The organism is Leclercia sp. 29361 (assembly GCF_011290365.1).
GTDB classification, from domain to species: domain Bacteria; phylum Pseudomonadota; class Gammaproteobacteria; order Enterobacterales; family Enterobacteriaceae; genus Enterobacter; species Enterobacter tamurae.
Genome location: NZ_CP049786.1, coordinates 863,453 through 921,123, shown reverse-complemented (window position 1 = coordinate 921,123; position 57,671 = coordinate 863,453). Strand labels below are relative to the sequence as shown.

50 protein-coding genes (1 of these 50 cut by a window edge) are annotated in these 57,671 nt (G+C 57.0%); 22 read left to right on the top strand and 28 right to left on the bottom strand.

From position 1 onward, the window contains the following. The 9 genes from bamA to rpsB form a co-directional block, all read right to left on the bottom strand. A protein-coding gene (gene bamA, locus G7090_RS04320; RefSeq protein WP_106994305.1) for an outer membrane protein assembly factor BamA crosses the window boundary here: on the bottom strand, nucleotides 1-906 show its beginning. It extends 1,512 nt beyond the left edge of the window; the window shows 906 of its 2,418 coding nt (coding positions 1-906); the start codon lies at nucleotides 904-906; the stop codon falls past the left edge of the window. Between the two features lie 29 nt (nucleotides 907-935). Continuing rightward, nucleotides 936-2,288: a sigma E protease regulator RseP gene (gene rseP, locus G7090_RS04315; protein ID WP_166181631.1), complete on the bottom strand. Its 1,353-nt coding sequence runs from the start codon at nucleotides 2,286-2,288 to the stop codon at nucleotides 936-938. Between the two features lie 11 nt (nucleotides 2,289-2,299). Beyond that, nucleotides 2,300-3,157: a phosphatidate cytidylyltransferase gene (gene cdsA / locus G7090_RS04310; protein WP_106994303.1), complete on the bottom strand. Its 858-nt coding sequence runs from the start codon at nucleotides 3,155-3,157 to the stop codon at nucleotides 2,300-2,302. A gap of 12 nt (nucleotides 3,158-3,169) precedes the next feature. Continuing rightward, nucleotides 3,170-3,928 carry a (2E,6E)-farnesyl-diphosphate-specific ditrans,polycis-undecaprenyl-diphosphate synthase gene (gene ispU / locus G7090_RS04305; protein ID WP_106994302.1) on the bottom strand — a complete coding sequence of 253 codons (759 nt, stop codon included), beginning with the start codon at nucleotides 3,926-3,928 and terminating at the stop codon, nucleotides 3,170-3,172. Nucleotides 3,929-4,113: 185 nt separating this feature from the next. Continuing rightward, nucleotides 4,114-5,313 (bottom strand): 1-deoxy-D-xylulose-5-phosphate reductoisomerase, encoded by a 1,200-nt coding sequence (ispC, locus tag G7090_RS04300; RefSeq protein ID WP_106994301.1) that lies wholly within the window; start codon nucleotides 5,311-5,313, stop codon nucleotides 4,114-4,116. A 95-nt stretch (nucleotides 5,314-5,408) separates the two neighbouring features. Then, nucleotides 5,409-5,966: a ribosome recycling factor gene (frr, locus tag G7090_RS04295; RefSeq protein WP_106994300.1), complete on the bottom strand. Its 558-nt coding sequence runs from the start codon at nucleotides 5,964-5,966 to the stop codon at nucleotides 5,409-5,411. Between the two features lie 167 nt (nucleotides 5,967-6,133). Beyond that, entirely contained in the window at nucleotides 6,134-6,859 is a 726-nt protein-coding gene (pyrH, locus tag G7090_RS04290) for a UMP kinase (protein WP_166181630.1), read from the bottom strand. Between the two features lie 150 nt (nucleotides 6,860-7,009). After that, on the bottom strand, nucleotides 7,010-7,861 hold the full coding sequence (gene tsf, locus G7090_RS04285; RefSeq protein WP_039030310.1) for a translation elongation factor Ts: 852 nt from the start codon (nucleotides 7,859-7,861) through the stop codon (nucleotides 7,010-7,012). 117 nt (nucleotides 7,862-7,978) lie between these two features. Then, on the bottom strand, nucleotides 7,979-8,704 hold the full coding sequence (rpsB, locus tag G7090_RS04280; protein WP_103178332.1) for a 30S ribosomal protein S2: 726 nt from the start codon (nucleotides 8,702-8,704) through the stop codon (nucleotides 7,979-7,981). 321 nt (nucleotides 8,705-9,025) lie between these two features. Between rpsB and map the strand changes: the two genes are divergently transcribed. From map to G7090_RS04260, 4 genes are all read left to right on the top strand, one after another. Further along, the gene (gene map, locus G7090_RS04275) at nucleotides 9,026-9,820 is read left to right on the top strand and encodes a type I methionyl aminopeptidase (RefSeq protein WP_106994298.1); all 795 of its coding nucleotides are present in this window, start codon (nucleotides 9,026-9,028) and stop codon (nucleotides 9,818-9,820) included. Between the two features lie 62 nt (nucleotides 9,821-9,882). Continuing rightward, nucleotides 9,883-12,558 carry a bifunctional uridylyltransferase/uridylyl-removing protein GlnD gene (gene glnD, locus G7090_RS04270; protein WP_166181629.1) on the top strand — a complete coding sequence of 892 codons (2,676 nt, stop codon included), beginning with the start codon at nucleotides 9,883-9,885 and terminating at the stop codon, nucleotides 12,556-12,558. A gap of 30 nt (nucleotides 12,559-12,588) precedes the next feature. Continuing rightward, the gene (gene dapD, locus G7090_RS04265) at nucleotides 12,589-13,413 is read left to right on the top strand and encodes a 2,3,4,5-tetrahydropyridine-2,6-dicarboxylate N-succinyltransferase (protein WP_106994297.1); all 825 of its coding nucleotides are present in this window, start codon (nucleotides 12,589-12,591) and stop codon (nucleotides 13,411-13,413) included. 111 nt (nucleotides 13,414-13,524) lie between these two features. After that, complete coding sequence (locus G7090_RS04260; RefSeq protein WP_032616607.1) at nucleotides 13,525-13,914, top strand: DUF3461 family protein; 390 nt, start codon at nucleotides 13,525-13,527, stop codon at nucleotides 13,912-13,914. Between the two features lie 140 nt (nucleotides 13,915-14,054). Here G7090_RS04260 and cdaR read toward each other — a convergent pair whose 3' ends face one another. The 3 genes from cdaR to dgt all read right to left on the bottom strand — a co-directional run bounded on the left by cdaR (nucleotide 14,055) and on the right by dgt (nucleotide 18,450). Further along, the gene (gene cdaR / locus G7090_RS04255; protein ID WP_039030313.1) at nucleotides 14,055-15,212 is read right to left on the bottom strand and encodes a DNA-binding transcriptional regulator CdaR; all 1,158 of its coding nucleotides are present in this window, start codon (nucleotides 15,210-15,212) and stop codon (nucleotides 14,055-14,057) included. Nucleotides 15,213-15,371: 159 nt separating this feature from the next. Continuing rightward, complete coding sequence (gene degP / locus G7090_RS04250) at nucleotides 15,372-16,805, bottom strand: serine endoprotease DegP (protein WP_106994296.1); 1,434 nt, start codon at nucleotides 16,803-16,805, stop codon at nucleotides 15,372-15,374. 130 nt (nucleotides 16,806-16,935) lie between these two features. Next, complete coding sequence (gene dgt / locus G7090_RS04245) at nucleotides 16,936-18,450, bottom strand: dGTPase (RefSeq protein ID WP_166181628.1); 1,515 nt, start codon at nucleotides 18,448-18,450, stop codon at nucleotides 16,936-16,938. Nucleotides 18,451-18,532: 82 nt separating this feature from the next. Here dgt and mtnN point away from each other — a divergent pair, with 82 nt between their 5' ends. The 3 genes from mtnN to G7090_RS04230 are packed head-to-tail and all read left to right on the top strand — an operon-like array spanning nucleotide 18,533 to nucleotide 20,665. Next, a complete protein-coding gene (gene mtnN / locus G7090_RS04240; protein WP_106994294.1) occupies nucleotides 18,533-19,231 on the top strand; it encodes a 5'-methylthioadenosine/S-adenosylhomocysteine nucleosidase in 699 nt (232 codons plus the stop codon). Continuing rightward, nucleotides 19,224-20,024, top strand: coding sequence for a vitamin B12 ABC transporter substrate-binding protein BtuF (gene btuF / locus G7090_RS04235; RefSeq protein WP_166181627.1), 801 nt, complete (start codon nucleotides 19,224-19,226; stop codon nucleotides 20,022-20,024). The genes mtnN and btuF overlap by 8 nt, the downstream gene beginning before the upstream one ends. Nucleotides 20,025-20,041: 17 nt before the next feature. Beyond that, nucleotides 20,042-20,665 (top strand): TRIC cation channel family protein, encoded by a 624-nt coding sequence (locus G7090_RS04230; protein WP_106994292.1) that lies wholly within the window; start codon nucleotides 20,042-20,044, stop codon nucleotides 20,663-20,665. Nucleotides 20,666-20,762: 97 nt separating this feature from the next. Here the strand turns inward: G7090_RS04230 and erpA are convergent, their stop codons facing one another. Together erpA and clcA are read right to left on the bottom strand one after the other, a co-directional pair. Next, nucleotides 20,763-21,107: an iron-sulfur cluster insertion protein ErpA gene (erpA, locus tag G7090_RS04225; protein ID WP_032616597.1), complete on the bottom strand. Its 345-nt coding sequence runs from the start codon at nucleotides 21,105-21,107 to the stop codon at nucleotides 20,763-20,765. Nucleotides 21,108-21,186: 79 nt separating this feature from the next. Continuing rightward, entirely contained in the window at nucleotides 21,187-22,563 is a 1,377-nt protein-coding gene (gene clcA / locus G7090_RS04220) for a H(+)/Cl(-) exchange transporter ClcA (RefSeq protein WP_166181626.1), read from the bottom strand. A gap of 177 nt (nucleotides 22,564-22,740) precedes the next feature. Between clcA and hemL the strand changes: the two genes are divergently transcribed. Then, complete coding sequence (hemL, locus tag G7090_RS04215) at nucleotides 22,741-24,021, top strand: glutamate-1-semialdehyde 2,1-aminomutase (RefSeq protein WP_166181625.1); 1,281 nt, start codon at nucleotides 22,741-22,743, stop codon at nucleotides 24,019-24,021. A 143-nt stretch (nucleotides 24,022-24,164) separates the two neighbouring features. Here the strand turns inward: hemL and fhuB are convergent, their stop codons facing one another. The 6 genes from fhuB to hrpB form a co-directional block, all read right to left on the bottom strand. Further along, nucleotides 24,165-26,147 carry a Fe(3+)-hydroxamate ABC transporter permease FhuB gene (gene fhuB, locus G7090_RS04210; RefSeq protein ID WP_166181624.1) on the bottom strand — a complete coding sequence of 661 codons (1,983 nt, stop codon included), beginning with the start codon at nucleotides 26,145-26,147 and terminating at the stop codon, nucleotides 24,165-24,167. Continuing rightward, nucleotides 26,144-27,034: a Fe(3+)-hydroxamate ABC transporter substrate-binding protein FhuD gene (gene fhuD, locus G7090_RS04205; protein WP_166181623.1), complete on the bottom strand. Its 891-nt coding sequence runs from the start codon at nucleotides 27,032-27,034 to the stop codon at nucleotides 26,144-26,146. Before fhuD ends, fhuB begins: the two co-directional genes overlap by 4 nt. Beyond that, a complete protein-coding gene (fhuC, locus tag G7090_RS04200) occupies nucleotides 27,034-27,831 on the bottom strand; it encodes a Fe3+-hydroxamate ABC transporter ATP-binding protein FhuC (RefSeq protein ID WP_106994286.1) in 798 nt (265 codons plus the stop codon). The genes fhuD and fhuC overlap by 1 nt, the downstream gene beginning before the upstream one ends. 54 nt (nucleotides 27,832-27,885) lie before the next feature. Continuing rightward, nucleotides 27,886-30,135 (bottom strand): ferrichrome porin FhuA, encoded by a 2,250-nt coding sequence (gene fhuA / locus G7090_RS04195; protein ID WP_166181622.1) that lies wholly within the window; start codon nucleotides 30,133-30,135, stop codon nucleotides 27,886-27,888. 232 nt (nucleotides 30,136-30,367) lie between these two features. Then, nucleotides 30,368-32,881 (bottom strand): bifunctional glycosyl transferase/transpeptidase, encoded by a 2,514-nt coding sequence (mrcB, locus tag G7090_RS04190; RefSeq protein WP_166181621.1) that lies wholly within the window; start codon nucleotides 32,879-32,881, stop codon nucleotides 30,368-30,370. A gap of 190 nt (nucleotides 32,882-33,071) precedes the next feature. Next, entirely contained in the window at nucleotides 33,072-35,501 is a 2,430-nt protein-coding gene (hrpB, locus tag G7090_RS04185; RefSeq protein ID WP_166181620.1) for an ATP-dependent helicase HrpB, read from the bottom strand. 73 nt (nucleotides 35,502-35,574) lie between these two features. On the opposite strand from hrpB, the gene thpR reads away from it, so the two are divergent. The 9 genes from thpR (at nucleotide 35,575) to panD (ending at nucleotide 42,586) form a co-directional block, all read left to right on the top strand. Then, on the top strand, nucleotides 35,575-36,105 hold the full coding sequence (thpR, locus tag G7090_RS04180; RefSeq protein WP_166181619.1) for an RNA 2',3'-cyclic phosphodiesterase: 531 nt from the start codon (nucleotides 35,575-35,577) through the stop codon (nucleotides 36,103-36,105). Nucleotides 36,106-36,117: 12 nt separating this feature from the next. Next, the gene (gene sfsA, locus G7090_RS04175; RefSeq protein ID WP_166181618.1) at nucleotides 36,118-36,822 is read left to right on the top strand and encodes a DNA/RNA nuclease SfsA; all 705 of its coding nucleotides are present in this window, start codon (nucleotides 36,118-36,120) and stop codon (nucleotides 36,820-36,822) included. 177 nt (nucleotides 36,823-36,999) lie between these two features. Beyond that, nucleotides 37,000-37,455: an RNA polymerase-binding protein DksA gene (gene dksA / locus G7090_RS04170; RefSeq protein ID WP_012016093.1), complete on the top strand. Its 456-nt coding sequence runs from the start codon at nucleotides 37,000-37,002 to the stop codon at nucleotides 37,453-37,455. 72 nt (nucleotides 37,456-37,527) lie between these two features. Beyond that, the gene (gene gluQRS / locus G7090_RS04165; RefSeq protein ID WP_106994330.1) at nucleotides 37,528-38,415 is read left to right on the top strand and encodes a tRNA glutamyl-Q(34) synthetase GluQRS; all 888 of its coding nucleotides are present in this window, start codon (nucleotides 37,528-37,530) and stop codon (nucleotides 38,413-38,415) included. Between the two features lie 53 nt (nucleotides 38,416-38,468). Continuing rightward, nucleotides 38,469-39,866 carry a polynucleotide adenylyltransferase PcnB gene (gene pcnB, locus G7090_RS04160; RefSeq protein WP_207630114.1) on the top strand — a complete coding sequence of 466 codons (1,398 nt, stop codon included), beginning with the start codon at nucleotides 38,469-38,471 and terminating at the stop codon, nucleotides 39,864-39,866. After that, the gene (gene folK / locus G7090_RS04155; RefSeq protein ID WP_166181617.1) at nucleotides 39,863-40,342 is read left to right on the top strand and encodes a 2-amino-4-hydroxy-6-hydroxymethyldihydropteridine diphosphokinase; all 480 of its coding nucleotides are present in this window, start codon (nucleotides 39,863-39,865) and stop codon (nucleotides 40,340-40,342) included. Before pcnB ends, folK begins: the two co-directional genes overlap by 4 nt. A gap of 122 nt (nucleotides 40,343-40,464) precedes the next feature. Further along, complete coding sequence (panB, locus tag G7090_RS04150) at nucleotides 40,465-41,256, top strand: 3-methyl-2-oxobutanoate hydroxymethyltransferase (protein ID WP_106994278.1); 792 nt, start codon at nucleotides 40,465-40,467, stop codon at nucleotides 41,254-41,256. An 11-nt stretch (nucleotides 41,257-41,267) separates the two neighbouring features. Continuing rightward, entirely contained in the window at nucleotides 41,268-42,122 is an 855-nt protein-coding gene (gene panC, locus G7090_RS04145) for a pantoate--beta-alanine ligase (protein WP_166181616.1), read from the top strand. Nucleotides 42,123-42,205: 83 nt separating this feature from the next. Next, nucleotides 42,206-42,586, top strand: a complete 381-nt coding sequence (gene panD, locus G7090_RS04140) for an aspartate 1-decarboxylase (protein ID WP_106994276.1) — start codon at nucleotides 42,206-42,208, stop codon at nucleotides 42,584-42,586. A 3-nt stretch (nucleotides 42,587-42,589) separates the two neighbouring features. On the opposite strand, the gene G7090_RS04135 is transcribed toward panD, so the two are convergent. The 4 genes from G7090_RS04135 to G7090_RS04120 all read right to left on the bottom strand — a co-directional run bounded on the left by G7090_RS04135 (nucleotide 42,590) and on the right by G7090_RS04120 (nucleotide 46,139). Continuing rightward, nucleotides 42,590-43,837, bottom strand: coding sequence for a polysaccharide deacetylase family protein (locus G7090_RS04135; protein WP_166181615.1), 1,248 nt, complete (start codon nucleotides 43,835-43,837; stop codon nucleotides 42,590-42,592). A 62-nt stretch (nucleotides 43,838-43,899) separates the two neighbouring features. After that, complete coding sequence (locus G7090_RS04130) at nucleotides 43,900-44,340, bottom strand: PTS sugar transporter subunit IIA (protein WP_106994274.1); 441 nt, start codon at nucleotides 44,338-44,340, stop codon at nucleotides 43,900-43,902. Between the two features lie 105 nt (nucleotides 44,341-44,445). Continuing rightward, nucleotides 44,446-45,216 (bottom strand): ABC transporter permease, encoded by a 771-nt coding sequence (locus G7090_RS04125; RefSeq protein ID WP_106994273.1) that lies wholly within the window; start codon nucleotides 45,214-45,216, stop codon nucleotides 44,446-44,448. Next, nucleotides 45,213-46,139: an ABC transporter ATP-binding protein gene (locus tag G7090_RS04120; RefSeq protein ID WP_106994272.1), complete on the bottom strand. Its 927-nt coding sequence runs from the start codon at nucleotides 46,137-46,139 to the stop codon at nucleotides 45,213-45,215. Before G7090_RS04120 ends, G7090_RS04125 begins: the two co-directional genes overlap by 4 nt. A gap of 107 nt (nucleotides 46,140-46,246) precedes the next feature. On the opposite strand from G7090_RS04120, the gene can reads away from it, so the two are divergent. After that, complete coding sequence (gene can / locus G7090_RS04115) at nucleotides 46,247-46,909, top strand: carbonate dehydratase (RefSeq protein WP_106994271.1); 663 nt, start codon at nucleotides 46,247-46,249, stop codon at nucleotides 46,907-46,909. A 97-nt stretch (nucleotides 46,910-47,006) separates the two neighbouring features. Here can and hpt read toward each other — a convergent pair whose 3' ends face one another. Beyond that, on the bottom strand, nucleotides 47,007-47,543 hold the full coding sequence (gene hpt / locus G7090_RS04110) for a hypoxanthine phosphoribosyltransferase (RefSeq protein WP_106994270.1): 537 nt from the start codon (nucleotides 47,541-47,543) through the stop codon (nucleotides 47,007-47,009). A gap of 205 nt (nucleotides 47,544-47,748) precedes the next feature. On the opposite strand from hpt, the gene G7090_RS04105 reads away from it, so the two are divergent. Continuing rightward, nucleotides 47,749-50,136 carry a glucose/quinate/shikimate family membrane-bound PQQ-dependent dehydrogenase gene (locus G7090_RS04105; protein WP_106994269.1) on the top strand — a complete coding sequence of 796 codons (2,388 nt, stop codon included), beginning with the start codon at nucleotides 47,749-47,751 and terminating at the stop codon, nucleotides 50,134-50,136. 73 nt (nucleotides 50,137-50,209) lie between these two features. Here G7090_RS04105 and cueO read toward each other — a convergent pair whose 3' ends face one another. Beyond that, entirely contained in the window at nucleotides 50,210-51,766 is a 1,557-nt protein-coding gene (cueO, locus tag G7090_RS04100; protein ID WP_166181614.1) for a multicopper oxidase CueO, read from the bottom strand. 145 nt (nucleotides 51,767-51,911) lie between these two features. Between cueO and G7090_RS04095 the strand changes: the two genes are divergently transcribed. The 3 genes from G7090_RS04095 (at nucleotide 51,912) to speD (ending at nucleotide 54,027) form a co-directional block, all read left to right on the top strand. Continuing rightward, the gene (locus tag G7090_RS04095) at nucleotides 51,912-52,259 is read left to right on the top strand and encodes a YacC family pilotin-like protein (RefSeq protein WP_103178301.1); all 348 of its coding nucleotides are present in this window, start codon (nucleotides 51,912-51,914) and stop codon (nucleotides 52,257-52,259) included. A 110-nt stretch (nucleotides 52,260-52,369) separates the two neighbouring features. Next, nucleotides 52,370-53,227, top strand: coding sequence for a polyamine aminopropyltransferase (speE, locus tag G7090_RS04090; RefSeq protein WP_166181613.1), 858 nt, complete (start codon nucleotides 52,370-52,372; stop codon nucleotides 53,225-53,227). A gap of 5 nt (nucleotides 53,228-53,232) precedes the next feature. Beyond that, complete coding sequence (speD, locus tag G7090_RS04085) at nucleotides 53,233-54,027, top strand: adenosylmethionine decarboxylase (RefSeq protein WP_106994329.1); 795 nt, start codon at nucleotides 53,233-53,235, stop codon at nucleotides 54,025-54,027. A gap of 30 nt (nucleotides 54,028-54,057) precedes the next feature. Here speD and yacL read toward each other — a convergent pair whose 3' ends face one another. Both yacL and acnB read right to left on the bottom strand, forming a co-directional pair. Then, nucleotides 54,058-54,420, bottom strand: coding sequence for a protein YacL (gene yacL / locus G7090_RS04080; protein WP_106994266.1), 363 nt, complete (start codon nucleotides 54,418-54,420; stop codon nucleotides 54,058-54,060). A 162-nt stretch (nucleotides 54,421-54,582) separates the two neighbouring features. Continuing rightward, nucleotides 54,583-57,180, bottom strand: a complete 2,598-nt coding sequence (gene acnB, locus G7090_RS04075; protein ID WP_166181612.1) for a bifunctional aconitate hydratase 2/2-methylisocitrate dehydratase — start codon at nucleotides 57,178-57,180, stop codon at nucleotides 54,583-54,585. Nucleotides 57,181-57,671: the final 491 nt, after the last annotated feature.

Sequence of the window (57,671 nt, the reverse complement as noted above, 5' to 3'; positions counted from 1 at the left end):
GGTCACTTTCGCACCGCTATACAGTTCACCCGGCTGCAGTTTGGTCAGGCTTTCGATCTCGGCAGAGTGACCCGCGAGGTTACCACTCACTTCCACACCAGAAAGCTTGTACTGATCGCCTTCGGTAATGTTAACGGTGATGTAGATGCCTTTCTTGTCTGGCGTCAGGCTGACCTGAGTCGAGTCGATGTTGAAGCGCGCATAGCCGCGATCCAGATAGTAGCTGCGCAGGGTCTCGAGATCGCCTGCCAGTTTCTGTTTCTGGTATTTACGGTCGCCTACTACGTTCCACCACGGCACTTCGTCACGCAGCTGGAAGGTAGAGATCAGCTCGTCGGTGCTGAACGCATGGTTACCGACGATGTTAATCTGCTGGATCTTCGCGGAAACGCCTTCCTGGAACACCAGCTTCAGATCGACACGGTTACGTGGCAGCGGAGTCACCACCGCTTTAACGCTCGCGCTGTATTTACCGACGCTGTAGTAGAAATCTTCCAGCCCTTTCTCGATATCAGACAGGGTGGTGCGATCCAGAGATTCGCCAACACGGACGCCAGAGGCCTCAAGGTTTTGCTTGAGCATGTCGTCTTTCACCGACTTGTTGCCGGAGAAAGTGATGCTGGCAATCGTTGGACGCTCTTTTACCTGAACCAACAGCGTATCACCATCGCGCAGGACGCGAACGTCCTCGAAGTTGCCAGTGGCAAACAGCGCGCGAATGGTATTACTAATGTCTTCATCATTAACCGTGTCGCCTGGGCGCACTGGCATACTGAGGAGGGCCGCACCAACGGCGACACGCTGAAGGCCTTCGAAATGAATATCTTTCACTACGAACCCGTCAGCACCGTATACGGTCGCGCTGCTAAACAGCAGCGACGCTATGAGCAACTTTTTCATCGCCATCGTTATTATGCGTTCTTCCTAACACTCTCTTACAACCGAGAGAAATCATTGAAAAGTGCAAGCCCCATTAACAGCACCAGTAAAATCGAACCAATGCGATAACTAAAGTCTTGAACTCGCTCGGATACCGGTCCGCCTTTTAGCTTCTCAATCGCTAAAAACAGCAGATGACCCCCGTCTAAAACAGGCAGTGGGAACAGGTTTATTATCCCGAGGTTCACGCTAATGAGCGCAAGGAACATGAGATAGTAAATCACCCCGAACTCTGCTGACATCCCAGCCCCCTGAGCGATCGAAATCGGCCCACTGAGGTTGTTCAGTTTTACGTCACCGGTAATCAGTTTCCCCAGCATCTGCACAGTCAGCTTCATCAGTTGCCATGTTTTATCCGTGGCTTCAAGAATGGCGCTGAACGGCCCATACTGGCGTATTGTCTTGTACTCATCAGGCAGCGGAATCACTTTTGGCACCACGCCTGCAAAACCTTCGGCCTTTCCGCCACCCGGTTTGGTATCCGGGATGAGCGTTAAAGAGAGCGGACTCCCCTGCCTTTCTATCTCCAGCGCCAGTGGCGTACCTGGATTATCACGCACCAGAGTAACAAAGGTCATCCATTGCGTTAAAGGTTGACCATCGACTTTAACGATCCTGTCGCCCGCTTGCAAACCTGCTTTACGCGCAGCGGAATCAGACTGGACTTCAGCGAGCACCGGTTCAATCTGCGCGCTGCGTGGGCGGATGCCTAACGCAGCAACGGGATCTTCTTTATCTGGCTCAAAGGTCCAGGTGCGTAAATTCAGGATTTTATCCTGACGCGCACTGGAACCGAAAGGCGACACGCTAACGGTCGTTTGCTCATCACCAATTTTGGCAACCAGTTGTAACCGCACGGCATCCCAATCAGGGGTTTCGATACCATCGATCGCTTTAAGTTCCATGCCCGGATTAATTTGCGCGCTTGCCGCGATGGAGTTGGGTGTTATTTCACCAACAACCGGACGAACGCCAGGGACACCGATGATAAACACCAGCCAGTAAGCAAAGATGGCGAAGATGAAGTTTGCCACCGGACCGGCAGCAATGATTGCGGCGCGCTGGCCGACGGTTTTGTTGTTGAACGCGTAATGGCGCACTTCAGGCGCCACTGGCTCGACGCGCTCATCCAGCATTTTGACGTAGCCGCCGAGTGGGATAAGGGCAATAACAAATTCTGTGCCGTGGCGATCGTTACGACGCCAGAGCGCTTTCCCAAAGCCAATTGAAAAGCGCTCTACACGCACGCCACAGCGCCGAGCAACCCAGAAATGGCCAAATTCATGCACCGTGATAAGTACACCCAGTGCAACAATGAACGCCGCCAGATTCCAGAGAATGCTAAGCATAAAACCTTCCGTTAAATCGTCCCAAATACCAGCAAAAACAGGCAGGCAAACACGGGTACCGCTGCCGTCAGGCTGTCTATACGATCCAGGATACCGCCGTGCCCTGGAATAAGATTGCCACTGTCTTTGATCCCTGCTTCGCGCTTAAACATACTTTCGGTCAAATCACCCAGCACGGAAGCCAGCGCTGCGACGATAGAACAGACCAATAAGGTTGCCGGTGCCACCTCAAGGTTGGCCCATACGCCATAACCCCACGAGATAATCGCCGCCGTAAACAGACCGCCGATAAAGCCCTGCCAGGTTTTACCCGGGGAGACTTTCGGCGCCAGTTTATGTTTGCCAAACAGTTTACCAAACATATAGGCGCCAGAGTCAGCCCCCCAGACGAGAATCATGACATACAGCAGCCATAATGCCCCACTGTAAGGGTTGTCGTCGTAGTGCCAGGTACGGAGGGCCAGCATTCCCCAGAAGAAAGGAACAATGGTGAACAGCCCAAAGCAGAGGCGCAGTAGTTTCGAATTACGCCATAGCGACGCAGAGCCGGGATAGAAGAGTACCAGCAGCAGCGCTGCCAGCCACCATCCCAGCGATAGCCAGAGCGAACCCGCTATTATCGGCTGATGAATATTGTGATGGTATTCTGGCAGCATAAAGAGCATCAGCGCCAGTATCAGTCCGCACAGCACCGCCAGCCATACCCGCTGAGAACGCGAGGTAAAGCCGCTAAACTGCCCCCACTCCCACGCTGCCAGCATGCATACGACCAGTGTGACAATAGCGAAGCCCACCGGTGGCAGTAAAAACAGCGCCGCGATGACAACAGGTATTAAAACAAACGCAGAAATCAGGCGATACTTCAGCAAAAGCTACCCCCATCAGGCGTTGTCGCCACCAGGCTCGGTACCACCAAAGCGACGCTCTCGATTGGCAAAGGCATGCAGCGCACCTTCAAAGTCTTGTTCATCAAAATCGGGCCAAAGAACATCTGTAAAGTAAAGTTCGGCGTAGGCAATTTGCCACAGCAAAAAGTTACTGATGCGATGTTCTCCCCCTGTCCTAATTACTAAATCCACGGGTGTCAGTTCACTCATGCAGATTTGCTGACTCAGCGCCTCTTCATCAATCTGGTCCGGCTGTAATAGCCCTTCCTGAACCTGTTCAGCCAAATGCCGTACACCCTGGACAATATCCCAACGTCCGCCATAATTCGCCGCGATATTGAGCGTTAAGCCGGTGTTTTGTTCGGTCAACGCTTCCGCTTTACGAATACGTTCCTGCAAACGTGAGTTAAAACGACTGGTATCGCCGATAATACGCAGGCGAACGTTGTGGCGGTGCAGGCTTTTTACTTCGCTGTCGAGCGCCCACACGAACAATTCCATCAACGCGCTAACTTCCTGCGCAGGTCGATTCCAGTTTTCACTGCTGAAAGCATAGAGCGTTAACGCGTCAATGCCGTTATTGGCGGCAAAAGAAACAGCGCGGCGAACAGATTTCGCCCCAGCTTTATGCCCAAAGGCTCGGATCTTCCCTTGTCTTTTCGCCCAGCGGCCATTGCCATCCATGATGATTGCTACATGACGACAGCCATGTGCTGGCAAGTTCTCGCTTATTGGTTGATTCGCAGACAACATAACGCGTTTTTGGTCCCTGAAAGGATTTAACGGTACTCAGGAATACTGAAGCCTTTACGTAAAAAAGCCGTGTCATACCACGGCTTACCTGACCACGTAACGTCAACTACCCGTAATCAGGTGGCGCAGACTATATCACTGAAGCCCAACGCTAACAAATAGCATGACCATACGCGGCTGGATTATCACCAGCTTGCGAGGTGCGTCACCGCTTTTTGCGCCGTGAGCCTGGCTTTCGCATCGACGGTCAGCACATCATCCACACTTTGCGGCTCGCGTAAATCCATCGCCTCAAGAACAGAGAGGTTCAGCGCAGCGATATCCGTAAAGCGGATCCGCTGTTCGAGGAAGGCGGCGACAGCAATCTCGTTCGCCGCATTAAGGGCGGTTGTTGCCGCTTGCCCCTGCTCGAAGGCCTCCATCGCCAGCTTCAGGCACGGATAGCGCTGATAATCCGGCGCGCTGAACGTCAGCGCACTTAATTTGCAGAAGTCGAGCGGCTTCACGCCGGAGACCACGCGGTTAGGCCAGGCCATCGTATGGGCGATAGGCGTTCGCATATCAGGTTCGCCTAACTGCGCCATTACGCTGCCATCCCGGTAACGGACCATGGAGTGGATCACCGACTGCGGGTGAATCAACACTTCCATCTGCGCTGCCGAGGCGTTAAACAACCAGCGGGCTTCAATGTATTCCAGACCTTTATTCATCATGGTGGCAGAATCGACGGAGATTTTACGTCCCATCGACCAGTTCGGATGACGACAGGCCTGATCCGGGGTCATTGAGACCAGGTCAGACAACGGCGTATCGCGGAACGGGCCACCAGACCCGGTAAGCAGGATAGAAGAGACACCATTCTGCTCCAGATCAGCGTACCCCAGGTTTTGCTGAAACGGTTGCGGTAAACTCTGAAAAATAGCGTTATGTTCGCTATCTACCGGCAATAGACGCGCGCCGCGCTGCTTCACCGCCTCCATAAACAGTCGTCCACAGGTCACCAGCGACTCTTTGTTGGCCAGTAACACCGTTTTCCCGGCATCGATCGCCGCCAGCGTCGGCAGCAGGCCTGCAGCACCCACAATCGCCGCCATCACCTGGTCTACATCGTCGAGGGCTGCCATGTCGCAGGCGGCCTGTTGACCGCTTAATACCTCGGTCCGGCTGCCGTTTTCAGCCAGCAACGCTTTTACCTGGCGAGCACTCTCCTCGTCGTCCATAACCGCATAGCGTGGCGCAAACTCAAGACACTGCTCGACCATGCGCTGAACGTTTTTCCCGGCGACCAGCGCGGTCACGGTGTAGTGTTCAGGATTGTGGCGAACGACGTCGAGCGTGCTGCAACCGATCGATCCGGTTGAGCCGAGGAGTGTTAATTGCTTCATGAATTGTCCAGAAGTAGTGAAACCAGCAAAGCAAAACGCCGCCAGCAAAGCCCAACGGGCCTTCTGTACGGCGTTTTATCAGAGTACGTCAGAAATCAGAACTGCATCAGTTCCGCTTCTTTTTCTGCCAGCGCCGCATCAAGTTTCTTGATAGCTGCATCGGTCAGTTTCTGTACGTCGTCCTGAGAACGGCGATCGTCATCTTCGCTGATCTCTTTATCTTTCAGCAGCGCTTTCACTTTATCGTTCGCGTCACGGCGAACGTTACGCACGGCAACACGGCCCTGCTCTGCTTCACCACGTACTATTTTGATCAGATCTTTACGACGCTCTTCGGTCAGCGCTGGCAGTGGAACACGGATATCCGTGCCTGCAGAGCTTGGGTTCAGACCCAGATCGGATGCCATGATGGCTTTCTCAACGGCCGGACCCATTGAACGATCGAAGACGTTGATTTTCAGCGTACGGGTATCTTCTACCGTCACCTGCGCCAGCTGACGCAGCGGGGTTGGCGTACCGTAATATTCCACGATGATGCCATCCAGCAGGCTTGGAGAAGCACGGCCAGTACGGATTTTGCTGATTTGGGTTTTGAACGCTTCTACGCATTTGTCCATGCGTACTTCAGCATCTTTTCTGATGTCGTTAATCACGTTACGAATCCTTGGAAACTTGTCTCAGGCAGACTATCTACCAACACAACGCTACAGGTGTGCTAAGTATAGTCGCGTTTAATTCATGACAACGCCAAAGGCGCGTCTAGGTAAGATATCACTACAAAGTAAAGCGGAATCTTACCTGTATTTATCGTCTACGGAAATTATTCCGTGATCAAAGTGCCTTCTTTTTCACCCATGACCACGCGACGCAGGGCGCCAGGCTTGTTCATGTTGAAAACACGGATCGGCAGTTTGTGGTCGCGAGCCAGCGTGAAGGCGGCAAGATCCATCACTTTCAGCTCTTTATCCAGTACTTCGCTGTAGGACAGCTGATCGTACATGGTGGCGGCAGGATCTTTGGCAGGATCGGCAGTAAACACGCCATCCACTTTGGTCGCTTTCAGGACCACATCGGCTTCGATCTCAATACCGCGCAGGCAGGCCGCGGAATCGGTAGTAAAGAACGGGTTACCCGTACCGGCGGAGAGGATCACCACGCGGTTGTTGCGCAGCAGGCTGATGGCTTCGGCCCAGCTGTAGTTGTCACACACGCCATTCAACGGAATAGCGGACATCAGGCGTGCATTCACATAGGCACGATGCAGTGCATCACGCATAGCCAGGCCATTCATGACCGTTGCCAGCATACCCATGTGGTCGCCCACCACGCGATTCATGCCTGCTTTTGCCAGACCCGCGCCACGGAAAAGGTTACCACCGCCAATGACTACGCCAACCTGGATGCCCAGTTCAACCAGTTCTTTGATTTCCTGCGCCATGCGGTCAAGGATGCTTGCGTCAATACCGAAGCCTTCCGACCCTTGCAGCGCTTCGCCACTCAGCTTAAGCAGAATGCGTTTGTAAACGGGTTTTGCATTGGTAGCCATATTTCTTTCCTGGGACTGTCAACGATTAAGATGGGGTTAATTCTGGCGACATGATATATCGCATCTCAACACAGACACTATAGGCGTCTGGCTGATTTACACATAACGTACACAAAAAGAAGCCGCCCTCAGGCGGCTTCTTTTCGCTGATTAAGACTGCTTGGACATTGCAGCAACTTCTGCTGCGAAGTCAGTCTCAACTTTCTCGATGCCTTCGCCCACTTCGAAGCGGATGAAGCCAGTTACGTCAGCGTTGTGCTCTTTCAGCAGCTGAGCAACAGTTTTGCTTGGATCCATAACGAAAGGCTGGCCAGTCAGAGAAACTTCGCCGGTGAATTTCTTCATGCGGCCTTCAACCATTTTCTCTGCGATTTCTTTTGGCTTGCCAGACTGCATGGCGATGTCCAGCTGAACCTGGTACTCTTTCTCAACAACTTCAGCAGAGACGTCTTCTGGCTTAACGAATTCTGGCTTGCTTGCAGCGATGTGCATTGCCAGCTGTTTAACCAGCTCTTCGTCAGCGCCTTTAGCCGCAACCAGAACACCGATACGTGCGCCGTGCTGGTATGAACCCAGAACGTCACCTTCCAGAGAAGATACGCGACGGATGTTGATGTTCTCACCGATTTTAGCAACCAGTGCAACACGCTCTTCTTCGAACTGTGCTTTCAGAACTTCAACGTCGGTGATTTTGCCAGCAATAGCTGCGTCCAGAACCTTGTTAGCAAATGCCTGGAAACCGCCATCTTTAGCAACGAAGTCAGTCTGGCAGTTAACTTCCAGAATGATGCCGTAGGTGCCGTCGATCTTAGTGATGATCACGCCGTCAGCAGCAACGTTGCCTGCTTTCTTAGCTGCTTTGATCGCACCAGATTTACGCATGTTTTCGATTGCCAGCTCGATGTCGCCGTTCGCTTCAGTCAGCGCTTTTTTGCAATCCATCATGCCTGCGCCAGTACGCTCACGCAGCTCTTTTACCAGGGATGCGGTAATTTCAGCCATTCTTAAATCCTCGGGAGATGTGAACTGCCCGGCCAGAAGCCAAACAGTATAAATTGAAAAAAGGGGCCGATAATTGGCCCCTATTCATACACGGTACTAATAAGGGGTAGAACCTTATTATTCAGCTTCTACGAAGCTTTCTTCCGCCTGAGAAGCCAGATCCTGGGAACGGCCTTCACGAACGGTAGTAGCTACAGCGCTCAGGTACAGGCTAACAGCACGGATTGCATCGTCGTTACCCGGGATAACGAAGTCAACACCGTCCGGATCGGAGTTGGTATCAACGATTGCGAATACTGGGATACCCAGGTTGTTAGCTTCTTTGATTGCGATGTGCTCGTGGTCAGCATCGATAACGAACAGCGCGTCTGGCAGGCCGCCCATATCTTTGATACCGCCCAGGCTGTTTTCCAGCTTGTCCAGCTCACGAGTGCGCATCAGCGCTTCTTTTTTGGTCAGCTTTTCGAAAGTACCGTCCTGAGACTGGGTTTCCAGATCTTTCAGGCGCTTGATAGACTGACGAACGGTTTTCCAGTTAGTCAGCATACCGCCCAGCCAGCGATGGTTCACGAAGAACTGGTCGCAGCTGTTAGCAGCTTCTTTCACAGCTTCGCTTGCAGCGCGCTTAGTACCAACGAACAGAATCTTACCTTTACGGGAAGAGATCTTGTTCAGCTCAGCCAGGGCTTCGTTGAACATTGGTACAGTTTTCTCAAGGTTGATGATGTGAACTTTGTTACGTGCGCCGAAGATGAAAGGCTTCATTTTCGGGTTCCAGTAACGGGTCTGGTGACCGAAGTGAACACCAGCCTTGAGCATGTCGCGCATGGAAACAGTTGCCATGTTTTAAAACCTCTATTTAAAAGTTGGGGTTATGCCTCCACGTATCCCATATTACCGACCCCAAAGGGCACCCCGGAATATGTGCCGATACGTGTGTGTTGTTACACAAAGTGAGATTTGTCGCTTCCGTCCATTCTGTGTATCTGAAATGGATCGGAAGTCCGGCGCGCTTTATATCACAAAACGCTACCCGAAACCAACAATTGTTGGCGGAGTGTGCGGTGAAGGAATCTCAATTTGGCAGCATGTGCGCCAGACTGATACCATTGACAACACTTAGACTAGTATTGTCGAAAAAATCGACACCGATGGACAGATTACATGGCTATCTCTATTAAGACACCTGAAGAAATTGAAAAGATGCGCGTCGCCGGTCGTCTGGCCGCTGAAGTGCTGGAAATGATCGAGCCGTTCGTCAAACCGGGCGTCAGCACCGGCGAACTGGACCGCATCTGTAATGATTACATCGTGAACGAGCAGCAGGCGATCTCCGCATGCCTTAACTACCACGGCTTCCCGAAATCAGTCTGCATCTCTATTAATGAAGTGGTTTGCCATGGCATCCCGGATGACGAAAAGCTGCTGAAAGACGGCGACATCGTCAACATCGACGTGACCGTCATTAAAGATGAATACCACGGTGACACCTCTAAAATGTTCATCGTTGGTAAACCGACCATTCTGGGCGAGCGTCTGTGTAAAGTGACCCAGGAGAGCCTCTACCTGGCCCTGAAGATGGTCAAGCCGGGCATTCGTCTGCGTACCCTCGGTGCGGCGATCCAGAAATTCGTTGAAGCAGAGGGTTTCTCCGTGGTGCGCGAATACTGCGGTCATGGTATCGGCCGTGTGTTCCACGAAGAGCCACAGGTTCTGCACTATGATGCGGATGACGGTGGCGTGGTGCTGCAGGCGGGCATGACCTTCACCATCGAGCCGATGGTCAACGCTGGCGACTATCGCATCCGTACCATGAAAGATGGCTGGACGGTGAAAACCAAAGACCGGAGCTTGTCTGCCCAGTATGAGCATACTATTGTGGTGACCGACAACGGCTGCGAAATTCTGACGTTACGCAAGGATGACACCATCCCGGCGATACTCTCGCAAGACGCATGATAAGAAGCCGGCAAATGCCGGCTTTTTTAATGGCTATCGTTTTTTCTTATGGGTGGCGCGCAATGAGTAACCTTTTACCCGAACAGTATGCCAATACGGCCCTCCCCACCCTGCCTGGCCAGCCGGACAACCCTGGCGTCTGGCCGACGGCCGAGCTGACCTGCGCGGGCATTAAAGCGCATATCGACACCTTCCAGCGCTGGCTGGGGGAGACCTTTGACAGCGGCATCTCCGCCGAAGCGCTCATTGAAGCGCGCACGGAGTTCATCGATCAGCTCCTGCAGCGCCTGTGGATTGACTACGGCTTCGGTCAGCTGGGCGATGTGGCACTGGTCGCCGTCGGCGGCTATGGTCGGGGTGAGCTGCACCCCCTTTCGGATATCGACCTGCTGATTCTGAGCCGGAAAAAGCTGCCGGATGAACAGGCGCAAAAAATCGGCGAGCTGCTGACCCTGCTGTGGGACGTCAAGCTGGAAATCGGCCACAGCGTGCGCACCCTGGAAGAGTGTCTCCTGGAGGGGTTATCCGATCTTACCGTCGCCACCAACCTGATTGAATCACGGCTGCTGATTGGCGATGTGGCTCTGTTTCTTGAGCTGCAAAAGCACATCTTTAGCGATGGCTTCTGGCCGTCGGAGAAGTTCTTCGCCGCGAAGGTCGATGAGCAGCAGGTGCGCCACCAGCGTTACCACGGCACCAGCTATAACCTGGAGCCGGATATCAAAAGCAGCCCGGGCGGCCTGCGCGATATCCACACTCTGCAGTGGGTCGCCCGCCGTCATTTTGGCGCCACCTCGCTGGATGAGATGGTCGGCTTTGGCTTTCTCACCGAAGCCGAACGGACCGAGCTGAATGAGTGTCTGCATCTGCTGTGGCGCATTCGTTTTGCCCTGCATCTCGAAGTGACACGCTACGACAACCGTCTGCTGTTTGACCGCCAGCTGAGCGTCGCCCAGCGCCTGCACTACAGCGGCGAGGGTAACGAGCCGGTCGAGCAGATGATGAAGGATTTCTTCCGCGTCACCCGTCGGGTGGGTGAACTGAATCAGATGCTGTTGCAGCTGTTCGACGAGGCGATCCTCGCCCTGACCGCGGATGAAAAACCGCGCCCGATTGATGATGAATTCCAGCTGCGCGGCACCTTAATCGACCTGCGCGACGAAACGCTGTTTATCCGCAAGCCGGAAGCGATCCTGCGGATGTTCTACGCCATGGTGCGTAACAGCACCATCACCGGGATCTACTCCACCACCCTACGCCACCTGCGCCATGCCCGCCGCCATCTGACCCAGCCTTTGTGCTACATCCCGGAAGCGCGGTCGCTGTTCCTTAGCATGTTGCGCCATCCGGGCGCGGTCAGCCGCGGGCTGCTGCCGATGCATCGTCACAGCGTGCTCTGGGCCTATATGCCGCAGTGGTCGCATATCGTCGGCCAGATGCAGTTTGATCTGTTCCACGCCTATACCGTTGATGAACACACTATCCGCGTGATGCTGAAGCTGGAAAGCTTCGCCAATGAGGAGGTGCGCAGCCGCCACCCGCTCTGCGTTGAGCTCTGGCCACGCCTCACCAATCCGGAGCTGATCCTGATTGCCGCTCTGTTCCACGATATCGCCAAAGGGCGCGGCGGCGACCACTCGATCCTGGGTGCGGAGGACGTGCTGAAATTTGCCGAGCTGCACGGGCTCAACTCGCGTGAAACCCAGCTGGTCGCCTGGCTGGTTCGCCATCACCTGCTGATGTCGGTCACCGCCCAGCGGCGCGATATTCAGGATCCCGAGGTGATCAAACAGTTTGCCGAAGAGGTGCAGACCGAGAACCGACTGCGCTTCCTGGTCTGCCTGACGGTGGCTGACATCTGCGCCACCAACGAGACGCTGTGGAACAGCTGGAAGCAGAGCCTGTTGCGCGAACTCTACTTTGCCACCGAAAAGCAGCTGCGTCGTGGTATGCAGAGCACCCCAGACATGCGCGAGCGCGTGCGCCATCACCAGATGCAGGCCCTGGCGCTGTTGCGGATGGAGAATATAAATGAAGAGGCGCTGCATCTGATTTGGGCCCGCTGTCGCGCCAACTATTTTGTGCGTCACAGCCCGAACCAGCTGGCCTGGCATGCCCGCCATCTGCTGCAGCACGATCTGACTAAGCCCCTGATCCTGCTCAGTCCGCAGGCGACCCGCGGCGGGACGGAGATCTTTATCTGGAGCCCCGATCGCGCTTACCTGTTCGCCGCGGTCTGTGCGGAACTCGACCGGCGTAACCTCAGCGTACACGACGCGCAGATCTTCACTACCCGCGACGGAATGGCGATGGATACCTTTATTGTGCTGGAGCCGGACGGCAGTCCCCTTTCCGCCGATCGTCACGAGCCGATTCGCTACGGGCTGGAGCAGGCGATCACCCAGCACAGTTGGCAGCCACCGCAGCCGCGTCGACAGCCGGCCAAACTGCGCCACTTTACCGTCGATACCGAGGTCAATTTCCTGCCGACCCATACCGACCGGAAATCTTTCCTCGAGCTGATCGCCCTCGACCAGCCGGGGCTGCTGGCGCGGGTCGGGCAGGTGTTTGCCGACCTGGGAATTTCGCTGCACGGTGCCAGAATTACAACCATTGGCGAGCGAGTAGAAGATTTATTTATAATCGCCACAGCCGACCGTCGTGGGCTTAATAATGCCCTGCAACAGGAAGTGCAACAACGGTTGACAGCAGCCCTCAATCCAAACGATAAAGGGTGATGTTTTTTTTTACCTGGAAAGAGTTGAACTATGCAGCAGTTACAGAACGTTATTGAGTCCGCTTTTGAGCGTCGCGCCGACATTACTCCGGCAAATGTGGATACCGTGACCCGTGAGGCGGTCAATCAGGTGATTTCTCTGCTTGATTCCGGCGCACTGCGTGTAGCCGAAAAGATCGACGGTCAGTGGGTCACTCATCAGTGGCTGAAGAAAGCGGTACTGCTCTCTTTCCGTATTAACGATAACCAGGTTATCGACGGTGCGGAAAGCCGCTACTTCGATAAAGTCCCAATGAAATTCGCTGACTACGACGAAGCGCGTTTCCAGAAAGAAGGTTTCCGCGTGGTGCCGCCGGCGGCCGTACGTCAGGGTGCGTATATCGCCCGTAACACCGTGCTGATGCCATCCTACGTGAACATCGGCGCTTACGTTGACGAAGGCACCATGGTGGATACCTGGGCAACCGTGGGCTCCTGCGCGCAGATCGGTAAAAACGTTCACCTCTCCGGCGGCGTGGGTATCGGTGGTGTTCTGGAGCCGCTGCAGGCGAACCCGACCATCATCGAAGACAATTGCTTCATCGGCGCACGCTCCGAAGTGGTTGAAGGCGTGATCGTGGAAGAAGGCTCGGTGATCTCGATGGGCGTTTACATCGGTCAGAGCACCCGTATTTACGATCGCGAAACCGGCGAAGTGCATTACGGTCGCGTTCCGGCGGGTTCCGTGGTGGTTTCCGGCAACCTGCCATCAAAAGATGGCAAATACAGCCTCTACTGTGCGGTGATCGTCAAAAAAGTCGATGCGAAAACCCGCGGCAAAGTTGGCATCAACGAACTGCTGCGCACCATCGATTAATCGGGTATAACAAAAAGCGGGGGCAACCCCGCTTTTTTTATATCTCAGGGTGGCGAAAATAGATTTTTTCGTGAATTATTCATGGGTTATGTTGAGATCAAGGGTACCGCTATGTACGATAATCTGAAAAGTCTGGGCATTACTAATCCTGATGAAATTGACCGTTACAGCCTCCGTCAGGAAGCCAACAACGATATCCTGAAAATCTATTTCCACAAGGATAAAGGCGAGTTCTTCGCCAAGAGCGTGAAGTTCAAGTACCCCCGTCAGCGTAAGACTGTCGTTGCCGATGGCATCGGGCAGGGTTACAAAGAGGTGCAGGAGATCAGCCCAAATCTGCGCTATGTGATTGATGAGCTGGATCAGATCTGCCAGCGCGATCGCACTGAAGTGGATCTGAAGCGGAAGATCCTGGATGACCTGCGTCATCTGGAAAGCGTCGTTGCCCACAAGATCACGGAAATCGAAGCGGATCTTGAGAAGCTGACCCGTAACAAGTAATGCCCGGTGCGGCCCGATGCCCTCACCCCAGCCCTCTCCCACCGGGAGAGGGTGCAAACACTAAAACGGCAACCTTTGGTTGCCGTTTTGCATTTACCTCGTAGGCCGGGTAAGGCGCAGCCGCCACCCGGCAAACAACATCACCGCTGCTCATCCAGTTGCAACGCCACATACAACAACAGCCGGTCGTCAAAATTCCCCAGATCCAGCCCCGTTAACTCCGAAATACGGTTCAGGCGGTATTCCAGCGTATTACGGTGAATAAACAACGCCTTTGAGGTCGCCAGCGGCTGCACGTTATGACGGAACCACGCCTGCAGCGTGCGCCGCAGCAGGCCGTTGTTATCCATCGCTTTCAGACGTACCAGCGGGCGGGCCAGCTCGTTGGCCTGCCAGCCGCCGCGCAGGCTGTCGAGCAGCACCGGCAGCATCAGATCCTGATAAAAATAGCTGCGGTTTTCCGGCATACGCTGCTTGCCGACCATCATGGTGGTGCGGGCCGTACGCCAGGAGCGGGCTATGCTGCCCGGGCCGGTGAAGTAGTTACCTAATGCCACCCGAAAACGCAGCTGTCCGTTCTCTTTCATCCGCGCGATCAGCTGCTCCACCCGTCGCCGGTGATCTTCCGCATCCCAGCGACCAAACTGGTTTAACGCCGGTTTGAGTACCACCATCTCGGTCAGCGAGACGATCGCTACCAGGTTATTGCGCTCCGGCGTTGCCAGCGCGTTCTGCAGCTGCTGCAACTCCACCATCGCGCTGTCGACCCCCAGCTGACCGCTGTCGACCTCGATCACCGCCACCACGCGGGGCTGGTTAAGGTCGATGCCCAGACGTTGCGCCCATTCGGTCAACGCCGGGGTATGCTCTTCCGCCTGGATCAGGTTCATGACCAGCTCTTCACGCAGGCGGCTGTCCTGCGCCAGGAGGTGCATCAGGCGGGATTGCTCCAGCATCATCTCTGCCGTCATACAGACCAGCTCGCCATATTTGCGCAAGGATTCCGGCTCGCCGGTCAGGCCGATAACCCCGACGATCTCGCCCTCCAGACGCAGCGGCAGGTTGATTCCCTGGCGCACGCCATGCAGATGTCGCGCCACCGCGTCATCAATATCCACCACGCGCCCCTGAGAGAGCACCAGCAGCGCACCTTCGTGCAATTCCCCAATACGCTCACGATCGCCGCTGCCAATAATTCGGCCACGTGCATCCATCACGTTGATATTGGTGTCGATGATGCGCATTGTTCGCGCCACGATATCCTGCGCCATTTTGGTATCAAGATGCCAGCCAGCCATGTCGCCCTCCTCTGAGCAGAGCTCAAGCATAAGGAAGATTAATTAGGCCTGCATTGTGCGAATGCACAAACTGATGGGGAGAAGTATGGACTTGTGGAAGGGTTCACAGAAAGGGATGAAAAAGCCCCTGTTTCCAGGCAGAAACAGGGGCTGAACAGATTACTGCATCAGCAGATAGAGAGAGGTGTCGCCACGCTGGATATTCAACGCCAGCACCGACGGTTTGCTGTCGAGAATTTTGCGCAGCTCTTCGACGTTCTTAATCGGCTGCTGGTTGGCGCCGATAATCACATCCCCCTTCTTCAGGCCGATACGGGCAGCCGGGCTGTTGGCTTTGACGTTATCCACCGACACGCCTTTATCCTGGCCTTTATTGCTCATATCCGCGCCTTCGATACCGCTGAAGACCGCGGTAGCACCACCCGCCGGATTCTGGCTGCTCTGCTGCAGTTCCAGGGTCACCGTTACCGGTTTACCTTCACGCAGCAGACCCAGGGACACTTTGCTACCCACCGGCATGGAGCCCACTTCCGCACGCAGTGCCGCGAAGCTGCTTACCGGTTTGCCGTTCAGGGTGGTGATCACGTCCCCGGCCTTGATCCCCGCTTTCGCTGCAGAGGAGTTTGGCATCACCTGGCTGACAAAGGCGCCGCGCTGGGCGTCAACTTTCATGGCTTTCGCCAGCTCGGAGTTCAGCTCGGTACCGAGGATACCCAGCTCACCGCGTTTCACCTGGCCAAATTCCACCATCTGCGCGGTCAGGTTTTTCACCATGTTGCTTGGGATCGCAAAGCCAATCCCGATATTGCCGCCGTCCGGGGCGAGGATCGCGGTGTTAATCCCGATCAGCTCCCCATTCAGGTTGACCAGCGCGCCACCGGAGTTACCGCGGTTAATCGCCGCATCGGTCTGGATAAAGTTTTCGTAGTTTTCTGCGTTCAGACCGCTACGGCCGAGGGCAGAAACAATACCGGAGGTGACCGTCTCGCCCAGACCAAACGGGTTACCGATCGCCACGGTGTAATCCCCGACGCGCAGCGCGTCAGAGTCGGCCAGCTTAATCGCGGTCAGGTTTTTAGGATCCTGAATCTGAATCAGGGCGATATCAGAGCGCGGATCTTTCCCGACCATTTTGGCGTCAAGCTTGCGCCCGTCGCTCAGCTGGACCTTGATACTGCTGGCATTGTCCACCACGTGGTTGTTGGTGACGACATAGCCTTTGGCGGCATCAATGATCACGCCGGAACCCAGCGCCATAAATTTCTGCTGCTGACCGCCGCCGCTGCCATCACCTGCCCCGCCCTGACAGAACGGTGAGCTCTGGAATGGCGACCCCTCCTGGCAGAACGGCGAGTTATCACCAAAGAACTGCTGGAAGTTACGCGGCATACGCGGCGTGTTGACGGTAGTGCTGCCTTCGACATTGATGCTCACTACCGACGGCATCACTTTTTCCAGCATCGGTGCCAGGCTTGGCATCTGTTGCGCAGTGGCTGCGGAAGAGACGGTCTCTGCTGCGCTGGCAGACAGAGGGGATAACGCTAAACCTAAACTCAGAGCCAGTGCACTCATTGCTAATGTGGTTTTTTTCATGTTTCTTAATCTCGATTTACAGGTCACGCACAATTGCTGTGTATATCAGATTCGTTTCGTCGCGCTAAGTTCCGGCATTAAGTTTCTGGAAAAAGTAAAAATTTATTGGCCGTCTTTACAAAACTCAGCCTTATTCCACCGCCATCAACTTACGGTATTCATCCCAGGCATATAAGTCTGTCATTCCGCTGATATAGTCCTGAATCAGGCGGCAGCGATAATAAAACTCCAGCACCGGCCAGTCTGGCTGCTGCCGATCAAATTTACTGACCGACTCCACATACGCCAGCCGATGGCGCGGCGAAAGTTTATGAAATAGCCGGGATTCAATGGGTAAACGGCGAACGCGTTCCTTTTCGGCCAGCTCGCTGAATTCCTCCACCGATAATTGCAGCAGCGGACGATAGATTTCCAGCAGGCCGGTTATCACCCGGTAGCCCTGTAATTCCAGCTGCTCGACCTCGGGATGGCTGAACACATGGCGCATAGCGACATTTTTATAGAGTTCAAGCAGTTGGCTAAAGCTGCTGTCATCCTCCAGCAGGGCATGATTGAATTCACCGCTGTAAATTTGTTCGATATTGTCGATAAAACGCTCAGCCGCGTAGGGCACCAGCTTATTTAATGTATTGACGCGTAAATACATAAAGAACTGATCTTCAGTGCTGCGGCTGAGGGAATTGGAGCGTGATTTCTCCCAGGCGTTTTCAACCACCTGAGAAAATAAAGACCCTTTCTCGTGGTTGCCCCAGGCCTCATAAAGATGCTGATAAAGCCCCTCGACGCTGAATATTCTTTTCTCTACCGCATCTTCCAGATCGGCCACGCAATAGGAAATATCGTCTGCTGCTTCCATAATCCAGGTCAATGGAAAACGGCCATACGGCGGGAGGGACAGTTCCTGACGGAGCCGCTCGATATACGCCTCTTCCGAGAAATAGTACCCCGGTTTTTTCATTAAATAATTGTGCGTCGCGGGCGGGTCACCCTGCCACCAGGCAGGACGGGTATATTTCAGTATGCATCCCACCTGCGCCCAGGTGAGGTTCATGCGCATCAGGGAGTGCACCAGGCGGATGCCCTGCGCATTGCCCTCAAAATGACACAGATCCTGACGCACCTTGCGTCGCAGCCCGTTCAGCGTCTCTTCGCCGTCACGTAGTCGTAGAGCCTGCACCACGCAGCGGTCGTCGCTGAGCGGCTGGCTGGCGGCATCAGAGGGGAACAGGCGCTGGCGGAACCAGTCATTGATAGCCGCTTCGCCAAAATGACCGAAGGGGGGATTACCGATATCGTGCATCAGGCACGCCATCTCGACGATGCTTTCGAACGGCCCGGTCAGTTCATCCAGCCCGTAGGTCTCAAGCAGGCGCTGCTCCTTGAGGCGGCTTAAGATCTCTTTGGCGATATAGCGGCCCACCTGCTGCACCTCCAGCGAGTGGGTCAGGCGGGTACGGACGGCGGCGTTACGTTCGAGGGGAAAGACCTGCGTTTTCTGCTGCAGGCGGCGGATCGCCGGTGAATTAACGATGCGTCCGCGGTCGCTTTCGAAGATCCGCAGGATCTCATGTTCGCTCTTGTTTCCCTGCGGAGAGCGGTACCGGCGACGCCAGTTAATTTTGGTACGAAAATCGATTGGTGCCATGTGCTCCCCCGCGTGAGAATGCGTTTCCCCTGAAGCGCATGATAGACTATGCATCTTAACAAGGCACATCGCGAGTAAATCTATGAAAATCGGTATTATTGGAGCAATGGAACAAGAAGTTACGCTGCTGCGTGACAAAATTGAGAACCGTCAGACCCTCTCTCTGGGTGGCTGCGAGATTTACACCGGCACGCTGAACGGGACAGAAGTTGCTCTGCTGAAATCGGGTATCGGTAAAGTTTCCGCCGCGCTGGGCGCAACCCTACTGCTGGAACACTGCAAGCCAGACGTGATTATCAACACCGGCTCTGCGGGCGGCCTGGCGCCAACCCTGAAAGTGGGCGATATCGTGGTGTCTGACGAAGCGCGCTATCACGACGCCGATGTGACCGCCTTCGGTTACGAGTATGGCCAGCTCCCGGGCTGCCCGGCCGGTTTCAAAGCCGATGACAAACTGGTTGCCGCCGCAGAAAGCTGCATCGCGGAACTGAACCTCAACGCGGTACGCGGCCTGATTGTCAGCGGCGATGCCTTTATCAATGGCTCCGTGAACCTGGCGAAAATCCGCCATAACTTCCCGCAGGCGATTGCCGTTGAGATGGAAGCTACTGCCGTTGCCCACGTCTGCCATAACTTCAACGTCCCCTTCGTGGTGGTTCGCGCCATCTCTGACGTGGCAGATCAGCAGTCTCATCTGAGCTTCGACGAGTTCCTCGTGGTCGCTGCCAAACAGTCCAGCCTGATGGTTGAGACTCTGGTGCAGAAACTGGCGCGTGGCTAAGCCGCTCCTCAGGGCGCTACTGGCGCTGTTTCTGCTGACACCGGCGTGGCTTCTGGCCGCGCCGCGTGTTATCACCCTCTCTCCTGCCAATACCGAACTGGCCTTTGCCGCCGGGATCACCCCCGTCGGGGTCAGCAGTTTTTCCGACTATCCCCCCGAAGCGGCGAAGATTGAACAGGTCGCCACCTGGCAAGGCATGAACGTCGAACGTATCGTCGCCCTGAAGCCCGATCTGGTGCTGGCCTGGCGCGGCGGCAATGCAGAACGTCAGGTGAACCAACTGGCCTCGCTGGGGATTAAAGTGCAGTGGATCGATGCCACCCGCATTGAACAGGTCGCCCAGGCCCTTCGCGATCTCGCTCCCTGGAGCCCGTCGCCAGACAAGGCCCGGCAGGCTGCACAGCAGATGCTGACCGATTATGCCGCCTTAAAAACCACCTACGGCACCCTGCCGAAAAAACGGGTATTTCTCCAGTTCGGCCAACAGCCGCTGTTCACCACCAGCCAGGGTTCCCTGCAACATCAGGTGCTTGAGCTGTGTGGCGGGGAAAATATCTTCGCCGCCAGCCGTGTTCCCTGGCCCCAGGTAAGCCGCGAGCAGGTGCTGGCGCGCCAGCCGCAGGCGATTGTGGTGGCCGGTTCTGCGGGCGATATTCCTAAAATAGAACAGTACTGGCAAAGCCAGCTAAAAATACCCGTGATTGCGCTGAACAGCGACTGGTTTGAGCGCGCAAGCCCGCGTATTATCCTCGCCGCAAAACAACTCTGCTCTGCGCTGTCGCAGGGCCACTAATTTTCCCGAGGATCACGATGCTCGTTTATTGGCTGGATATTCTTGGCACAGCCGTTTTTGCGATCTCCGGCGTTCTGCTGGCCGGTAAATTACGCATGGACCCGTTTGGCGTGCTGGTGTTAGGCGTGGTCACCGCTGTGGGCGGGGGGACGATCCGCGACATGGCGCTCGATCATGGCCCGGTATTCTGGGTCAAAGATCCCACCGATCTGGTGGTGGCCATGGTCACCTGCATGTTAACCATTATTCTGGTTCGCCAGCCGCGCCGTCTGCCGAAATGGCTGCTGCCGGTGCTGGATGCAGTGGGCCTCGCGGTGTTTGTTGGCATTGGCGTAAACAAAGCCTTTATGGCTGGCACCGGTCCGCTGGTAGCGATCTGTATGGGCGTAGTCACCGGCGTAGGCGGCGGGATTATCCGCGATATTCTGGCCCGCGAAGTGCCGATGATCCTGAGAACAGAAATCTACGCCACGGCCTGTATTCTGGGTGGGATCGTCCACGCCACGGCCTGGTACACCTTTCACGTTCCGCTGGAACAGGCGGCGATGCTGGGGATGGTAGTTACGCTGGGGATCCGACTGGCGGCAATCCGCTGGCACCTGAAGCTGCCAACCTTTGCGCTGGATGAGAATGGAAGATAACAAAAGCAAAACGGTAACCTTAAGGTTACCGTTTTTAGTCTTTGCTCCCTCTCCCTGTGGGAGAGGGCCGGGGTGAGGGCACCCGGCCGCACAATCTTTAGATGCTGAACGATGAACCACACCCGCAGGTGCTGGTTGCGTTCGGGTTGGTCACCACAAAGCGGGAACCTTCCAGACCTTCGGTGTAGTCCACCGCGCCGCCCACCAGATACTGCAGGCTCATCGGGTCAACGACCAGCGCGACGCCCTGCTTCTCAATGGTCATGTCGCCGTCGTTAACCTGATCGTCAAAGGTGAAACCATACTGGAAGCCGCTGCAGCCGCCGCCCGTAATGTATACACGCAATTTCAGTTCCGGGTTGTCTTCATCGGCAATCAGGTCTTTTACTTTTTTGGCTGCTGCTTCGGTAAACTGCAACGGCAGCGCTACGTCATCACTCATCTTATGCTCCCATGAATACTGCTAGTGGGTAAAAATCACCCAATTCTTGTTGTCATTATCTAATACCCTGGTAATTCATTCAAGTATTCTGCTTCGCCAGGGTACGGGCAAGAATGGTGGAGTATAGCGGTTTCCCGCCGAGGAACTGGGCTAATAGTGTGGCCCCCAGGCAGGTAATGATCATTGGCAAAATGAGCTGGTAATTGTCAGTCATCTCCAGCACCAGCACGATGCCGGTCAGCGGCGCGCGCAACGATGCCGCCAGCAGCGCCCCCATTCCGGCGATGGCAAAAGTGCCGGCCTCAAGATGATATGCCGGGAAACCTGCGGCAGCGGCCATGCCAAAAGCGGTACCCAGCAACGTGCCCAACGCCAGCATCGGGGCAAAAATGCCCCCCGGCGCGCCGGAGGAGAAGCAGAGTACGGTGGTAATAACCCGGGAGATAAACATAAACAGCAGCAGGCCGATACTGAAATTACCCGCCGCCGCAATCGGGATCAGGCCAAAGCCCCCGCCTGCCGCGTTAGGTTCGATAAAGCCGAGTACGCCGCACACGCCCCCCAGCAGGCCGCCCACCAGCACCCATTTGGTGGTATTGCCGCCGTGGATGCGCTGGAACATATCCTGAGCGCGAATAATAAGGGCATTAAACAGCGGACCTACGATGCCAAAAATCATGCCGAGGATCAGATACAGCCACAGCGTATTGACCGGCGCGTTGGTCAACTTACCGACCTCAATCACCGCCCCTTCACCATTGAAAAGCCGAAAGACAATGCTCGACATAATCACGCCGGTGAAGACCGCTTTAATCGAGATCAGGTTATAGCGAAACTGAGCGCGCATCTCTTCGATGATAAACAGGATCCCCGCCAGCGGGGCATTAAAGGCGGCAGAGAGCCCCGCGGCGGCACCGGTGGCCAGCAACGTATGGCGTGCTTCCGCGCTGCGCATCCTGAACAGATCGCTGACCATACGGCCAACGTTACCGCCCAGCTGCACGGTCGGCCCTTCTCGCCCGAGCACCATCCCTGCGCCAAGCGTCCCCATCCCGCCGATAAACTTAACGGGCAGTACGCGCCACCAGCGCACCGGACGCAGCTCCTCGAGCGCCCCTTCTATCTCGGGGATCCCCGAGCCGCCCGCTTCCGGCGCGAATTTACGCACCAGAAAATAACCGACCATCGCGAACAGGGCAGATAAACCAAACGCCAGGATCCAGACCAGCACGTCACGATCGGCATAACCCGCCACGGTGCCAATACGCCAGTTAAGCACGCCATTGACGGCCTTTTCGAACGCGACGCCTACCAGCCCGGCCAGCGTGCCGACAACGGCCGCGCCCAGCAAAATCGCCAGCGGTGTCTTGTCGCGGTTGAGCAGCCGCCGGATGCTGATACGGTATCGCGCCCGCGCAAACTGTTGTTCTTCAAATGAGGGAGAATCTGCTTTCATTGCCCGTTATCTTTCGTCATACAAATAGCCGCAGGGATTTTACCAGAGACCGCCCGGCCGTCTCCGGAAAATTGCTTAACAATTGTTAATGGATTACCTGGGTAAAGATTTCATAACCTTCCACGAATCACTTAGAATAGTGGGCTTAATCATTTTATACGAGCCAGGAACGACGCCATGAGCAAGTCTGAAAACCTCTACAGTGCAGCCCGCGAGCTTATCCCCGGCGGTGTGAACTCCCCGGTCCGTGCCTTTACCGGCGTGGGCGGTACACCGCTGTTTATCGAACGTGCCGATGGCGCCTATCTGTACGATGTGGATGGCAAAGCCTATATCGATTATGTCGGCTCATGGGGCCCGATGGTGCTGGGTCATAACCACCCGGCGATCCGCAACGCGGTGATCGAAGCGGCGCAGCGCGGATTAAGTTTCGGTGCGCCGACCGAGATGGAAGTGAAAATGGCGGCGCTGGTGACCGAACTGGTGCCGACCATGGATATGGTGCGCATGGTGAACTCCGGTACCGAAGCGACCATGAGCGCCATCCGTCTGGCCCGTGGTTTTACCGGCCGCGATAAAATTATCAAGTTCGAAGGCTGCTACCACGGCCACGCGGACTGCCTGCTGGTGAAAGCCGGTTCCGGCGCGCTGACCCTCGGCCAGCCGAACTCCCCGGGCGTGCCGGCGGATTTCGCGAAGCACACCCTGACCTGCACCTATAACGATCTGGATTCAGTGCGCGCGGCGTTTGAACTGAACCCGCAGGCGATCGCCTGCATTATCGTTGAACCGGTAGCGGGCAACATGAACTGCATTCCACCGCAGCCGGGCTTCCTGCAGGGGCTGCGTGCGTTGTGCGACGAGTTCGGCGCGCTGCTGATTATCGACGAAGTGATGACCGGTTTCCGCGTGGCCCTCGCGGGTGCGCAGGCCTATTACGACGTGGTGCCGGACCTGACCTGCCTCGGTAAAATCATCGGCGGCGGGATGCCGGTAGGCGCCTTTGGTGGCCGCAGAGAAGTAATGGACGCGCTGGCACCAACCGGCCCGGTCTATCAGGCGGGTACGCTCTCCGGTAACCCGATTGCCATGGCGGCCGGTTTCGCCTGCCTGAACGAAGTGGCGCAGCCGGGCATTCACGCCACCCTCACCGAGCGCACCACTCAGCTGGCAAACGGCCTGTTGGACGCGGCTGAAGAGGCGGGTATCCCGCTGGTGGTGAACCACGTTGGCGGCATGTTCGGCATCTTCTTCACCGACGCGAAAACCGTGACCTGCTATCAGGATGTGGTGAAGTGCGACGTTGAGCGCTTCAAGCGTTTCTTCCATCTGATGCTGGAGGAAGGTGTCTATCTGGCACCGTCAGCGTTTGAGGCAGGCTTTATGTCGGTCGCGCACAGCGAAGAGGATATCAACAACACCATCGACGCGGCGCGCCGGGTGTTTGCGAAGCTCTGATAATTTGCCGGGGTGCGGCCTGATGCCCTCACCCCGGCCCTCTCCCACAGGGAGAGGGAGTACACATAAAAAACGGCAACCGTTGGTTGCCGTTTTGCATTGACCTCGTAGGCCGGGTAAGGCGCAGCCGCCACCCGGCTTTTTTATCGGCTCTGTTTCCGCAGAAGATAGATAAAGTACGGCGCACCGATGAAGGTGGAAAGCAGCCCCGCCGGGATCTGATACGGGAACAGCACCATCCGGCCACACCAGTCGGCGAACACCAGCAGGATCCCCCCCGTTAACGCCGACATCACAATGTGCGGCATCGTCCGGCGGAAGCCCATCATTCGCGCGATATGCGGCGCCATCAGCCCGATAAAGCTCAGTGGACCAATGGTCAGGGTAGCTGTGGCCGTCAGCGACGCCGCCAGCAGCAGCAGACCGATGCGCGAAGCACTCAGCGCCATCCCCACCGACCGGGCCGTGTCGCCCCCCAGCGGCAGCACCGTCAGCCAGCGACGGCACAGCGGCACCAGCGCCAGCAGCACGATCATCGCGATACCGGTACTCACCACCTGTTCGGTAGTGGCGTTATAGGTTGAGCCGGCGATCCAGGTCAGGATCTGCGCCATGCGCGGATCGCCGCTGGCCTGCAGCATCATCAGCAGCATGGTGAACGCAGTACTCAGGGCCATCCCCGCCAGCAGCATCCGGTGCGGCGAGAAGCCGCCCCGTCCGGCGGCAATCATGATGATCAGCAGCGTCACCGCCGCACCGATACTGCCCGCCGGCATCAGCCAGCCGAAGGCATTACCCGGCACAAAGAAGAGCATCACTACCACGCCGAAGGCCGCACCGGAGCTGATCCCCAGCACTTCCGGGCTCGCCATCGGGTTGCCGGTCAGACGCTGGATAATGCAGCCCGCGACCGCCAGCATCACCCCGGCAATCAGCGCGGCGAAAATACGCGGCGCGCGCCACGGCAGCAGCTCATCGAGCATCGCCCCGCTCGCCCAGTGCCAGCCCGCGGCATCCCGGCCAAACGCCAGCGCCGCAATCACCGCCAGCAGCAGCGCCGCGCCGCCCGCCAGGGCAAACCACAGTACGTGGTGACGCTCAGCCTGCACGTTATCGCCGGCGTTCATCGCCGGGGCGCTCATGCTGCGCAGACGCGGCAGCAGCCACAGCAGCAGCGGCGCGCCAATCAGCGCCGTCACCGACCCGGTGGAGACTTCCATCCACACCCGGGTCAGCCAGAGGATCACCTGATCGGAGAGCCAGAGGATCAGCGCGCCAATCAGCGGGGCAAGGATCAGGCGGGAGAGCAAGCGCCGCGCGCCGAGCATTTTTGCCAGCAGCGGCGCGAACAGGCCGATAAACCCGATGATGCCGACCGCATTCACCAGCAGGGCGCTGATGACAATCGCCAGGGTCAGCGCCGCCAGACGGGCCAGCGACAGCGCCAGGCCAAGATTACGCGCCACGCCATCATCCAGCCCCATCAGGGTCAGGGGACGCAGCAGCAGCAGGGTCAGCAGCACGCCGCCGAGCAGCTGCGGCCACAGGCGCTGAACGATGCTCCAGTCGGTTTGCGTCAGCGTCCCGGTGCTCCAGAGGAACATGCTCTGCAGCTGGTCGTGATGGAAAATCACCAGCAACTGGTTCACCGCCCCACAGTAAAGGCTCACCACCAGACCGGCGAGGATCAGCGTTACCGGCGAGAGGCGTTTGCCCCAGGCCACACCAAAGACAATCGCCCCGACGACGCAAGCCCCCACCAGCGCGGCAAACTGCGGTGCCAGCGCCCCCGGCAGCGCCCACAGGGTGATGATGGTCATCCCCAGTTGGGCACCGGTGGCCACCCCCAGGGTGGTCGGCTCCGCAAGCGGGTTACGCAGTACCTGCTGGAACAGCACGCCCACCAGCCCAAGCCCGGCACCCACCAGTAGCGAGATCGCCAGCCGCGGGAGCAGGCTGTAGTGGAACAGCATCTGTTGAATATTGTCGATATCCGGGGCCACCAGGGCGGTGCCCCACTGGGCGCGCGGCAGGGCCAGATTGAGATTTGACCAGGTTAAGCCCAGCGCCACCACCACCAGCAGCGCCATTAACAGCGCCGGGAAAAAGGCTATCCGCGATCTCATGCCTGACCTCCCAGCGCGCTATCCAGCACCCGGGCAAAGTGCATGGCCGACAGCGTCGCGCCGTAGAACCACACCGCCGGGACGCGCTTCACACGCTGCTGGCGGACAAACGGCATTGCCTGCCACAGCGGCGTCGCCATCAAGGTCTGCATCTCGCGCTCGTTGCCGTGATCGAAGCAGAGCACGTCCACATCGCGGAACATGGCCAGACGGTCGATGCCGACGGCGGTGCTGCCCCAGAAGGTCATCTCCCCTTCCCAGGCGTTTTTAATCCCGTAGCGATCCAGCACTTCCTGGAACAGACAGTTATTGCCAAACACCAGCATATGGCGGGCATCAAGCAGGGTGACCATCAGCAGCGGGCGATCGCCCCGGCCGGCAAAACGCGGTTTGTAGCTGTCGATCACGCTGTCGAAATGATCCAGATGCGAACGGGCAGCCGCCTCCATGTTCAGCAGCTGCGCCATCTCGGTTAAGGATTTGCGGGCATTGGTCAGCGGCTTTTTGCCGTCGCTAAAGGCGAACCCGCGCCCCGGCGCAATCCGCGCCAGCTTCTCTTCCGACGGGCCATATCCTGCCGACCAGACCAGGTACGACGGTTTCATCTGGGTGAGCAGCTCGAGGTTGGGCTCGGTACGCAGGCCAATGTCGATCACCGATTCCGGCAGACGAGGCTCGTTCACCCACAGGGTATAATTGGGAATGTCGGCCACGCCGTAGGGCGTGACGCCGAGGGCCAGCAGCAGCTCAACCGGCAGCCACTCAAGGGCCACAATGCGATGAGGATCGACAGTCGCGGCATGCGCCGTGCCCATTTTCCACAGCAGCGGCGAGAGGGCCATCGCCGTCAACAGTCGACGACGGCTAATATGTGTTAACTCAGGCATCAATAGACAAAGCTCACCGGTGCCGCTCCGGCAGGATGCGGCAGAATACCCATTGGAATTCCGTAAATGTTTTCCAGCGTTTCACTGCGCATCAGCTCGGCAGGTGTGCCCTGGGCGATCATCTCACCACCGCGCAGCGCCACCAGATAGTCGCAGTAACGCGCTGCCATATTGATGTCGTGCAGCACCGCAATCACCGTCAGCCCGCGCTGCTGGCTTAAGCGATGCACCAGCGCCAGCACGTCCACCTGATGGGCGATATCCAGCGCCGAAGTGGGTTCATCCAGCAGTAAACACCGGCTGTCCTGGGCCACCAGCATGGCGATCCACGCCCGCTGGCGCTCGCCACCGGACAGGCTATCCACCAGACGGTGGGCCAGCGGTTTTAACCCCACCAGCGCAATCGCCTCCTCCACTTTCTCGCGGTCGGCTACGCCGAAGCGACCCAAGGCACCATGCCAGGGATAACGGCCAATCGCCACCAGCTCACGGACGGTCATGCCTTCCGCCTGCGGCAGCTGCTGCGGCAGATAGGCCACCTTGCGGGCAAAAGCCTTGCTGTTCCAGCTCTCCAGCGGCTGTCCGTCGAGCAGAATATCGCCGTCGGAAGGCGGCTGATGGCGGCCAAGCATTTTCAGTAAGGTGGATTTGCCGGAGCCGTTATGGCCGATCAGGCCTGTCACCTGGCCTGCGGGAAAGGTCAGCGAAAGCGGATGCAGCAGCGTGCGTCCGGGAACGCGAAAGGAGATGCCATCGAGTGCAAAAGTGGTATCGGACTGCGGGTTGTTTTCCTGCATGTTAGCCAACTTAAGTAAAGAAAAGGGCACGAAAATCGTGCCCAAGTTTAACGATTAGAAGCGGAAGGTCGCAGTCGCAACAACCTGGCGTTCTGCACCCCAGAAGCAGCCATAGGTGTTGAAGCAGCTGGCGACATATTCACGATCCAGCAGGTTGTTCACGTGCAGCGCCACGTTCGAGCCCGCCATGCCAACACGCGCCAGATCGTAACGGACCAGGGCATCCATCACCGCATAGCTACCCACCTTGAAGGAGTTCGCCGGATCGCCATAGCTGGAGCTGGAGAAGCGACCGCCGGTACCCAGCGTCAGGCCAGAGAGCGCGCCATCATAGAAGGTGTAGTCACCCCACAGGGAGGCCATGTGCTCCGGCACCTGCGCCGGGGTGTTGCCTTTGTAGGTGGTGTCGGTGGTGTACTCCACGTCGGTGTAAGTGTAAGACCCCACCACGTTAACACTGGCAGACAGTGCCGCTTTAGCTTCGATTTCCACGCCACGGGCGCGGATCTCGCCGCCTTCAACCGAGAAGAACGAGCCCGCAGGATCGGCCATCAGGTTGTTGGTTTTGGTCAGCTGATACAGCGCCCCGGTCAGCACGATCGGACGATCGCTCGGAACATACTTCACGCCCACTTCGTACTGCTTGCCTTTCGACGGCGCAAACGGCTTGCCTTGTGCGTCGGACTGGGAAGACGGCTCGAAGGATTCGCTGTAGCTGAAGTAAGGGGTAACGCCATTGTCGAACAGGTAGTTAACCCCGCCGCGCCAGGTGAACTGGTTGTCATCCCGTGACGCGGTAGTGCCCGCAACGCGGTTGATAGAGTCCTGATCGGCCCAGTCGTAACGACCCCCCAGGGTAACCAGCACTTTATCCCACTGCGCCTGATCCTGGACGTAGAGACCGGTCTGCTGCTGCTTGTTCAGGATCTGATACGGGCCGGAGTTGCCCGGGTTTTGTGAGCCGAAATCGAAATCGCTATACACCGGATTGTAGAGATCCAGCAGCGGGACGGAACCGTCATAGCCGAACCACGAGTTGATGTCGTTACGCATGCGCATAAAGTCAACGCCGGTCAGCAGGATATGGTCAACTTCGCCGGTAGCGAATTTGCTCTGCAGCTGGGTATCGACGGTGAAGTTTTGCAGCTTCTCATCATCAACCACGTACTTACGCGCCAGGTAATGGCCTTTGTCCGCAGGGGATAACGCGTTACACAGGGCGTTGCCACTGTTCGCCGCATCGGAGCAGACGCCGTAGCCATAGACACTGTTCTGCGAGGTTTTGTTCTCGGCAAAGCGCAGGTTCTGACGCACGGTGAAGGTGTCGTTAAACTCGTGATCGAAGCTATACCCGACCATTTTCTGGTTACGGGAATAGGTATTGTTTTTCGCCCCTTCGTTGAAATCGGTCGACAGACGATCGCCGTTTGGCAGCGGATCAACCGTGCCCTCTTTTGGCAACCAGCCGTAGTAACCGGTTTCTGGCTCGTTCTGGAAATAGGAGAGGAAGGTGAAGTTGGTTTTATCTGACGGACGCCAGGAGAAGGACGGCGCAATGGTATAACGCTGCTCTTCCGCGCGCTCCTGCTGGGCGTTGTTGGAACGCGCCAGGCCGGTCAGACGATAAGAGTAAACGCCGTCATCATCCAGCGCATCGCTGAAGTCAAACCCGGTCTGGAACAGGCTGTCCGTCCCAACTTTGAACTGGATCTCTTTCAGCGGCTCTGTCAGCGGACGTTTGCTGACCATGTTCAGCAAGCCACCCGGGCTGCTTTTGCCGTACAGAACAGAGGTCGGCCCGCGCATGACTTCCGCGCGCTCGATCATATAAGGGTCAATTACCGCGTCGTTATAGAAGTTGCCCTGCATCTTCATGCCGTCGAGGTAGTTGTTCTGGCTTTGGCCATCGGCAGCAAAACCACGAATAATCAGGTAGTCATAGGTGTTCGACGCACCGCGCGTACCCACTGCCACCCCTGGCGTATAGCTCAGTGCTTCTTTCACCGAGCGTGGCTGGTGCAGGGCCATCTCTTCCGCGGTCACTACGGAGATAGACTGCGGTACCTTCTCAATGGAGGTATCGGTCTTGGTCCCGGTAGCGGACTGGCGTGCGGCAATGGTTGCCGCCGGACCCCAGGCGCTCTCCTGTGGAGCTGACGCTGCGGTTACGGTGATGGTTTCTTCTTTTTTAGGGGTGTCAGCAGCCTGGGCAAAAGCAGACATGCCGCTAACCGCTGTGGCTACAACAACTGCGATTTTACGCAGCGAAGATTGCATTGGCTGAGCAGTTTTTGAATGCGCCATTGGTATATCTCTGATGAAAGAGTGAATGATAACGTAAACGAGAATTATTATTATGACCGCAGCATATTATGCGAAACATTCACGGCATAGCAAGTGATATGCGGCCCTACAGGAAATGAGGGTATAAGAAATAAACAACGGAAAACGCAGGGTTAATAAACGGGAATTTTACTGTTGGAGGGATGTTGAATTGAGGTGAAAAGTCCCCCTCCCGCAGGAGAGGGACTTTTGATTAGTTACCGCCGAACATATCTTTAATCCAGCCCGCGACGCCGTCGCTCTCTTTCTTCTCATTCTGCTGCTGCGGCTGTTGCTGCTGCTGCTGAGGAGAAGACTGCTCAAACGGGTTGCCCGTCGGCTCTGGCGTTGGCGCCTGGCACAGGGAGTCCGGGTTGGAGGTCCAGACCGGAACGCTACGCATCCCGCCGCCACACACGAAGTTGCCCGACTGATCCACGCCCATATCGACGATATCTTCCGGTGGCGTCAGGGTTAACGGCACCGGCGACTGGTTAGCCAGATAGCGCTGATAAATCGACATCGCCCCGCTGGCACCGTACAGTTTCGTCGGCTGGTTGTTGTCGCGTCCGACCCAGGTGATTACCACTTCACGCCCGTCGATGCCGGCAAACCAGGTATCGACGTTGTTGTTGGTGGTCCCGGTTTTACCCGCCAGATGCAGACCCGGGTACTTCGCGCCAAGCTGGCGACCGGTCCCGCGCTGTACCACCTGCTGCATGGTCCACAGAGTCATGTAGGCGGCCTGCGCCGGAACGGCACGCTCCGCCTGCGGGAAGCTCTGGTACAGCGGGGTGCCATCTTCGGCAATCACCGAACGCAACGCCGAGAGCGGAGCACGGTTACCGCCGCTGGCGATGGTCTGGAACGCCTGCGCCACTTCAATTGGCGTCAGGTTCAGGGCACCTAACAGCATGGCCGGAACCGGATGCAGCTGATCTTTTGGCACCCCCAGCTTCAGCCAGGTATCGGTGACCGCTGGCAGACCCAGCGCCATCCCGAGGTTAACCGTCGGCACGTTCATGGACCGCGTCAGGGCATCCACCAGCATCACCTGACCGCTGTACTGTTTGTCGTCGTTCTGCGGCGACCACACCTGGCCGTTTGGCTGGCGCAGGGCGATCGGGGCATCGGCAATCCAGGTGTTCAGACGATACTGGTTCGGCTGGCTCAGGGCGGTGAGATAGGTCGCTGGTTTTGCCAGAGAACCGATCGAACGGCGTGCCTGCATGGCGCGGTTGTAGCCCGCAAACTGCGGCTCTGCCCCGCCGACCATCGCCCGCACTTCGCCGGTGGTCCGATCGACCACCACCATCGCGGTCTCCAGATCGCTCAGCTTACGCTGCTTTTTCAGCGCCGGAATGCCTTCCACCGCCGCTTTCTCTGCGGCATCCTGCGCCACCGAGTCAAAGGTGGTGAAGATCTTCACGCCGGAGAGATCTTTTACTTTGTCGCCGAGCTTAGCCTGCAGCTCCTGACGCACCATCTGCATAAAGGCAGGCTGCGGGGAGATGACGCCGCCACGCGGCTGGACGCCTAACGGACGCGCGCTGAGCATGTCGTACAGCTCCTGGTCGATCACCTGCTGCTGTTGCAGCAGACGCAGGACCAGATTACGACGCTCCAGCGCCAGCTTCGGGTTACGCCACGGGTTGTAGATTGACGCCCCTTTCACCATGCCCACCAGCAGCGCCTGCTGGTCGAGACTCAACTCTTCCACCGGACGGCCAAAGTAGTAGAGGCTCGCCAGCGGGAAGCCGCGGATTTCATTGTCGCCGCTCTGACCGAGGTAGACCTCGTTCATGTACAGCTCAAGGATGCGATCTTTGCTGTAGCGGGCGTCCATCAGCACCGCCATGTACGCTTCGTTAGCCTTACGCCAGTAGGAGCGTTCGCTGGAGAGGAACAGGTTCTTCACCAGCTGCTGGGTCAGGGTACTTGCCCCCTGCACCGTCCGTCCGGCGGTCAGGTTGGCCAGCACCGCACGACCAATGGAGTACAGGCTGACGCCATCGTGCTCATAGAAGTGACGGTCTTCGGTTGCCAGCAGGGTATCCACCAGCAGATCCGGGAAGCCGTTACGCGCGACAAACAGACGCTGCTCGCCGTTTGGCGAGGAGAGCATGGTGATCAGCCGCGGATCGAGACGGAAGAAACCGAACTGACGGTTGTTCTCCATGTTCTCGATGGTGTCGATATGATCGCCGTCGAAGGTCAGACGCGCACGCACCTGCCCCTCTTTGCTGTCCGGGAAGTCAAACGGACGGCGGATCATCTCGATGCTTTTCGCCTGCACCGTAAACTCGCCGGGACGGGTCATCTTCGTCACCTGGCGGTACTGGGTTGCCTCCAGCAGCTTGACCATCTCGTTCTTGCTGATGGTCATCTCCGGCTCGAGGTTGACCATCCGGCCATACACCGCCGCTGGCAGTTGCCAGACTTTACCGTCGATACGGCTGCGGATCTTCTGATCCAGATAGACGCCGTAGATCGCCAGCAGGACGATGAAAACAATTAACAGCTTCAGCAGCAGCCAGAACCAGCCGCGCTTGCCGCGAGGTTTACCTTTTTTGCCTTTTCCTTTACGTGGCACGGGCGCTTCATCCTCATACTCATTATCAACGTCGTCATACTCCTCATCACTGAGGCGACGACGGCCTGCCTTTTCTTTCGCCGGACGTGAAGGCTTTCCTTTACGTCCTATTGGCTCGCGGTCATTCCCCGCCATGCTCTCTCTCCGCAACTATCAGGCGCAAGGGCCCGATTCTCAGTTCTTCCCCCTGATGGAGGAAGAAGAAATCTCTCAAAATAAACCGCGTTTTCCCCCTCTCCCCGTGGGAGAGGGTCGGGGTGAGGGCATCAGGCCCCTCGGTCCCCATTGCCGGGTGGCGCTACGCTTACCCGGCCTACAATGACCATCACGAATACTTTTTAGTCCGCCGGGTGGGCGCCGTATTTGCCGGATCGTCCGGCCAGACGTGCTTGGGGTAGCGTCCTTTCATCTCTTTTTGCACCTCGCGGTAGCTTCCGGCCCAGAAAGCACCCAGATCGCGGGTGATCTGCAGCGGACGCTGAGCCGGGGATAACAGCTCCAGCACCAGCGGCACACGCCCCTGCGCAATGGCTGGGGTGGTCGCCTCGCCAAACATCTCCTGCATCCGTACCGCCAGCGCCGGAGGATTATCTTCATGATAACGAATGGCTATCCGGCTGCCGGTCGGCACAGTGTAATGCCCCGGAAGCTCAGTATCCAGACGTTGACGTAACGACCAGTCGGTTAAGTTCTGTAACGCCGCCTTAACATCCAGTGATTTCAGGGCGCGAAGCGAATGTACGCCCTGCATTTGCGGCAGCAGCCACGTCTCAAGGGACGCCAGCAGCGAGGCGTCATCCACCGCCGGCCAGGCAAACTCCGGCAGCCACTGCGCCGCGCAGTGCAGGCGGATCCGGTACTGCTCCGCCTCCGGGGTCCAGTTCATGACGCTGAGCCCTTTATCGCGGATGCCGTTGAGCATCGCCTGGTGCAGCTCCTCTTCCGACGGCTTTGCCAGCGGTTTGACGTTTACCGTCAGGCGGCCAATCTGTGCCCGGCGAAAAGCCTTCAGCGTGCCCTGGGCATCATCCCACTCGACGGTGTCAGACTGCGCCACCAGCCCCGGCGAGGCGGCAATCAGGGGATCGATATCCACGGCTAAGCCCAACAAAATGCGGGCATCCGGTGACTGGCTACCCTGCAATAACGACGGGGCAATCAACCACTCATGGCGGGTCATAGCGTCATCGCTCTGCAACATCGCCCCCATGCCGTTCGCCAGCTGATAGCGACCGTCGAGCCCGCGGCGGCGGGCGATCCTGTCAGGAAACGCCTTTGCCAGCAGCGCAGGTACGCAATCGCTGTCCGGCGCTCCGCCGCGGCTGTTGAGGCGCGAACTTAACTGCCGGGCGCGCTGCTGCCACTCCGGCTGATTGCGGGAGAAGGCCTGGGCCAGATCGCTGCTGCCGCCTCGCGGGGGCTGTTCAAGGATAGCCGCCAGTTTTGCCGCCGTCGCAATTTCGTCTTCCCCTCTGGCGCTGGCCAGCATCGCCGCCAGCCGCGGGTCGTTGCCGAGCCTCGCCATCTTCTGGCCAAACGTGCTGAGCTGCTCCCCTGCCAGCGCCCCAAGCTGGGTTAACAGACGGCGGGCCGCAGCAAGGTTAGTCGCTGGGGGCAGATCCAGCCAGTTCAGTTGGGAAGGCTCCCGGCATCCCCACTGCAGGAGTTCCATCAGCAGACCGCTGAGATCGCTTTGCAACATTTCCGGCGTGCCCTGGGCGGCGGCGCGCTCGGCCTGTTCAAACGGCGTCAGGTGCAGGCAGATGCCCGGCTCCAGTCGCCCGGCACGCCCGGCGCGTTGGGTCATCGAGGCCTGGCTGACGCGCTGGGTCAGCAGGCGGGTCAGGCCGGTGCGCGGATCGAAATTCGCCACCCGCTCCTGGGCCGAATCCACCACCAGCCGGATGCCTTCGATGGTCAGACTGGTTTCGGCGATGTTGGTCGCCAGCACCACTTTGCGCTGTCCGACCGGCGCAGGCAGGATCGCCTTACGCTGCTCGGTCAGGGACAGCGCGCCATACAGCGGACAGAGCACCACGTCGTCAGCCACCCGGCGGGCGAGTTGCTCCTGCACGCGCTGGATCTCAATCACCCCCGGCAAAAACAGCAGCAGCGAGCCGGGCTCCTGACGCAGCAGTTCGGCAGTCGCCACCGCCACCGCTTCGTCGAAACGCAACTGGGTGGAGAGCGACTGATAGCGCCGCTCAACCGGAAAGGTACGCCCCTCAGAAACGATCGTCGGTGCCTCAGGGAGCAGGCGCTGAAGCCGGTCGTTGTCCAGGGTCGCGGACATGATCAGCAGCTTAAGATCGTCCCGTAGCCCCTGCTGGACATCCAGCAGCAGCGCCAGAGCCAGATCCGCCTGCAGGCTGCGCTCGTGGAACTCATCGAGGATCACCAGCCCTACGCCGGTCAGCTCGGGATCCTGCTGCAGCATACGGGTGAGGATCCCCTCGGTGACCACCTCCAGCCGGGTATTCGCCCCCACGCAGGTTTCAGCCCGCATCCGGTAGCCCACCGTCTCTCCCGGTTTTTCCCCCAGCAGGTCGGCAAGACGCTGCGCCACGTTGCGGGCGGCGATCCGCCGCGGTTCGAGCAGAATAATTTTGCCGTTAATTTTTCCCTCAGCCAGGATCTGCAGCGGCAGCCACGTCGATTTCCCCGCACCGGTGGGCGCAGTAAGCAGAACCTGGGGGGCGTGGTGTAACGCGAGGAGAAGTTCAGGAAGGACAGCGGCGACCGGCAACAGGGACACGAATGGCTCCAGAGGGTTAACTTTAGACGGCGTACATTGTAGCATCGCCACAATTCATTACCGAGTGCCCCGTATGTCTGAGTCGAAAAGGCTGTTTTTTGCCATTGAAATGCCTGCCCCGATCCAGCGGCAGATCGTGCGCTGGCGCGCCGACCACTTTGCCCCGGAAGCGGGCCGCCCGGTGGCCGGGACCAACCTGCACCTGACGCTGGCGTTTTTAGGGGATGTCAGCGACGAGAAACGTCAGGCGCTGGCGGCGATGGCCGGACGCATTCGCCAGCCGGGGTTTACCCTGACCCTGGACGATGCCGGGCAGTGGCTGCGCTCCCGCGTCGTCTGGCTGGGCACCCGCCAGCCGCCCCGGGGAGTGTTGCAGCTGGCGAATATGCTGCGAGCCCAGGCGGCGCGCAGCGGCTGTTACCAGAGCCCGCAGCCGTTTCACCCGCATATCACCCTGCTGCGCGACGCCAGCCACGCGGTGGCTATTCCGCCGCCGGGTTTTCGGTGGACGTTTCCGGTGACAGAATTTGTCCTCTATGAGAGCCTTTTTGCCGGAGGGCGCACCCGCTATACGCCGCTCCAGCGCTGGACGCTTACCGAATAACAAGGAATCTGCATGCTGTTTACCCCTGCCCTGAAACCCGCCACGCTGGTGCAGCGCTACAAGCGTTTTCTCGCCGACGTGGTGACGCCGGAAGGCGTAACGCTGACCCTGCACTGCCCGAACACCGGGGCGATGACCGGCTGCGCCACGCCCGGCGATACCGTCTGGTACTCCACCTCTTCCAATATCAAACGCAAATATCCCCACACCTGGGAAATAACCCAGACCGCCGCCGGAGACTATATTTGCGTCAATACGCTGCGGGCGAACCAGCTGGTCAAAGAGGCGATTACTCTGGATTTAATTCCTGAACTGTGCGGTTACAACACCTTAAAAAGTGAAGTGAAATATGGTGCTGAAAACAGCAGAATCGACTTTATGTTGCAGGCAGAGGATCGCCCTGAGTGCTATATTGAAGTGAAATCAGTCACGTTAGCTGAAAGGGATAATGGCTACTTTCCGGATGCGGTCACGCTGCGAGGGCAGAAGCATCTCCGGGAGTTGATAAGTGTGGCGGCGGCAGGCAAGCGCGCCGTGCTGTTATTTGCGGTGTTGCACAGCGCAATTGGACGATTTTCACCCGCCCGCCATATTGACCTTAAGTACGCGCAACTGTTGAATGAGGCACAAAAGCAGGGGGTCGAGGTTTTGGCTTATAAAGCGGAACTTTCTGCCGATAATATGACTCTGAGATCCGCTCTTCCCGTCACGTTATAAAAGGGGTTGAGTGTTGTTTATTAAGTGTTCTGGTCGTGTGCGCAAATACGCTTTTCCTCACAGGCTTGTCAAGTGTTACGTTTAGATAATTGCCTTACGGAAAAGCATCTGCTATTTATAGCGGCCTGATTTTTCCCCCAACACGGGGATCGATAGTGCGTGTTAAGGAGAAGCAACATGCAAGAAGGGCAAAACCGTAAAACATCGTCCCTGAGTATTCTCGCCATCGCTGGGGTGGAGCCGTATCAAGAGAAGCCGGGCGAAGAGTATATGAACGAAGCCCAGCTGTCGCACTTCAAGCGAATTCTTGAAGCATGGCGTAATCAACTCAGGGATGAAGTCGATCGCACCGTTACTCATATGCAGGACGAAGCCGCTAACTTCCCGGACCCGGTAGACCGTGCCGCCCAGGAAGAAGAGTTCAGCCTTGAACTGCGTAACCGTGACCGCGAACGCAAACTGATTAAGAAGATTGAAAAGACGCTGAAAAAAGTCGAAGACGAAGATTTCGGCTTCTGCGAGTCCTGCGGTGTCGAAATCGGCATTCGTCGTCTGGAAGCCCGTCCAACAGCCGACCTGTGCATCGACTGTAAAACGCTGGCAGAAATCCGCGAAAAACAGATGGCCGGTTAATTCCGACCCTGTCATAACGCTATCACAGGCGGGAGTCTTCTCCCGCCTGATTACTTTCTGCGCTGTGTGATTATGCCTGCTGACTATATTGGGCGCTTCGCGCCATCCCCCTCTGGCGAACTGCATTTCGGCTCGCTCATTGCCGCGCTTGGCAGCTATCTGCAAGCCCGTGCCCGCCAGGGTATCTGGCGTGTACGTATCGAAGATATTGACCCCCCGCGTGAAGTTCCCGGTGCAGCAGAGACCATTCTGCGTCAGCTGGAACATTACGGCCTGCACTGGGACGGCGAGGTGCTGTGGCAATCTCAGCGTCACGACGCCTATCGCGAGCGCCTGGCCTGGCTGCACGCTCAGGGACTCTCCTACTACTGCACCTGCACCCGCGCGCGCATTCAGAGCGTCGGCGGCGTCTATGACGGCCATTGCCGCACGCTGCATCATGGCCCGGAAAACGCGGCGGTGCGCGTAGTGCAACAGCATCCGGTGACCTGCTTTACCGACCAGTTGCAAGGCCTGCTCCACGCCGATCCACGGCTGGCGGATGAGGATTTTATTATCCATCGCCGGGACGGGCTGTTTGCTTACAATCTGGCGGTGGTAGTGGATGACCATTTCCAGGGAGTAAACGAGATTGTCCGCGGGGCCGATCTGATCGAACCCACCGTGCGGCAGATTTCGCTCTACCAGCTGTTTGGCTGGCCGGTGCCGGACTATATCCATTTGCCGCTGGTGGTGAATGAAAAAGGGATGAAACTCTCGAAACAGAATCATGCCCCGGCATTACCGACAGGCGATCCTCGCCCAGTTCTTATCAATGCTTTACAATTTCTCAACCAGGATGTAACACATGAGTGGCAGGATCTGCGAACCGAAGAATTACTGGAAAAAGCGGTGGCCCAGTGGTCGCTAAACCGCGTGCCGAAAATCCAGCATTCTCAAATGCGTCTCGCTGAGCTATGATTAGCCGCTATTTTTTGTCCTGAATTCTGAAACACACACTACCGAGGTGTACTATTTTTACCCGAGTCGCTAATTTTTGCCGTAAGGTGCTGAGCCGCGATGAGAGCATGGCGGATGACGTCATTGTTCAAAATACGATGTCGGTTATTCCGCGCGAGCAGCATGCTATTTCCCGCAAAGATATCAGTGAAAACGCCCTGAAGGTCCTTTATCGCCTGAATAAAGCTGGCTATGAGGCCTATCTTGTTGGTGGCGGGGTGCGTGACTTACTGCTGGGCAAAAAGCCAAAAGATTTTGACGTGACCACCAGCGCCACGCCTGAGCAGGTGCGTAAATTATTCCGCAACTGCCGCCTGGTCGGTCGTCGCTTCCGCCTTGCTCACGTCATGTTTGGCCCAGAAATCATCGAAGTCGCCACCTTCCGTGGTCATCACGAAGGCACCCCATCAGACCGGACGACCTCTCAGCAGGGTCAGAACGGCATGCTGCTGCGTGACAACATCTTTGGCTCTATCGAAGAAGATGCTCAGCGCCGCGATTTCACTATCAACAGCCTCTATTACAGCGTGGCTGACTTTACCGTCCGCGATTTCGTCGGTGGCGTGCCGGATCTGAAAGCGGGTCTGATCCGCCTGATCGGCAACCCGGAAACGCGCTACCGTGAAGATCCGGTGCGTATGCTGCGCGCCGTGCGTTTTGCCGCCAAGCTGGATATGCAGATCAGCCCTGAGACCGCCGAGCCGATCCCGCGCCTGGCGACCCTGATCAACGATGTGCCACCGGCGCGTCTGTTTGAAGAGGCGCTGAAGCTGCTGCAGGCAGGTCACGGTTTTGCTACCTATCAGCTGCTGCGCGAATACAGCCTGTTCCAACCCCTGTTCCCGACCATCACGCGTAATTTCACCGAAAAAGGTGACAGCGCGATGGAACGCATCATCGACCAGGTGCTGAAGAATACCGATAACCGCATTCAGAACGACATGCGCGTTAACCCGGCATTCCTGTTTGCGGCGATGTTCTGGTATCCGCTGCTGGAAACCGCGCAGAAGATTGCCCAGGAAAGCGGTCTGGCCTATTACGATGCTTTCGCCCTGGCCGCCAATGACGTGCTTGATGAAGCCTGCCGCTCGCTGGCGATCCCGAAACGCATTACCACGCTGGTGCGTGATATCTGGCAGCTTCAGCTGCGGATGTCCCGTCGTCAGGGTAAACGCGCGTGGAAGTTAATGGAGCATCCAAAATTCCGTGCAGCTTACGATCTGATGGCCCTGCGTGCCGAAGCGGAAAACAACCGCGAGCTGCAGCTTCTGGTGCAGTGGTGGGGTGAGTTCCAGGTGTCAGCACCACCGGCGCAGAAAGACATGCTGGGCGATCTGGATGAAGATCCGGCTCCGCGTCGTCGTCATCGTCGTCCACGCAAGCGCGCGCCGCGTCGCGAAGGCGCGGCATGACGCTGGCGTATATCGCCATCGGCAGCAATCTGGCCTCTCCCCTGGAGCAGGTCAATGCTGCCGTTCAGGCGTTAGGCGACATCCCGCAATCCCGCGTTGTCGCCCTCTCCTCGTTTTACCGCACTCCCCCGCTGGGCCCGCAGGATCAGCCCGACTACCTGAACGCCGCCATTGCGCTGAAGACCGCGCTCAGCGCCGAATCGCTGCTGGACAATACCCAGCGCATCGAGCTGCAGCAGGGTCGCGTGCGTAAAGAAGAACGCTGGGGACCGCGCACCCTCGACCTGGACATCATGCTGTTTGGTGATGCGGTGATTAACACCGAGCGCCTGACGGTGCCGCACTACGACATGAAGCGCCGCGGTTTTATGCTCTGGCCGCTGTTCGAAATTGCCCCTGACCTCATCTTCCCCGATGGCGAAACGTTGAGCGATCTTCTTGCCCATCTGAACGCCGAAAAACCCGCCCGCTGGTAACGCCACTTTTCTGTTAATAAACCCTAAATCTTTTATGGTTTATCGAACACCTAAAATCATTGTTCCCTCGAATGTTACTGTTAGAATGCGCAAAGATTCGCTTTGGGCTATCAGGAAACAGTATGAAACCAACCACCATCGCCACCTTGCAGAAATGCAAACAGGACAAGCAGCGCTTCGCCACTATTACGGCCTATGACTACAGCTTCGCCAAACTCTTTGCCGAAGAGGGCATTAACGTCATGCTGGTTGGCGACTCGTTAGGGATGACGGTCCAGGGACATGACTCCACGCTGCCGGTGACGGTAGAGGATATTGCTTACCACACCCGGGCAGTGCGTCGCGGGGCTCCCGCCTGCCTGCTGCTCGCCGATCTGCCGTTTATGGCCTATGCCACCCCGGAGCAGGCGTTTGAGAATGCCGCCACGGTGATGCGCGCCGGGGCCAATATGGTCAAAGTGGAAGGCGGCGCCTGGCTGGTTGAGACCGTCCGCATGCTCACCGAGCGCGCAGTGCCGGTCTGCGGCCATCTGGGGTTAACCCCACAGTCGGTCAATATCTTTGGCGGCTACAAGGTGCAGGGCCGCGGTGACGCCGCCCAGACGCTGTTTGACGATGCGCTGGCCATCGAAGCCGCGGGCGCCCAGCTGCTGGTGCTGGAGTGCGTGCCGGTCGCGCTGGCGAAACGCATCACCGACGCGCTCACTATTCCGGTGATCGGCATTGGTGCCGGTAACGTCACCGACGGCCAGATCCTGGTGATGCACGACGCGTTTGGCATCACCGGCGGGCATATCCCGAAATTTGCGAAGAATTTCCTTAGCGACGCAGGCGACATGCGCGGCGCGGTCAGGCAGTATATTGCCGACGTTGAATCGGGTGTTTACCCGGGTGAAGAACACAGTTTCCAGTAAGGAGTCTCGTTGTGCTAATCATTGAAACCCTGCCGCTGCTGCGCCAGCACATTCGTCGTTTGCGCCAGGAAGGCAAACGTATCGCCCTGGTGCCCACCATGGGCAACCTGCATGACGGCCATATGAAGCTGGTGGACGAAGCCAAAGCCCGCGCCGATGTGGTGGTGGTGAGTATCTTCGTTAACCCGATGCAGTTTGATCGTGCCGACGACCTGGCGCGCTACCCGCGCACGCTGCAGGAAGACTGCGAGAAGCTGAAAAAGCATAAGGTGGATTTCGTCTTCTCCCCGGCCCCGAATGATGTCTATCCGAAAGGCACGGAAGAGACCACCTTTGTTGACGTGCCTGGCATCTCCACCATGCTGGAAGGGGCCAGCCGTCCGGGTCACTTCCGCGGCGTCTCCACCATTGTCAGCAAGCTGTTTAACCTGGTGCAGCCGGATATCGCCTGCTTCGGTGAGAAAGATTTCCAGCAGCTGGCGCTGATCCGCAAGATGGTGGCCGACATGGGCTACGACATCGAGATCGTTGGGGTACCGATCGTGCGCGCCAAAGATGGTCTGGCGCTGAGTTCGCGCAACGGCTATCTCACCGCTGACCAGCGTAAAATCGCCCCGGCTCTGTACAAGGTGATGAGCAACATGGCCGCCCAGCTGAAGAATAAAGAGCTGAGCAGCGAAGAGATTGTGGCCCTGGCAGAACAGGCGCTGAACGACGGCGGCTTACGGGCTGACGATGTGCAGATCCGCGATGCCGACACCCTGCTGGCGCTCTCGTCTGACAGCAAGCGGGCGGTGATCCTGGTGGCCGCATGGCTCGGCCAGGCGCGTCTGATTGATAACACAGTAGTTGAACTGGCTCAGTAAGCACTGAGCATATCCATGCTAACGGATTAGTTTCCTCAGCCCCTTCTTCGGGAGGGGATACGACAAAGAGTTAAGGTAACGTCATGATTCGCAAAATGCTGCAAGGTAAGCTTCACCGTGTGAAGGTCACGCAGGCCGATCTGCATTATGAAGGCTCCTGCGCGATCGACCAGGATTTTCTCGACGCAGCGGGTATTCTTGAAAACGAAGCCATTGATATCTGGAACGTGAGTAACGGTAACCGTTTCTCAACCTACGCTATCGCGGCTGAACGGGGTTCTAAAATTATCTCCGTCAACGGTGCGGCAGCGCACTGCGCCAACGTGGATGATATCGTCATCATCGCCAGCTTTGTCATGATGTCCGATGAAGAAGCGCGCCGCTGGCAGCCAAAAGTGGCCTACTTTGAAGGGGATAACGACATGAAACGTACCGCGAAAGCGATTCCGGTTCAGGTCGCCTGATTTTTATCCTTGCGGCTGATTACTGATCAGCCGCGACATCGTCTCTAACGAATCCGTTCTGAGCACATATAAGCGCTTCAGCAGGAATGGATTATCCCCCGGTTTCACCTTCCCTTTCACCGTCGTCACCGCCAGATGAAAACCAGCATCGTTGGCCGCTTTTACCGCGTGATCGTTATAGCCGCCGAACGGGTACGAGAGGTACAGCACATGCGGGTTAAACTGCGCCAGCGCGCGACGGGAGTGCTTAAAGTCCATCACGATGTTCTGGTAACTGCGGCTCAGCAGGATCGGATGACGGTTGTTATCCACCCGGTGCAGGAAATGGGTGTGTGACTGCACTTCAAACACGTCCTGGATCTCACGCAGCTCGGAAATGCTCATAAACTGCAGCGATTTGGGATCCCATTTCAGCGGATGGGCTTTGATCCGCGACGAGATAATAAATGCCGTGGCGTGAAAGCCGTACTGCTTCAGGATCGGCCAGGCGTAGCGGCTGACCGATTTCAGGCCATCGTCAAAGGTGATCACCACCGCGCGGGCCGGCAGGTTCATTTTGTTACGCACGTAGCCTTCCAGCTGGTACATCGTCAGGGTGGTGTAACCCTGGTCGCGCAACCAGGCCATCTGGTTATTGAAGGCGCGCACGCTGGTGGTGGTCGAGGTATGGCGAAAACGGGTGTTCTCTTCGTCGCGCAGGATATGGTGATAAGTCAGCACCGGCAGGCCGTTATCCTCCTGCGCGTCCAGGCTGCTGACCCAGGCGAGGCGGTTGGCGATGCGGATCTGATACCAGGTCTGATTAAGCCGGTCCTTCAGCTTGCTGAGGATCGGATAACGCAGATTGCTCGCCAGAGTGCCAAACGGTGCGCTGCCGGCATTGGGGGCGTTGTAGACCGGCGTGTCCTTCCAGGTGATCAGGTTCTGATTGCTGAGCGGTTTGTTCAGATCCCCCAGGCTATCCTCCACCCGCTGTTTGCCCTGCACCTTGCCGAGATGGCCTTTGTCGATAAAGCCGGTGCCAAAGCCAAAGCGGAACTCATAGTAATCCGCCGCGGTGGGCACCACCGCAATGATTTGCCCGGCACGCAGGTTGCCGACGGTGACGACCTTGTTGCCCACCTGCGCCCAGATAGCGGCATCTTCGGTGGTTTGCATATAGCGGGGCGGGAGCCCTTGCTGGCTGAGCAGACTGGCAGAGACGCCGCCGGAGACCAGCAGCAAAAGCAGGAAAAAGATACGCGAGAACATAGGGTTTTATTCAGTACGAAAAACTGACGGCATTGTAACAAAAGCGCCAGTAATACCAATGCCTAATATTTCTCCACGCTATGGAGCAGAACAAAGGGTGGGTTTTTCTGCTGCTGATGCCACAGGCTGCTGACCTCCGGTGCACCGCGGGCCACGATGGTGTCGCGAAAGCCGGTGCTGTCGGTCATCTCCCGCAGGGGATACATCATCTCCAGCAAGGGATAACCGATCCCGGAGATCACTTCGCAATTGTCGTGCTTGTGGCTGAGTAGCGCCGCTGCGCGATAGGGGGCGGCGCCAGAGATATCGGTCAGGAAGATCACCCCGTCACCGCTGTCGACCTGATGCTGGGCATCGCACAGCATACGGCTGAGCATATTGACGCTTAATCCGCGCCAGAAATTGACCACCTGGCACTGCACCAGCGGCCCAAACCGGACGGCGAGCTTATCCGCCATCTCCTGCGCATGTTCGTCATGGCACGTGATTACCCAACCCAGCATCGTCACCTCTCATCAGAAAGGGGTAGTCTAGCGGGGTCGGGAGAATATGGGGGTGATGATGGTCAATAAACCGGCCCGGCAACAGAACGCCGCCGGGCCTGAGGATCAGCTGCGCAGGCCGCGTCCGCGCTGGATCAGGTTCCAGCACAGCAGATAGAAGGCCACGATAAAGATCACCAGCACGCCGACGGTGGTCACCAGCGGCACATCGGAAATACCGAGGAAGCCAAAGCGGAAACCGCTGATCATATAGACGATCGGGTTCAGGTGTGACAGCCCCTGCCAGAACGGCGGCAGCAGCGTCAGGGAGTAGAACACCCCGCCGAGGTAGGTCAGCGGCGTCAGGACGAAGGTCGGGATCAGGCTGATATCGTCAAAGGTTTTGGCGAAGACCGCATTCAGCAGACCGGCCAGCGAGAACAGCACCGCCGTCAGCAGCAGCGTCAGGCCGACAAACAGCCAGGAGTGTACCTGGAACGGCACAAAGAACAGGGAAATCGCCGTCACCAGCACGCCGACGCACAGGCCGCGCGCCACGCCGCCGCCGACGTAGCCAGCGATGATAACGTGGGTTGGCACCGGGGCCACCAGCAGCTCTTCAATGTTGCGCTGGAACTTGGCGCTAAAGAACGACGACGCCACGTTGGCATAGGCGTTGGTGATCACCGCCATCATGATCAGGCCGGGCACGATAAACTGCATATAGGTGAAGCCATGCATCTCACCGATCCGCGAGCCAATCAGGTTGCCGAAGATAATAAAGTAGAGGGTCATGGTGATCACCGGCGGCACCAGGGTCTGGATCCAGATGCGCATAAAGCGGTTGATCTCTTTGGCCCAGATACTTTTCAGCGCCACCCAGTAAAGCTGCATCATGCGCGATCTCCTTGTTTCTCATGGACCAGCGAGACGAACAGCTCTTCCAGTCGGTTTGCTTTGTTACGCATACTTAATACCTGAATCCCCTGCTGGCTCAGCTGGCTGAAGACGCTGTTGATCCCCTGCTCACGCAGAACTTCTACTTCCAGCGTGGAGGTATCTACCAGACGGTACTGATAGCCTTCCAGCTTCGGCAGGGCGCTTTTTGCCGCCAGATCGAGAATAAAGGTTTCTGATTTCAGCTTGGAGAGCAGGCTCTTCATCGAGGTGTTTTCCACCAGCTCGCCATGCTGAATGATGCCGATGTTGCGGCACAGCATCTCCGCCTCTTCCAGATAGTGGGTGGTGAGAATGATGGTGGTGCCTTTATCGTTTAAATCCTTCAAAAAGCCCCACATCGAGCGGCGAAGTTCGATATCTACCCCGGCAGTCGGTTCATCCAGAATCAGCAGTTTTGGCTCGTGCATTAACGCCCGGGCAATCATCAGACGACGCTTCATGCCGCCGGACAACATCCGTGCACGTTCGTTACGTTTTTCCCACAAATCGAGCTGTTTTAGGTACTTTTCGCTGCGCTCAACCGCTTCTTTGCGCTCCACGCCATAGTAGCCCGCCTGGTTAACCACAATCTGCTGAACGGTCTCAAACGGATTGAAGTTGAACTCCTGCGGCACCAGCCCCAGCTGGCGCTTGGCGTTCACCACGTCCTTTTCCAGGTCGTAGCCGAAGACTTTTACATGGCCAGAGGACTTATTTACCAGCGAGCTGATAATGCCGATGGTAGTGGATTTACCTGCCCCGTTGGGCCCCAGAAGCGCATAAAAATCACCGGCTTCGACTTTAAGATCTATGCCGCGCAGTGCCTGGACACCACCCGGATAGGTTTTTTTAAGCTGCTCGAGCTCCAGTGCAATGGTCATGAAATAGAGTTACCTATAGTGCTGACACGCGAAGTGTTGTTTTAAAAAAAATGGAGTTGCCCTATATTAGCGCAACGCATTAACCCGGTTACAGGCCGTTTATCTCCATGAATGACATAGATACACTCATCAGCAATAACGCACTATGGTCAAAGATGCTGCTGGAGGAAGATTCCGGATTTTTTGAGAAACTGTCTCAGGCGCAGAAACCACGCTTTCTCTGGATTGGATGCTCCGACAGCCGCGTTCCCGCTGAACGTCTGACTGGCCTCGAACCGGGCGAACTCTTTGTTCACCGTAACGTCGCAAACCTGGTGATCCACACCGACCTGAACTGCCTGTCCGTAGTGCAGTACGCCATTGACGTGCTGGAAGTCGAACACATCATTATTTGCGGTCACTACGGCTGCGGCGGTGTACAGGCGGCGGTCGAGAACACCGAACTGGGTCTGATCGACAACTGGCTGCTGCACATTCGTGATATCTGGTTCAAACATAGCTCACTGCTGGGGCAAATGCCGCAGGAGCGTCGTCTGGATACCCTGTGTGAACTGAACGTGATGGAGCAGGTCTATAACCTCGGCCACTCCACTATTATGCGGTCTGCGTGGAAGCGCGGGCAGAAAGTGACGATCCACGGCTGGGCGTACGGCATCCACGATGGCCTGCTGCGCGATCTGGAAGTCACCGCCACCAACCGGGAAACCCTGGAGCAGCGCTACCGTCGCGGCGTCTCAAACCTGACCCAGAAGCACGATAATCATAAGTAAAAGCAAAACGGCAACGCAAGTTGCCGTTTTTAGTGTTTGCTCCCTCTCCCTGTGGGAGAGGGTCGGGGTGAGGGCATCAAGCCGCACCCAACCTACCTTACTCGTCCAGCAGCACCACTTTGCCAACATACGGCAGATGGCGATAACGCTGAGCGTAGTCAATGCCGTAGCCCACCACGAATTCGTCCGGAATTGAGAAGCCAACATACTCCACGGGAACCTGAACTTCACGGCGGGTCGGTTTGTCCAGCAGGGTACAAATCGCCAGCGATTTAGGTCCACGCAGGCTGAGAATTTCGCGCACCTTCGACAGGGTGTTGCCGGAGTCGATGATGTCTTCAACAATCAGAACATCTTTGCCGCGAATGTCTTCATCCAGGTCTTTAAGGATTTTCACATCACGAGTGGTCGACATACCGCTGCCATAGCTGGAGGCGGTCATAAAATCGACTTCATGGGAGACCTGCACTTCGCGGCAGAGATCGGCCATAAACATGAAGGAACCGCGTAACAGACCCACCAGCACCATCTCGCTGCCGCTGTCTTTATAGGCTTCGGTGATCTGACGACCGAGTTCGGCGATACGCGCTTTGATCTCCGCTTCCGGGATCATCACTTCAACAGTATGTTTCATTTTACTAACCGTATGTTTTTAGAACGAATTTCTGAATGCCGATAGATTCGCGTCCGGCATCGCTACATAAGCCCTGAAGTATACCAGCAAATGGATCCTCCTGGCGCATCCGTTCATAAAAGCCAGATTTGTGATTCCGATCACACTTGTTAAGTTCTATAATTAATTGCTATCAAAAAATTAACAAACTTAAAGAGTACTTTTTATGGCGGAAACAAAGGTTCAACACTCACGGTTACTCGTGAGGCTTACAGCGCTGTTCGCAGCCCTGTGCGGGCTCTACCTGTTAATAGGGGGAGTCTGGCTGGTGGCGATTGGCGGCTCCTGGTACTACCCGATTGCTGGCGTAGTGATGTTAGGCGTCACCCTGTTGTTATGGCGCAGTAAACAATCGGCACTGTGGCTTTATGCCGCCCTGCTGCTCGCTACGATGATCTGGGGCGTCTGGGAGGTCGGCTTCGACTTCTGGGCGCTGACCCCACGCAGCGATATTCTGGTCTTCTTCGGTATCTGGCTGATCCTGCCTTTCGTCTGGCGTCGCCTGATCGTGCGCTCCGGCGGGGCGGTTACTGCACTGGTCGTAGCCCTGCTGATCAGCGGCGGGATCCTGACCTGGGCTGGTTTTAACGATCCGCAGGAAATCAAAGGCACGCTGAATGCCGATTCCACCCCGGCGGCGGCTATCTCCGACGTGGCAGATGGCGACTGGCCTGCCTACGGTCGTAACCAGGAAGGTCAACGTTACTCCCCGCTGAAGCAGATCAACGCGGACAACGTGAAAAACCTGAAAGAAGCCTGGGTATTCCGTACCGGCGATCTCAAGATGCCGAACGATCCGGGCGAGCTGACTAACGAAGTGACGCCGATTAAAGTGGGCAACATGCTCTACCTGTGTACGGCGCACCAGCGTCTGTTCGCGCTGGATGCAGCCACCGGTAAAGAGAAATGGCACTTCGATCCACAGCTGAAAACCAATAACCAGTTCCAGCACGTAACCTGCCGCGGTGTCTCTTACCACGAAGCCCGTGCTGATAATGCCAGCCCGGAAGTGGTTGCCGACTGTCCGCGCCGCATCATGCTGCCGGTGAACGACGGTCGTCTGATTGCTCTCAACGCGGAAACCGGCAAGCTGTGCGAAACCTTTGCCAACAAAGGCGTACTGAATCTGCAGACCAACATGCCGGATCAAACTCCGGGTCTGTATGAGCCGACCTCACCGCCGATCATCACCGATAAGACCATCGTGATTGCCGGTTCAGTAACGGATAACTTCTCCACCCGCGAAACCTCCGGTGTGATCCGTGGTTTTGACGTTAACACCGGTAAGCTGCTGTGGGCCTTTGACCCGGGTGCAAAAGATCCAAACGCTATCCCGTCGGATGAGCACACCTTCACCTTCAACTCACCGAACTCCTGGGCGCCTGCCGCCTATGACGCGAAGCTGGACCTGGTCTACCTGCCGATGGGCGTGACCACGCCGGACATCTGGGGTGGCAACCGCACGCCGGAACAGGAGCGTTATGCCAGCTCTGTGGTGGCACTGAATGCGACCACCGGGAAACTGGCGTGGAGCTATCAGACCGTTCACCACGATCTGTGGGATATGGATATGCCGTCCCAGCCGACGCTGGCTGACATTACCGTTAACGGCCAGACCGTACCGGTGATCTACGCCCCGGCGAAAACCGGTAATATCTTTGTGCTGGATCGTCGTAACGGTCAGCTGGTTGTGCCGGCACCGGAAAAACCGGTTCCACAGGGCGCAGCGAAAGGCGACTACGTCACCAAAACCCAGCCGTTCTCCGATCTGAGCTTCCGTCCGAAGAAAGACCTCAGCGGGGCAGACATGTGGGGCGCCACTATGTTTGACCAACTGGTGTGTCGCGTGATGTTCCATCAGCTGCGCTATGAAGGCATCTTCACCCCGCCGTCCGAGCAGGGCACGCTGGTGTTCCCGGGTAACCTGGGGATGTTCGAATGGGGCGGTATCTCTGTGGATCCGAACCGTCAGGTGGCGATTGCTAACCCGATGGCCCTGCCGTTCGTTTCTAAGCTGATCCCACGCGGCCCGGGCAACCCAATGGAGCAGCCGAAAGACGCCCAGGGCACCGGTACTGAGTCGGGTATTCAGCCACAGTACGGCGTGCCGTATGGCGTGACCCTGAATCCGTTCCTCTCTCCGTTTGGTCTGCCGTGTAAACAGCCTGCCTGGGGTTACATTTCCGCTCTGGATCTGAAAACCAATCAGGTGGTATGGAAAAAACGTATTGGTACGCCACAGGACAGCATGCCGTTCCCGATGCCGATCCCGGTGCCGTTCAATATGGGTATGCCGATGCTGGGTGGCCCGATCTCCACCGCCGGTAACGTGCTGTTCATTGGTGCGACTGCCGATAACTACCTGCGCGCATATAACATGAGCAACGGTGAGAAACTGTGGCAGGGCCGTCTGCCAGCGGGTGGACAAGCCACGCCAATGACCTATGAGGCCAATGGTAAGCAGTTTGTGGTGATCTCCGCGGGCGGTCACGGTTCGTTTGGCACAAAGATGGGCGACTATATTGTTGCCTACGCGTTGCCTGACGAGAAATAAAAGCAAAACGGCAACGAAAGTTGCCGTTTTTAGAACTGTAGGCCGGGTAAGGCGTAGCCGCCACCCGGCTTTTTTATACCGTGAAACCGAGCATCATCCCCGTATCTTCATGCTCTAACAGATGGCAGTGCGCCATATAGGCATACTCTTTCGGCGCGTCGTGATCGAACTTCACTAATACCTCACTCACCCCACCCTCAACGCGAACCGTATCTTTCCAGCCCGCGCGATGCACCGCTGGCGCTTTACCGTTTTCCGCCAGGATGCGGAACTGCGTGCCGTGGATATGGAACGGGTGCAGCATCATGTCCCCCTCACCTGAGATCGTCCAGCGCTCATACTGCCCTTTCGGGGCGGCGAACTGCGGCGTGTGCATATCGAAAGCTTTACCGTTGATGCGATTGCCGTTACGGAAATCAAACCCATGCATGCTGTGATCCATCCCGCCCATCTTGCCGTGATCCATCTGGCCATGACCCATCTGGCCATGATCCATGCCCGCCATGGCCTGGTGGCCGTACTTCTTCATTAAGGCCTGCATACCCATCATGTCGAGCATCGGATCCATCGACAGCTGCAGTTTGCGCTGGGTCAGCCCCTCCAGTGACGGCAGCGCCGGCAGGGTGGTCAGTGTATCCGGCAGTGTGCCCGATGCGGTCACCAGCAGCGGCTGAATGCGCAGCACCGGCTGCGGCTTATCAAACGGTGCCACTGCCATCCCCATCTGGCTGACTGGCAGGGTCACCAGATCAAATGGCTTGCCGTCGCTGATATCCACCAGCACCTCAAAACGCTCGCCCATCAACATCGGCAGCTCGGTCACTTTCACCGGCTCGGCCAGCAGACCGCCGTCGCTGGCAACTACGTACAGCGGGCGCTTATCGCTGGCGGCAAAGTTAAGCGAGCGGGCGTTACAGCCGTTGAGCAGACGCAGGCGCAGCCAGCCTTTCGGGGCATTGTGCTGCGGGTAAATAGCGCCGTTGGTCAGCAGCGTATCGCCAAACCAGCCCACCGCGGCGCTCATCACATCCAGCTGGTAATCAATCTGTCCGTCGGCGGTGAATTTTTTGTCCTGCACGATCACCGGCACATCGTCGATGCCCCACTGCTTAGGCAGGCGCAGCAGGCGGCTTTCATCATCCTCAATCAGTACCAGCCCGGCGAGCCCCATCGCCACCTGATGCCCGGTTTTGCCGTGCTGATGGGGATGGAACCAGCAGGTGGCCGCCCGCTGATCCGGGGTAAAGGTCACTGTCCGCTGGCCACCGGGTTTGATGATGCCGTGCGGGCCACCGTCCACCTCGCCCGGTACCTCCAGACCGTGCCAGTGAACGGTGGTCTCTTCATTGAGGGTGTTGTGGATATTGACGGTCAGCGCTTTTCCCTTGCGTAGCTGAATGGCCGGGCCCAGCAGATTGCCGTTGTAGCCCCAGGTGGTGGCGTTATGCGGTCCAAAGGTGGTTTTGCCCGCCTGCACCACCAGCTTCACCTGATTACGCGCGTCGGGTGTGAGAAAATTGGGGATCGGCAGGACGGGACGCTCGGCCGCAAAAGCGGCGCGGCTCGACAGCGGTAAGGCACTGGCGACACCCAGTGCGGCAGAATATTTTAAAAAATCACGGCGTTGCATGTTCATCTCCTTATTCGCAGCATTCGATGCCATGAGCATAAACCCTCCCCTTGCCGGAAGGTCAAGAAGCGCAGCAATAATAAAGATCGTCGCACCGGCGGGAAGTGTGCTAACGTTGAATTTCCGTGACGTATTGGTAGAAGCAATGAAGACGTTTTTCCGAACAATCCTGTTCAGCACCCTGATGATAAGTTGCGCAAACAGCTATGCGCTGAGTGAAAATGAAGCCGAAGATATGGCGGATTTAACGGCGGTGTTTGTATTTCTGAAAAACGACTGTGGCTACCAGAATTTACCTAACGGTCAGATTCGTCGCGCGCTGGTCTTCTTTGCTCAACAGAACCAGTGGGATCTGAGCAACTACGACAGTTTCGATATGAAAACCCTCGGTGAAGACAGCTACCGCGATCTCAGCGGCATCGGCATTCCCACGGCAAAAAAATGTAAAGCCCTGGCTCGCGACTCGCTGAGCCTGCTCGCCTACGTTAAGTAACTCCCCTCCCGATGCCCGATTGCTGAATTGATGGCCGTGCAACCACGGTCATTGTTAGCTATGATGTTTCGCCCGTTTTAACCGGGTGTTAACAAAGGAGGTATCATCCCATGGCCGAAAAGAAAATGTGGCATGAAACGCTGCATGACCAGTTTGGACAGTACTTTGCCATTGATAACGTGCTCTATCATGAGAAAACCGATCATCAGGATCTGATCATTTTCGAAAACGCGGCCTTTGGCCGGGTGATGGCGCTGGATGGCGTGGTGCAGACCACCGAGCGTGATGAATTCATTTATCACGAGATGATGACTCACGTCCCGCTGCTGGCCCACGGCAATGCGAAACATGTGCTGATCATCGGCGGCGGCGACGGCGCCATGCTGCGTGAAGTGTCCCGCCACAAAAACGTTGAAAGCATCACCATGGTCGAGATCGACGCTGGCGTGGTCTCTTTCTGCCGCCAGTATCTGCCCAATCACAATGCCGGAAGTTACGACGATCCGCGCTTTACGTTGGTGATCGACGACGGCGTCAATTTTGTTAACCAGACGACGCAGACTTTCGATGTGATCATCTCCGATTGCACCGATCCGATTGGGCCCGGCGAGAGTCTCTTTACCTCGGCGTTCTATGAAGGCTGCAAACGCTGCCTGAATCCTGGCGGGGTCTTTGTCGCCCAGAACGGCGTCTGCTTCCTGCAGCAGGATGAGGCCATCGACAGCCACCGTAAGCTAAGCCACTACTTTACCGACGTCAGCTTCTACCAGGCGGCGATCCCGACCTATTACGGCGGCGTAATGACCTTTGCCTGGGCGACGGACAATGAAGCCCTGCGTCATCTCTCTACCGGCATCATTCAGGCGCGCTTCCAGCACGCGAATCTGACCTGCCGTTATTACAATCCGGCCGTCCATACCGCAGCCTTTGCCTTACCACAATATTTGCAGGATGCTCTGAGGGGGTGAATGAATTGAAAAAGCTAAAACTGCATGGCTTTAACAACCTGACCAAAAGCCTGAGTTTTTGTATTTACGATATCTGCTATGTCAAAACGGCGGAAGAGCGCGATGGTTATATCGCCTATATCGATGAACTCTATAACGCCAACCGACTGACCGAGATCCTGTCAGAAACCTGTTCCATCATCGGGGCCAATATCCTGAACATCGCCCGTCAGGATTATGAACCTCAGGGCGCCAGCGTCACCATTCTGGTCAGCGAAGAGCCGGTGGATCCGACGCTTATCGATCCTACCGAGCACCCCGGCCCGCTGCCGGAAGCGGTGGTGGCCCATCTTGATAAGAGCCATATCTGCGTCCATACCTACCCGGAGAGCCATCCGGAAGGCGGATTATGCACTTTCCGCGCCGATATTGAAGTGTCGACCTGCGGGGTGATCTCCCCTCTCAATGCGCTGAATTACCTGATTCATCAGCTTGAGTCCGACATCGTGACCATAGATTACCGCGTGCGCGGCTTTACCCGTGATATCAATGGCATGAAACACTTTATCGATCATGAAATTAACTCGATCCAGAGCTTTATGTCTGAGGACATGAAAGCGCTGTACGACATGATGGATGTGAACGTGTATCAGGAAAATATCTTCCATACCAAGATGCTGCTGAAGGAGTTCGACCTAAAGCACTACATGTTCCATACCCGGCCGGAAGATTTAAGCGAAGATGAGCGGAAGGTTATTACTGACCTGCTGTGGAAAGAGATGCGCGAAATTTACTACGGCCGCAACATTACGGCCGTATAAGGTGCGTCCGGAGCAGGGAGGCTCCGGATCTTACTTCTGTTTCATGAAATCACGGTAGGCCGCCACCACCTGCAGAAAATCCTCTACGCCGCACAGCGACAGGCTCTCTTCATCGTAGTAGTTCATCCCCTCTTCCATCTCGTCGCCGGAAAACTCCAGCTGATTGGCGCGAACCATGACCTCTTCGCCGTCCATCCACAGCGTGTATTCATGCCCGGTACGTTGCCAGGATCGTTCACTGCCTTTTACCGTGCGCGCAGCCTGTTCCACTTCATCGAGCAGGCTCAGGTTCTCTTTCACTTCCTCGTTGAACCAGTGACCGACTACTTCGTGACCCATCGACATGCGCACTTTCACCACGCCGGTGATATCACGCAGAAATTCGTAATCCATAGTATTTTCCTCTGCAAAGCCCTTGCAGTAATTATCGCAGCAGCGAGGCAGAAAAAAAGCGGAACGCGTGGAAGGAATGAAAATAAAAAGGTGAGGGCAAGACCCTGCGGTCTGATGCCCTCACCCTGGCCCTCTCCCACAGGGAGAGGGAACAAACACTAATTACACTGCCGTCTGGAAGATAACCCCGTCAGCCTTCTCGGTGTACTGAGAGAGCTGATCGAAGTTCAGATAGCGATAGGTATCCACCGCCGTCTTATCTACCTGTGCCACGAAGGTCTGGTACTCTTCCGGCGTTGGCAGCTTGCCAATCAGCGCTGCAACCGCCGCCAGCTCCGCAGAGGCCAGGTAGACGTTTGCCCCGGTACCTAAACGGTTCGGGAAGTTACGGGTTGAGGTGGAGACCACCGTCGCACCGTCAGCCACGCGCGCCTGGTTACCCATACACAGGGAACAGCCAGGGATTTCGATACGCGCCCCGCTCTTACCGAACACGCTGTAGTACCCCTCTTCCGTCAACTGGGCCGCGTCCATACGGGTTGGCGGTGCCACCCACAGACGGGTCGGCAGCTGGCCTTTGTGGGTATCCAGCAGTTTACCGGCAGCGCGGAAGTGACCGATGTTGGTCATGCAGGAGCCGATGAACACTTCGTCAATCTTGTCGCCCTGAACGTCAGAGAGCAGACGCGCGTCGTCCGGATCGTTCGGCGCACACAGGATTGGCTCTTTGATGTCGGCCAGATCGATGTCGATCACTGCCGCATATTCCGCGTCAGCATCGGCTTCGAGCAGCTGTGGATCCGCCAGCCATTTCTCCATGCCCTGAATACGACGCTCCAGAGTACGACGGTCGCCGTAACCTTCAGCAATCATCCACTTCAGCAGCACGATGTTGGAGGTCAGGTACTCTTCGATTGGTGCCTGGTTCAGCTTGATGGTACAGCCCGCAGCGGAACGCTCAGCGGAGGCATCGGTCAGTTCAAACGCCTGCTCCACTTTCAGATCCGGCAGGCCTTCGATCTCGAGGATGCGGCCAGAGAAGATGTTCTTCTTACCTTTCTTCTCAACGGTCAGCAGGCCCTGTTTGATCGCGTACAGCGGGATCGCATGCACGAGGTCACGCAGGGTGATGCCCGGCTGCATTTTGCCTTTGAAACGCACCAGAACGGATTCCGGCATGTCCAGCGGCATCACGCCGGTCGCAGCGGCAAAGGCCACCAGACCAGAACCCGCCGGGAAGGAGATCCCAATCGGGAAACGGGTGTGGGAGTCACCACCGGTACCGACGGTATCCGGCAGCAGCATGCGGTTCAGCCAGGAGTGGATGACGCCATCGCCCGGACGCAGAGAGACACCGCCACGGTTCATGATGAAGTCTGGCAGAGTGTGGTGCGTGGTGACGTCAACCGGCTTCGGATAGGCCGCGGTGTGGCAGAAGGACTGCATCACCAGGTCAGAGGAGAAGCCCAGGCACGCCAGGTCTTTCAGTTCGTCACGGGTCATAGGACCGGTGGTGTCCTGAGAGCCCACGGAGGTCATCTTCGGCTCGCAGTAGGCACCCGGACGGATACCGGCTACGCCGCAAGCCCGGCCAACCATTTTCTGCGCCAGAGAGTAACCCCGGTCGCTTTCGGCGACGTCTTTCGCCTGACGGAATACGTCGCTATGCGGCAGACCCAGCGCTTCACGCGCTTTGGTGGTCAGGCCACGACCGATGATCAGCGGGATACGGCCACCGGCACGTACTTCGTCGATCAGCACGTCGGTTTTCAGCTCGAAAGTCGCCAGCAGTTCGTTGGTGTCGTGGTTACGTACTTCGCCTTTGAACGGGTAGACGTCAATCACGTCGCCCATGTTCAGGTTGTTCACGTCCACTTCAATAGGCAGGGCGCCGGCATCTTCCATGGTGTTGAAGAAGATAGGGGCAATTTTGCCGCCGAGGCACAGACCACCGCCGCGCTTGTTCGGCACGTGTGGAATGTCATCACCCATGAACCACAGCACGGAGTTGGTTGCGGATTTACGGGAAGAACCGGTACCGACCACGTCACCAACGTAAGCCAGCGGGAAACCTTTCTGTTGCAGGGCTTCGATCTGCTTGATCGGGCCGACGGCACCAGGCTGATCCGGCTCAATGCCTTCGCGGGCGTTTTTCAGCATCGCCAGGGCGTGCAGTGGGATATCCGGGCGTGACCAGGCATCCGGCGCCGGAGACAGATCATCGGTGTTGGTTTCGCCGGTCACCTTGAAGACGGTGACGGTCATTTTTTCCGCCAGCGCAGGACGGCTCAGGAACCATTCGGCATCAGCCCAGGACTGCATAACCTGCTTCGCGTAGCCATTGCCCGCTTTCGCTTTCTCTTCTACGTCGTAGAAGTTATCGAACATCAGCAGCGTATGGGACAGGGCTTTAGCGGCAATCGGTGCCAGCGTGGTGCTGTCCAGCGCATCAATCAGCGGATGAATGTTATAACCACCCTGCATGGTGCCGAGCAGTTCAATCGCTTTTTCAGGGGTAACCAGTGGGGAGGTTGCTTCGCCTTTGGCAATCGCAGCAAGGAAACCGGCTTTAACGTAGGCGGCTTCATCGACGCCTGGCGGTACACGGTTGATCAACAGATCTAACAGGAATTCTTCTTCGCCTTTTGGCGGATTCTTCAGCAGCTCGACGAGCCCAGCCATCTGGGTAGCATCTAAGGGTTTCGGTACAATCCCCTCGGCGGCACGTTCTGCTACGTGCTTACGGTATTCTTCTAGCACGACGGTTCTCCTCGCTCTCATTGTCATATGCGGCCGGCGTTCTCTTCACGCTCCTGTGAGACAGCAGTTTGTAGGGTAAATGCCCGATACCGCGTCGGGCAGCATAGCAGGATTTTCAGACAGTGTTAATCCGTTTACAAAAAAGCAACATTAAATCGTTTGCTGAATCGTTAAGCATGGTATAGCGGCGAGGCGGGAAGAATTTCGGGCACAAAAAAACCGCCCTAAAGCGGTTATTTTGTTGCCTTGCGGTGGTAGCACACCGGATTGGCAGATTTGCGGCAAACCCCAACGAAAGAGATTTTGCTCCGCAATTCGGCGGTGTGCAAGCCGCTTGTGAAACCCCAACGGATTTTGCATCATCGGATATAATCTGTGTAATAAATGCTCACACTCTTTCTCCGGCCGGTCGGCACGGTTCCCTGTTTAAGTCAAAAAAGTAATACCCGGGTGCATATACTCGCGGCAACGTAAACGCCTTACGGCCTCGC

Coding starts and splice junctions, on each gene's coding strand:
- rseP (WP_166181631.1), bottom strand. CDS start 2,288: ATGCTTAGCATTCTCTGGAATCTGGCGGCGTTCATTGTTGCACTGGGT.
- ispU (WP_106994302.1), bottom strand. CDS start 3,928: ATGTTGTCTGCGAATCAACCAATAAGCGAGAACTTGCCAGCACATGGC.
- ispC (WP_106994301.1), bottom strand. CDS start 5,313: ATGAAGCAATTAACACTCCTCGGCTCAACCGGATCGATCGGTTGCAGC.
- pyrH (WP_166181630.1), bottom strand. CDS start 6,859: ATGGCTACCAATGCAAAACCCGTTTACAAACGCATTCTGCTTAAGCTG.
- tsf (WP_039030310.1), bottom strand. CDS start 7,861: ATGGCTGAAATTACCGCATCCCTGGTAAAAGAGCTGCGTGAGCGTACT.
- rpsB (WP_103178332.1), bottom strand. CDS start 8,704: ATGGCAACTGTTTCCATGCGCGACATGCTCAAGGCTGGTGTTCACTTC.
- map (WP_106994298.1), top strand. CDS start 9,026: ATGGCTATCTCTATTAAGACACCTGAAGAAATTGAAAAGATGCGCGTC.
- glnD (WP_166181629.1), top strand. CDS start 9,883: ATGAGTAACCTTTTACCCGAACAGTATGCCAATACGGCCCTCCCCACC.
- dapD (WP_106994297.1), top strand. CDS start 12,589: ATGCAGCAGTTACAGAACGTTATTGAGTCCGCTTTTGAGCGTCGCGCC.
- G7090_RS04260 (WP_032616607.1), top strand. CDS start 13,525: ATGTACGATAATCTGAAAAGTCTGGGCATTACTAATCCTGATGAAATT.
- cdaR (WP_039030313.1), bottom strand. CDS start 15,212: ATGGCTGGCTGGCATCTTGATACCAAAATGGCGCAGGATATCGTGGCG.
- degP (WP_106994296.1), bottom strand. CDS start 16,805: ATGAAAAAAACCACATTAGCAATGAGTGCACTGGCTCTGAGTTTAGGT.
- dgt (WP_166181628.1), bottom strand. CDS start 18,450: ATGGCACCAATCGATTTTCGTACCAAAATTAACTGGCGTCGCCGGTAC.
- mtnN (WP_106994294.1), top strand. CDS start 18,533: ATGAAAATCGGTATTATTGGAGCAATGGAACAAGAAGTTACGCTGCTG.
- G7090_RS04230 (WP_106994292.1), top strand. CDS start 20,042: ATGCTCGTTTATTGGCTGGATATTCTTGGCACAGCCGTTTTTGCGATC.
- erpA (WP_032616597.1), bottom strand. CDS start 21,107: ATGAGTGATGACGTAGCGCTGCCGTTGCAGTTTACCGAAGCAGCAGCC.
- clcA (WP_166181626.1), bottom strand. CDS start 22,563: ATGAAAGCAGATTCTCCCTCATTTGAAGAACAACAGTTTGCGCGGGCG.
- hemL (WP_166181625.1), top strand. CDS start 22,741: ATGAGCAAGTCTGAAAACCTCTACAGTGCAGCCCGCGAGCTTATCCCC.
- fhuB (WP_166181624.1), bottom strand. CDS start 26,147: ATGAGATCGCGGATAGCCTTTTTCCCGGCGCTGTTAATGGCGCTGCTG.
- fhuD (WP_166181623.1), bottom strand. CDS start 27,034: ATGCCTGAGTTAACACATATTAGCCGTCGTCGACTGTTGACGGCGATG.
- fhuC (WP_106994286.1), bottom strand. CDS start 27,831: ATGCAGGAAAACAACCCGCAGTCCGATACCACTTTTGCACTCGATGGC.
- fhuA (WP_166181622.1), bottom strand. CDS start 30,135: ATGGCGCATTCAAAAACTGCTCAGCCAATGCAATCTTCGCTGCGTAAA.
- mrcB (WP_166181621.1), bottom strand. CDS start 32,881: ATGGCGGGGAATGACCGCGAGCCAATAGGACGTAAAGGAAAGCCTTCA.
- thpR (WP_166181619.1), top strand. CDS start 35,575: ATGTCTGAGTCGAAAAGGCTGTTTTTTGCCATTGAAATGCCTGCCCCG.
- sfsA (WP_166181618.1), top strand. CDS start 36,118: ATGCTGTTTACCCCTGCCCTGAAACCCGCCACGCTGGTGCAGCGCTAC.
- dksA (WP_012016093.1), top strand. CDS start 37,000: ATGCAAGAAGGGCAAAACCGTAAAACATCGTCCCTGAGTATTCTCGCC.
- gluQRS (WP_106994330.1), top strand. CDS start 37,528: ATGCCTGCTGACTATATTGGGCGCTTCGCGCCATCCCCCTCTGGCGAA.
- folK (WP_166181617.1), top strand. CDS start 39,863: ATGACGCTGGCGTATATCGCCATCGGCAGCAATCTGGCCTCTCCCCTG.
- panB (WP_106994278.1), top strand. CDS start 40,465: ATGAAACCAACCACCATCGCCACCTTGCAGAAATGCAAACAGGACAAG.
- panD (WP_106994276.1), top strand. CDS start 42,206: ATGATTCGCAAAATGCTGCAAGGTAAGCTTCACCGTGTGAAGGTCACG.
- G7090_RS04135 (WP_166181615.1), bottom strand. CDS start 43,837: ATGTTCTCGCGTATCTTTTTCCTGCTTTTGCTGCTGGTCTCCGGCGGC.
- G7090_RS04130 (WP_106994274.1), bottom strand. CDS start 44,340: ATGCTGGGTTGGGTAATCACGTGCCATGACGAACATGCGCAGGAGATG.
- G7090_RS04125 (WP_106994273.1), bottom strand. CDS start 45,216: ATGATGCAGCTTTACTGGGTGGCGCTGAAAAGTATCTGGGCCAAAGAG.
- G7090_RS04120 (WP_106994272.1), bottom strand. CDS start 46,139: ATGACCATTGCACTGGAGCTCGAGCAGCTTAAAAAAACCTATCCGGGT.
- can (WP_106994271.1), top strand. CDS start 46,247: ATGAATGACATAGATACACTCATCAGCAATAACGCACTATGGTCAAAG.
- hpt (WP_106994270.1), bottom strand. CDS start 47,543: ATGAAACATACTGTTGAAGTGATGATCCCGGAAGCGGAGATCAAAGCG.
- G7090_RS04105 (WP_106994269.1), top strand. CDS start 47,749: ATGGCGGAAACAAAGGTTCAACACTCACGGTTACTCGTGAGGCTTACA.
- cueO (WP_166181614.1), bottom strand. CDS start 51,766: ATGCAACGCCGTGATTTTTTAAAATATTCTGCCGCACTGGGTGTCGCC.
- G7090_RS04095 (WP_103178301.1), top strand. CDS start 51,912: ATGAAGACGTTTTTCCGAACAATCCTGTTCAGCACCCTGATGATAAGT.
- speE (WP_166181613.1), top strand. CDS start 52,370: ATGGCCGAAAAGAAAATGTGGCATGAAACGCTGCATGACCAGTTTGGA.
- yacL (WP_106994266.1), bottom strand. CDS start 54,420: ATGGATTACGAATTTCTGCGTGATATCACCGGCGTGGTGAAAGTGCGC.